Raw genomic sequence first — 48,522 nt, forward strand, 5'->3', positions numbered from 1 at the left:
TCGCCCGCTACTTCACCGTCCCCGAGTAGCGCTCCCGCAAGCCCGCACTCGAGCGCCTTCCGCGGGTTCTCGCCGCGAGGGAGGGCGTCGGCCGCCTCCGGCCGCTCCGGCGGCTTGTGCGCCGGCAGCCCTCCCGCGCGCGGATGCGCGGTCACCGACTCCGGCGTCGGCTCCCCGGGACCGGGCACCGCCCCGCGCGTGCGAACCGGTGGACCGGCGGTGCAACACGCCCGGACCCGTGAACAGTTCGGCCGGCCGGCCGGGACCCACCGGGCGGTGGCCCGCCCGTGCGCCGGAACGCCGGTCCGCGCGGAGACCACCCGCGCCGCCGTCCACGCGGCGTCCGCGACTGCCCCCAGGCGCGCGGAGGTGCGGGCTTCACCGGGGAGGCGGACGCTCCTCCGCACCTCAGAGGCGCCGGGGCGCGGACCCGATGTACCGGATGTGACACGGAGAGTGACGAGCTGTTCACCGTCGAACCGCTCGTCGCAAGCGCCCGATCCGCCCCCGTCTGCGATGTCGCGGATCGCTCCGCGTGAATGTCACGGATCGTGGCATTCAGGCATCACGGAGCGTTGAGACCGGGTTGTGTCCTACGCGTGACTCGTCACGGCCCGGAGTCGGCTGTCCGCTCCGGTACCTTGTGTGGGATGCGAGTGGTTGTGAGCACGCACCGCGCCGGAGTTGCCCCCGAGGCGAGTCCGGAACGGCCGGTGCCTGCCGCCGTTCGCCGCGCCACCAGGCCGACTGTCGCCGTCTGTTCGACTTGCCGGGGCGGGCGTCGCACAGTATGCCGCACGGGTACTCCTTCGCGCTGGAATATGCCCGAAGCGCTTGTTGACGTGACTGTACGTCAACCATGCTGGCCCATAAGGGATTCACGTTCAGTGACCCTTGTCCCGGCCGTTGTCCAGGCCATGCAGAGAATGGCTACGATCGTGGCCCTCGTGAGGCGCGAGTCCAAGTGTCCGCCGGTTCGGATGGTGTGAGCGGTGCAGGTGCTTCAAGTGCAGCTGGAGATCCGGCCCGACCCCGCTGAGGTGGGACGGGCCCGTCGGTGGACCCGCTCGCGTCTGGCCGGAGCGGGAATAGCGGCCGACGAGCCGCTCGCCGAGACGCTGATCCTGCTCGTCTCGGAACTCGTCACCAACGCCGTGGTGCACACCGGCTGTCCGGCCGTACTGAGACTCTCCCTGCCGGGCGCGACGGCGGGGGAGGCCACCGTCCGCCTCGAGGTGGCCGACCGGAGCGACAGGGCGCCGGTGCCGCGCTGCGCGGACGGCGACGCGACCGGCGGGCGCGGCCTCGCCCTCGTCGACGGTCTGGCCGACCGCTGGGGCTGGAGCACCGACGGGGCCGGCAAACGTATCTGGTGCGAACTCGACCGCTGCGCGGCGGCGCGGAAGACCGCCGCCCCGGCCTGGGGCGGCTTCGAGTACGAGGCGGTGTAGGGCCCCGGCACTCCGAGGGCCGGGGCGTCGGCACTCCGAGGTGTCGGGGAGATCCAGGGGGATCCGGGGGATCCGGTGCACGGTTGTGCGTACGTGCAGGTGCACCGATGCATGGCGGCACGGCCGTGCGAGTCGATGTGTGAGCCGGTGCGCCGGGTGTGCTTCCGTGCGCGGCGCCGAATAACCGGGCATATGTCGCGAAGCCATCCACAGTCGCGCGAATCGGCGTTGACGTGCCGTGACCGTGTGATCACTCTGGTCCTCAGCGATTCGCTGCGAGGGGACGGCGAGGACTTCGACGACGGGAGCCCTCGGCGAGTGTGGGTCGTGATTCCGGCGCCGCTTTCCTCATGGCCGAGGGGAGCCGGGCGGGAGCGCCGGAGTCGGAAGGCGGTGCGGTGCCGCCGTGCTCGGGACGGGCGGCACCGCGCCACCACCGCCACCGCCATCGCCGCCCCCGATCACGTCGGCACTGCACCGTGATCGGGGGCGGGTCCATCCACAGGCTGTGGACAACTTTTCCGGATTCCGGCCCAGCCCCTGTCCCTGCCGTAGTTCTCGCCCCGGCGGTCGCCTTCCTGATGGCTGCCTCCGGCCCGGAACGTCCGCCGGTACGCGGACGGTGTCACCCCCAGCGCCGCCTGGAAGTGCTGCCGCAGGGACTGCGCGGTGCCGAACCCGGCGTCGTGTGCCACACGGTCCACGGACAGGTCCGTGCACTCCAGCAGATGCCGGGCCCGTTCCACCCGCTGCCGGGTCAGCCACTGCCCCGGACTGACCCCCGTTTCCTCCCGGAAGCGACGGGTGAAGGTGCGTACCGACATCGACTCCTGGGCGGCCATGTCGCGCAGTTGGACCGGCTCGTGCAGCCGGCCCAGCGCCCAGGCGCGGGCGCCGGTCGTGGACGCCTGCTGCTGATCGGGCACCGGCCGCTCGATGTACTGTGCCTGCCCGCCGTCGCGGTGCGGCGGTACGACCGTACGGCGGGCCACATCGTTGGCCACGGCGGCGCCGTGGTCGCGCCGGACCATGTGCAGGCACAGGTCGATGCCGGCCGCGACCCCGGCCGAGGTCAGGATGTCGCCGTCGTCGATGAACAGCACGTCCGGGTCGACCTCGATGCGCGGGAAGAGCCGCTGGAACCGCGCGGCGTCCGCCCAGTGCGTGGTCGCGGGCCGGCCGTCGAGGTGACCGGCGGCGGCGAGGACGTACACGCCGGTGCAGATGGAGGCGAGCCGGGTGCCGGGACGGACGAGGGCGAGGGCGGCGGCCAGTTCGGGGGTCAGTTCACCCCGGTCGAAGACCGGACCGAGCTCGTAGGAGGCCGGGACGATCACCGTGTCGGCGGTGGCGAGGGCCTCCGGGCCGTGGGCGACGTGGAGGGTGAAGTCGGCGTCGGTCTCGACCGGTCCGGGAGGCCGGACGGAGCAGGTGACGACCTCGTACAGTGGCCGCCCCCCGGCGTCACGGGGGCGGCCGAAGATGCGGTGCGGGATGCCCAGCTCGAAGGGGAGCAGCCCGTCCAGGGCGAGGACGACGACGCGGTGCGGCCCGAAGGCGCCGGCGTCGGGGGTGCTGGGGATGCGGTCGGCCGGTTCCATGGCCCGATCCTAGTGAATGCTGTCCTTCGGGCCACTCGATGCGAGGACCCCGCGTACGGAAGCTCTATGGCGTGACCCAGACGAGCGAGACAGCCGGCACGGCGAAGCAGCCGGACGGCCTGGAACAGCCGGACACCCCGGGACAGCCGGACACCCCGGAACCGTCGGACCGCGTGGAACAGCCGGACGCCGAAGCACGGGCCGGCGGCGAGCGGAACCGCCCCGGCCCGCGCCGCCCCCGCATCCACCGCGCGTGGTTCGTCGCCGCCGTCACCTTCGTGACGATCATCGGCGCCGCCGCCTTCCGCGCGGTGCCGGGGCTGTTCATCGACCCGCTGAACGAGGAGTTCGGCTGGTCGCGCGGGACCATCGGCGCCGCGGTCTCCGTCAACCTCGCCCTGTACGGCCTCACCGCCCCCTTCGCGGCGGCGCTGATGGACCGCTACGGCATCCGGCGGGTCGTCGCGGTGGCCCTGACCGTGATCGCGCTCGGCTCGGGACTGACGGTGTGGATGACGGCGGCCTGGCAACTCATGCTGTGCTGGGGGCTGCTGGTGGGCCTCGGCTCCGGCTCGATGGCGCTGGCGTTCGCCGCGACCGTGACCGACCGCTGGTTCACCGAACGCCGCGGCCTGGTCACCGGCATCCTCACCGCCGCGTCCGCCTCCGGGCAGTTGATCTTCCTGCCCGTGGTCTCCTGGATCGTCGCGACGTACGACTGGCGCCCGGCGGCCGTCACGGTGGCGCTCGCCGCGCTCGCGGTCGTCCCCTTCGTCTGGCTGCTGCTGCGCGACCACCCGGCCGACGTGGGCCAGAAGCCGTACGGGGCAAAGGAGTTCGCCCCCAAGCCCGAGCCCGTCCCCGGCGCCGCCCGCCGCACGCTCAAGGTCCTGTTCTCGGCGGTGCGCACCGGACCGTTCTGGCTGCTCGCCGGCTCCTTCGCGATCTGCGGTGCCTCGACCAACGGTCTGATCCAGACCCACTTCGTGCCCGCGTCCCACGACCACGGCATGCCGATCACCGCCGCCGCGTCCCTGCTGGCCGTCATCGGGGTCTTCGACGTCGTCGGCACGGTGGCCTCCGGCTGGTTCACCGACCGCTTCGAACCGCGCCGCCTGCTCGCCGTCTACTACGCCCTGCGCGGCATCTCCCTGCTCTTCCTGCCGATGCTCCTGGCGCCCAGCGTCCATCCCCCGATGATCTTCTTCATCGTCTTCTACGGCCTCGACTGGGTCGCCACCGTCCCGCCCACCCTCGCCCTGTGCCGCGAGCACTACGGCGACGACAGCGCCATCGTCTTCGGCTGGGTCCTCGCCTCACACCAGATCGGCGCCGCCCTCGTCGCCTTCCTCGGCGGCGTCGCGCGGGACGTCTTCGGCTCCTACGACGTGGTCTGGTACGCCTCCGGCGCCCTGTGCGCGGCGGCGGCACTGATGGCACTGGTGATCCGCAGGCGGCCGCACACGCCGGGACCCGCCGTGGGCTGACGGGCGCCGGGCGGGCTGCTGGAAGGCCTTTCGGTGAACCGTCCCCGGTGGAACAGCGTCGGTTCCGGTTCCGGTTCCGGCGGTCGTCACCCGGGGAGCCGGGAGATCCCCGGCGCCCCGCGGCGGGTCAGCGCCCTGGCGATCTTCTCCGCGTCGAGGGCCAGTTCACGGAGGTTGCCGCTGATGGGGTTGGTGAAGCCGGTGAAGTACAGGCCGGGGGCGTCGGGCGGGGTGCCGGCGCCGCGGGCGACCGGTCTGCCCCGGTGGTCGAGGACGCCGAGGTGGCCGACGAGGCCCTCCAGGGCGCGCACGTACCCGGTGGCCGAGATCACCGCGTCCGGGCCGACGCGGTTGCCGTCGGCGAGGACCACCTTGCCGTCCTCGAACCTCTCGACGGCGGCCACGATCTCCACCGTGCCCTTGCGCACCGCGTCGACCAGGCCGACGTCCTGCACGGGGATGGCGCCTTCCAGCACCCTGCTGTAGAGGCCGCTGTCGGGGCGCGGCAGGCCCTGGGCCGAGAGGTCCGGCATCGCCACCCTGGCCTGTACCCGGGACAGCCGGTCGACGAGCCCCACCGGCAGCCGGCGCACCAGGACGGCCGAGCGCTGGGAGGGCCAGCCCGCGGTCGAGCGGCGTACGAGGTGCGGGACGGTGCGGACCGACAGCCGTACCCGGGAGGCGCCGCCCTCCACCAGGTCGACGGCGATCTCCGCGCCGGTGTTGCCGATCCCCGCGACGAGGACGTCCCGGCCGGCGAAGGGTTGCGCGTTGCGGTACTCGGAGGCGTGCAGGAACGTGCCGGTGTAGGTGTCCCGGCCGGGCCAGTCGGGCAGCCTGGGTGTGTGGTTGAAGCCGGTGGCGATCACGACCGCGGCGCCGGTCAACTCGCGTCCTCCGGTGGCGCGCAGCAGCCAGCCGGTGCCGTCGGCGGTGCGCTCGACGCGGGAGACCTCGACCCCGGTGACGATCTCCAGGCGGTGATGCTCGGCGTACTTCTCCAGGTACCGGACCATGTCGTCGCGGGCGACCCACCGCCCGAACCGCCGCGGTATCGGTAGACCGGGCAGCGCGGACAGGCGCCGGGTGGTGTGCAGTCGCAGCCGGTCGTAGTGGCGCCGCCAGGACGCGCCCACGCCGTCGGACCGTTCCAGGACGACGGCCCGCACCCCCCGGGCGCGCAGCGCGTACGCGACGGCGAGCCCGCCGGGACCACCGCCGATGACATAGACGGGACGGTCCTCCCGGTGCGGTGCCGTGGGGTTCGGGGGCGTGGTGGAGTCGGCCATGTGCGCGAGCGTAATCTCGCCCATGGTTGATGGGTCTCGGTCAAGACCGGAATTGGTTGCGGATTGATCACGTCTGTAGGAGTCGAGGGCGGGATCGGTGGCGTAGTGCGCCCGGATGTGAAGGGCGGCGTCCCGCACGACGCCCCGGCCCGCTGAACTGACGCACCGTCACATCCCTTCGGGGCGAGTTGCGTCACGGGCGGGGCCCTGCCCTGTTCCGCCCCGCCCGTGCCCCGCGCCGCCGCCGGCCTCAGGGCCAGAGCAGTTCCCTGGCCCATCCCTCCCGCGGTGACCGGCGGTAGCGCAGACGGATGTGACGGCGGAGGGTGTCGCCCTGGAAGAACTCCACCTCGTCCGGACGCAGGCGGTACAGGGTCCACGACGGGGCCGGGGTGTCCGGCTCCCGCCGGGCCAGCTCCCAGGCGGCCTCCGAGGCGCGGGTCAGCTCCTCGGGGGAGCCGAGGACCTCGCTCTGGCGGCCGGTGAGCGCGGAGGCCAGCGCCCCGGCCGAACGGGCGCGCAGATCGGCCCGCGCCTCCTCGGCCGGGGCGGTGACGACGGGCCCGCGGACCCGGACCTGGCGGCCCAGCACCGGCCAGTAGAAGGCCAGCGCGGCATACGGGCGGGCGGCGAGGTGCCCGCCCTTGCGGCTGTGGGCGTGGGACGCGAAGGACCAGCCGTCCGCGTCCGCGCCGTGCAGCATCACGATCCGCACGTCGGGCAGCCCCTCCGCGTCCGTCGTGGCCAGGGACATGGTGTGCGGTTCGGGCTGCCCGGCCGCCACCGCCTCGGCGAACCACCGCGTGAACAGCGGCAGCGGTTCGGCGGGGGCGGCGGCCGGGTCGAGCACCGGCAGCTCGGTGAGCTCCGGGTCCCACACCCGCAGCGACGTCAGCAGCTCGTGAAGATCGGTTCCCATACCCCGATTGTTCCTGCCCGCCGTCGCCTCGTCGTGCGGGGCGCCGTACGGACTGCCGTACGGGCCGTCGTACGCGTCGCTCTCACACGGATCCGAGGTCGGAGGACACCCAGCGCTCGGGCCGCATGCGCAGGACGACCTGCTCGCCGTGCTCCTTCCAGGCGAAGGCGACATAGCCCTCGACCTTGTCGGCCGGGAGATAGCGGGAGGCCAGCTCCCGGAGCTGCTCGATGGTCGCCGGGGTGGTCTCGACGACCGGCCCCTCGACCGACACGTAGCGAATGGTGGGGTCGAGGCGGTCGACCATGAGGGAGAACCGGCCCGCCGCGTCGATCAGCCGGTTCTTTCGGGAATCCAGTCCCGTCATGATCCATACGTCTCCCCCGGGCGCGTACTGGTACCAGATCGGCACGGTGAGGGGCGCGCGCCCCTCACCCGCGTCGACGGCGATCGCGGCGACATGGGGCTCGGCCAGGAACTGTTCGCGCTCTTCGGGGGTGAGGGCCATTCCGGGTTCCTCCTGCGACGTCTGCGGCTTGCGGGGGACTGTGGTGCCGGGTGCCACTCGGGCATGCGCTTGCGCGGACCCGTTTTCACGGAGTGCTCAACGCGAGCGCGCGCGGACGTGTTCCCTTTTCACCGATATGGACCCACCGCCTCCGCTCCCGGGCCTCCTCTGTTCACTCCCGCCCCGGGCCCCGGTGGGCTCCCTGGGTGCTGTTGTCATAAATCTGACGGTCAGTCATATATGCACAGACGGCGGGAAACGCGACAGGCGGTGGCTCACCGGAGTGAACCACCGCCTGCCAGACAGGACGCGGAAAAGCTGTGTAAGCGGGGAAAGGATCGTGAGGTGCCTCGCCTTACTTGGTCGGTTTCTTGCCGGTGACACCCAGGTGCACCAACAGGGCCAGATTGGGCTTGAGTTCGGCCTGCTTCACGCCCCAGGAGGTGAAACCCTTCTGGTGCGAGGCGACGGCCGCCAGCATGGTGACCAGGGAACCGGCCACCGCGGCGGGGTTCACGTCCTTGTCGACCCGGCCCTTGGCCTGCAACTCGGCGACGGCGTCCGTCAGGGAGCCGTTCACCGAGTTGAGAATCTTCATGCGGAGCTTGTAGAAGCGCTTGTCGCCCTCGGCGGCACCGAGGTCGACGACGCGCAGGATCGCGTCGTTGCGCTTCCAGAAGTCCAGGAATCCGTCGACGAGTTCCTGCGCCGTCTGCCAGCCGGCCTTGCCGACCCAGGAGCGTCCCTCGAGCAGTTCCGCCAAACCGGCTCCGTCGGCGGCCATTTGCTCGGCGATCTCCAGGACGGCGCCCTCGACGTCCGGGAAGTACTGGTAGAAGGTCGCAGGCGAAGTTCCCGCCTTGCGAGCGACATCGATGACTTTGACATCCCGGTAGGGGGAGGAGCTGAGCATCTCGCTGAGGCAGTCGAGCAGCTTCTGCCGGGTCGCCTGCCCTCGTCGGCCGGCCACGCGGCCGTCGACGGTACGCACTTGTCCTGTCATGACGTCAGCTTACCGAGGGGTGATGGGAGCGCTATTCGGCCGACTGCAAATGGGGTGCGAGGGTCGGCCGTGCCTGGTGTGCCTGGTCTGCGCGGTGCGTGCGACACCGTTACTTTAGCGGCATGGCCGAAAACAGGGCATCGGAGTACACAGAGGGCACCCCGTGCTGGGTGGACGCGCAGCTTCCCGACGTGGAGGCGGGCAAGCGGTTCTACGGCCAACTCTTCGATTGGACGTTCGAAGACCAGCCGGAGCAGCCCGAGTGGCCCGCACCGGCCTCCCGGCCCGCGCGGTCCGTGCGGCCCTCGCCACCCCTGGGGACCGTGCGGGCGCTGCTCGGGGGCGAGCCGGTGGCGTCCCTCGCGCACAAGACGGACGGCCGGCTCCCCACCGTGTGGACGGTGTCCTTCGCGACCCCCGACGCCGAAGCGCTGTGCCGGCGGATCCTCGCCGCGGGCGGACAGCTCGTCTCCGCGCCGCGCGCGGTCGGCGAGCTCGGCGTCACCGCGCTCGTCACGGACCCCGAGGGTGCCGTCTTCTCCCTGTGGCAGCCCGGCGAACGTCCCGGTTTCGGCCGCCGGCACGAGCGGGGAACCTTCGCCTGGGTCGAGCTCTACACCCGCGACACCGAGGCGGCCAACACCTTCTACGGCGCCCTCTTCCACGACGCCCTGTTCGGGAGGGGCACCGAGCCCGACTTCGGCCGCGCCCCGGTCTCCGACGTCTTCCCGGCGGAGATGCCGCCCCACTTCCTCGTCCACTTCGCCGTCGAGGACCTCGAGGCCACCATGGCGGACGTGACCCGGCTCGGCGGCCGCGTCCAGGTGCCGCCCTTCGGGACGTCGTACGGCACGGTGGCCGTGGTCACCGACGACCAGGGCGCGTCCTTCGCCCTGCTGTCCCGCTGAGCGGCCCCGACGCGTTCGTTCCCGTCCCGGGAAATCCCTCGTACCGCCCGCCCCGGGTCCTCCGGATGCCCGTCGGGCCGCCCCGGCACGGCCCTTCGGTCTCCCGGCGGCCGTCCTCCCGGACACTCCTTCGGTCTCGCCGGCCGCCCGCCCTGCCCCCTGTCCACCCCATTGCTTTGTATATAAGACTAGACACCCCCTATGTCGTCGGGTTCGCAACCAGCGCCCCGGACAGGAAGAATCGGGGTGCGTGCCGCCACGGGGCCGCGGTGGTGAGACGCTGCACTTCGGTCGCGCACAGGTGGTGGCGCGATTCGTACGGGGAGGTGGCAGGCAAAGTGGTGGATCAGCTGACGCAGCACGATCCGCGGCGTATTGGGCCGTTCGAGGTGCTGGGACGGCTGGGTGCCGGCGGCATGGGGCTGGTCTATCTCGCGCGCTCGGCGTCCGGCCGGCGCGTGGCGATCAAGACGGTCCGCACCGAGCTGGCCGAGGACCAGTTGTTCCGCGTCCGTTTCACCCGCGAGGTGGAGGCGGCCCGCGCGGTCTCCGGTTTCTACACCGCGGCCGTGGTGGACGCCGATCCGCGCGCCGCCGTGCCGTGGCTGGCGACCGCGTACGTCCCCGCGCCCTCTCTCGAGGAAATAGTGAACGAGTGCGGGCCCCTTCCCGCCCAGGCGGTGCGCTGGCTGGCGGCCGGTGTGGCGGAGGCGCTGCATTCCATCCACGGCGCCGGGCTGGTCCACCGCGACCTCAAGCCGTCGAACGTCCTCGTCGTCGAGGACGGTCCGCGCGTGATCGACTTCGGGATCGCCTCCGGTGTGTCGAACACCCGCCTGACGATGACGAACGTCGCCGTCGGCACCCCCGCCTACATGTCTCCCGAGCAGGCCAAGGACTCCCGCAGCGTCACCGGCGCCAGCGATGTGTTCTCCCTCGGTTCCACCCTGGTCTTCGCGGCCACCGGACACGCCCCGTTCCACGGCGCGAACCCGGTCGAGACGGTCTTCATGCTGCTGCGCGAGGGCCCGGACCTGGACGGTCTCCCGGACGAGCTGCGCCCGCTGATCGAATCCTGCATGCAGATGGAGGCCCCGGCCCGGCCCAGCCCCGCCGACCTCCAGTCCCGGCTCGCCCCGCACCTGTTCGGATCCGGCTCCGACGACAGCGGTACGGCCTCCGCGTGGCTGCCCGAGCAGGCGGTGAGCCTGATCGAGGGCCGCCGCAACGGCCGTCCGCCCGGCCGCCCCGCCCCCGTCGGCGGCGCCCGCCCTCCGGCCCTGCCTCCGGTGCCGCCCCCGCCCCCGCACGACCCCGTCGTCCCGCCGCTTCCGCCGGTGCCGGTCGGCGCCCCCGACCCGGGCCCGGTCCGGCTGGCCGGTGCCGCGGTGCCCATCGGTCCCGGCCCGCGTGTCGCGGACGTGCGCGCCGCCGCCGTCAAGCCGCCCCCGCCGGAGGCCGCCCTCGCCGGTTCCTGGTCCACGACCCGCGTCGGTGTCAACGGCGCCGACCCCGCCCCGGCCGGGGCGCCCGCCGCGGCACCGGAACAGCCGAGCGGCTGGCGGCCGTGGCGCTTCCGGATGTCCAACGACGTCTGGGGCACCCCGTCCGTCGCCGGTGACCTCGTCTACGTCACCTCCTTCGAGGTGCACGCCCTCGACGTGGCCACCGGGCGGCGCCGGTTCAAGACCCGGGACGTCGCCTGGTCGATGGCGGTCGCCGACGGCCGGATCCACGCCTCCGACGGCCCCACCCTGTTCGCCCTGGACGCCCGCGAGGGCGGCGACCTGTGGCGGCTGTCCACGGACGCCTGGGTGTACTCCCTCCGGGCCGACCGCGGCACCGTCGTCACCGGCACCCGCGGCGGCGGCGTGCAGGGATGGGAGGCGTCCACCGGCCAGAAGCTGTGGGAGGTCACCGGCTGCCAGACCGACTTCGAGGCCCCGGAGGCCGGCCCCGCCGTCCACGACGGCACGGTCTACGTCTGGCAGGACGCCCGCCTGCGCGCCCTGGACGCGCGCACGGGCGACGAGCGCTGGTCGTACCCCATCGGCGACGCGGCCTCCTGCGGAGGCGTCCCCATCCGTCTCACCCCCGCGCCCGACGGGTACGTGTACGTCTCCGCCGGCACCCGCGTCCTCGCCCTGGACATCGCCGGCGGGCACGTCCGCTGGCACTTCGAGGCCCCCGCGGTCTTCCTCTCGCCGCCCGTCTTCGTCCCTGGCCCGGCCGTCACCGGCGGCGGCGTGTACCTCGCCGACTACCTCGGTACGGTCTACGCCCTCGACGCCACCGACGGCCGCGACCGCTGGCGCATCGCCACCGAGGCCCGCTCCTCCGTGGAGCCGGTCCTGGTCGCCGCCGGGCACGTCCACGTCGGCAGCGGAAAGGGCCTCTACACCCTGGACGCCGTCACCGGCACGCCCAAGTGGCGCTTCCAGGCCGGCGGCGACATCGTCGGCGCCCCCGCGGTCGCCGAGGGCAGGATCCACTTCGGCTCCACCGACCACCTCCTCTACACCCTGAAGGCCGACGACGGCCGGCTGAGATGGAAGCTCGCGACCGGCGGCGAGATCACCGGCTCCCCGGTCGTCCGGGACGGGGTCGTCTACGCCTGCAGCAAGGACCGCTGCGTCTACGCCCTGGACGCGGAGAAGGGGACGGGGACGGCGCGTACGACGTGACGGGTGCGCGACGGTCGCCCGTCAGTGACGTGCTCGTGACAGACCGTCGGTTGGCTGTGCGTATGCAGTCACGGGGGAACACGCTCAGGCTCACGGCGGTGGCGACGCTGGTCGTCCTCGCCCTCACCGGCTTCTCGACCGGCCGCGGTCACGGCGGCGGCAGCGGTGGTGACGGCGGCGGTTGCAGCAGTTCGTCGCAGAACCAGGGCTCGTCGTCGACGTCCGGAGGCGGAAGCCACCACGACGACGATGACGACGACAGCTACGACTACGACGACGCGGGCGGCGGCGGCACCGGTGGGAGCACCGGCAGCAGCGGGAGCGTCTCCGCGTCCCTCCAGGACGCCACCACGGAACTGCTGAGCTGTGCCTCGGACAAGGCCCGGTACGCGACCGTCCGCGTCACCAACCCCAACACCGTCGACGGCGTCTTCCTCGTGACCGTCGCCTTCGAGGACCCGACCGGGGACACCCTCTCCACCCGGTCGCAGCAGGTCGCCGTCATCGCCGACGGCACGGTGACCACGCGGGTGGAGGTCGGCGGCAGCGGCAAGCGCGCCTCCCGGATCTCCGTCTGCGACCTCGACCGGTACGCACCGGCCGCCCGCTGACCCGGCACCGGACACGGGCCGGCGGCCCGGACCGGCGGCCCGGCCCCACTGTTCTTCCTGGGCATGCGAACGGGCCGCGACGGCTCCCCCTCCGCGCCGTCGCGGCCCCTCCGATTCCTTGTGCGGTGCGGCCCGCCTACCGGGCCGGCTTGAAGGGCTCCGACGTGGCGTGGATGTCCTTGGTCTCCAACGGCTCGCCCGTGGCGTGGATGTCGCCCTGGGTGGTGGCGCCGCCGTTCTCGGTCCCGCCGTCCTCGGCCTTGGTGCCGAGCGGCTCCGACGTGGCGTGGATGTCACCCTGCGGCTTGACGACCTGCTCGTCGCTCATGATTCTTCCTGCTCCCCTGTGTGGTGTTCCTGTCGTCCGGTCCGTCCGGGCACTCCCCCGAGAGTGACCGGACGGACCGTTTCGGCCGCTCGGCCCCCAGGACCTCCCGCTCGGACCATGCCGGGCTCGCATTCCCCCGGATCCGGCCTGATCCAAACGAAAGACCCTGGTGGGCCGGTGTTGCGGCCTCTCCTGACGACCCGCCTGCCCCCCGACGCGACGGATCGACTGGCACTATCCTCGCGCCCGGCGATAAACGAACGATGAACGCCGCGACGACGGGCCTCGGGCCACCCCGTCGAGGAGCCCGTCGAGGACCCTGCCGAGGGCGCCGGGCGGCCCCGCCGCGCCGCCCCTCAGGCGGCCTCCCCGACCGGCGTCAGCAGGGCCCGTACCGTCGCCGCCTCGGGCGACTCCAGCGCCTCGTAGATGCGGACCGCCTCCTCCCAGCAGACGCGGGCGCGCCCCGTGTGGCCGACGCCGGTGAGGGCGTGTCCCAGCACTGTCAGGACGTTGCCGCGCCGCCACTGCCCGCCGATGCCGCGCAGCACCGTCAGCGCCATCTCGGCGTTCGCCGCGGCCTGGGCGTACCGCCGCCCTGCGATGTCGACCTCCGCCAGGCGGAACAGGGTCATGCCCTCCCACAGCCGCTGCCTGCTGTCGCGGAAGACCTCCAGCGCCTCCAGGAGCCGGTCGGCCGCGTCGACGAGCCGGTGGCTCTGGGTGAGCGCCATGCCGAGGGCGTAGCGGCCGTTCGCGCCGCGCAGGGAGTTGCCCATGGCGTCGTAGATCTCCATGCCCTCCTGGGCGAGCGCCACGGCGCTGCCGGTGCTGCCCGCGGCGAGCCGGACCCGCGAGAGGTTGCAGAGCGCGCTCGCCTCACCGGGGCGGTCGCCCAGCGTCCGGAAGTGCGCGATGGCGTGGGTCAGATGCTCCTCGCCGGCCTCGGTGCGGCCCTGGTAGAGGGCGATCACCCCGCGGGCGTTGCGGGCCCAGCACACGGGCAGCAGGTCGTCGGCCCGCCGCGCGAGACGGACGACCTGCTCGGCCTCCTCGTCGGCCAGGTCGAACCGGCCGCCGTCGAGGTGCGCGTGCGCCAGCGTCATCAGCGCCCGCGCCTCGGTCTGCGCGACGCCCGCCTTCCGGGCGGCGTCGTGGAGGGTCCGCGCGGTGGCCTCGTACTCCTTGGAGTTGGCCCCCGACTCCGACAGGTCCACGGCGGTCCACAGCAGGTCGACGCTCCGGCGCAGCGTGTCCGGCAGGTCGGCGCACTGGCGGGCGAAGGACAGCAGGCAGTTCGCCTCGGTGTAGAGCCAGTCCCGCGCCGCCTTGCGGTCGGGGAAGCGCAGTCCGGGATGGTCGGTGGCGGCCAGATGATCGGTCAGCCGGTCGCCCGGCCGCTCGATCGCGTACACGCCGGCGGCCGTCGCCAGGTAGAAGTCGAGCAGGCGGGACAGGGCGGCGGCACGCTCGCCCGGGGGCTGCTCGTCGCGTTCGGCGCAGGCACGGGCGTAGAGGCGGACCAGGTCGTGGAGACGGTAGCGGCCGGGTGCGGCGGACTCCAGCAGGGAGGTGTCCACCAGGGACTCCAGCAGGTCCTCCGTGTCGTCCGCCGGGAGGTCCAGGACGGCCGCGGCCGCCGCCAGGGAGATGTCGGGGCCGTCGGCCAGGCCGAGCAGGCGGAAGGCGCGGGCCTGGGCGGGCTCCAGCTGGCCGTAGCCGAGTTCGAAGGTGGCCTTCACCGCGAGGTCGCCGGCCTGCAGTTCGTCCAGGCGGCGGCGCTCGTCGGCGAGCTTGGCCGCCAGCACGGACACCGTCCAGGTGCGGCGGGCCGCGAGGCGGGAGGCCGCGATACGGATGGCCAGCGGGAGGAAACCGCACGCGGCCACGACGTCCAGCGCCGCCTTGCGCTCCGACGCGACCCGTTCCTCGCCCACGATCCTCGTGAACAGGGACAGCGCCTCGTCCGGGGACATCACGTCCAGGTCGACCAGATGGGCGCCGGCCAGGTCCACCATCCGCACCCGGGACGTCACCAGCGCCGCGCAGCCCTCCGTGCCCGGCAGCAGGGGGCGTACCTGGGCCGCGTCGCGCGCGTTGTCCAGCAGCACCAGCACCCGGCGGCCGTCCAGCACCGAGCGGTACAGCGCCGCCCGCTCCTCCAGCGAGTCCGGCACGGCGGAGTCCGGTGTGCCGAGGGCACGCAGGAAGGAGCCGAGGACCGTCTCCGGTTCGGCCGCCCGGGCGCCCGCGCCCTGGAGGTCGACGTACAGCTGGCCGTCGGGGAACACGGTCCGCGCCTGATGGGCCACGTGCACGGCGAGGGTCGTCTTGCCGACGCCGCCTATCCCGGCCACCGCGGACACCGCCATCACCCGGCCCTCGGCCGAGGCGAGGATCGCGCCGAGTTCACGCACGAGGGACGAACGGCCGGTGAAGTCGGGCACGGTGGCCGGGAGCTGGGCGGGCCGGACCGGGGCGGCCGCCGGCTCGGGCGGAGCGGGGGAGGAGGGCTCCGCCAGCTGGGAGTCCGCCCGCAGGATGCGCTGCTGGAGCTCCTGGAGACCGGGACGCGGGTCCACGCCCAGCTCGTCGGCGAGCAGGCGGCGGGTGTCCGCGTACACCGCCAGCGCCTCCGCCTGGCGTCCGCTGCGGTACAGCGCCAGCATCAGCAGCTCGCGCAGGCGTTCGCGCAGCGGGTGCGCCGCCGTGAGCGCCGTCAGCTCCGAGACGGCCTCCGCGTGGCAGCCCTGCTCCAGGTCCATGTCCAGCCGGGTCTCGGCGAGCTGGAGCCGCCACTCCTCCAGCCGCACCCGCTGCGCCCGGGCGTACGGACCCGGTACGCCCGCCAGCGTCTCGCCGTCCCACAGGGCGAGGGCGCGGTCCAGGAGCGTACGGGACGCGCACAGGTCCCCGCCGTTCTTCGCGCGCTCGGCATCGGCGGCCAGCCCCTGCGCCACCACGACGTCCAGCGCGCCCTCATCCGTCCCGCGCACCGCGTATCCGCCGGACTCGCTGACCAGAACGCCGGGCCCCAGCGCCTTCCGCAGCCGGGACGCGTACGTACGGACCGCCGCCAGCGCCTGCGAGGGAGGCTCCTCGCCCCACAGGGCGTCGATCAGCTCGGCCGCCGTCGCCGTACGCCCCCCGCGGAGCAACAGGGCGGCGAGCAGAGCGCGTTGCTGCGGACTGCCGGTGCCGACGGGCTCACCGTCGCGCCAGGCGCGCACCGGACCGAGCACGCTGAAGCGCAGCACCGACGGCTCCGGTGACTCCCATGTCCCTGGTTCCACCGCTGACTTCGGCGATGTCGACGGCTCCGCCGGCGAACCGGGACGCCGCTGCTCCGGCACTCGCGGTGCACCGTCCATGCAGTCCCCCTATGCATCCTCAACAACCACGCCAGTCTGCCTTGTTCGTGACGGATGCGGCAGCCGTGCGAGACGGCGATCACACGGGCGCGCGCACGGTCCACAAGGCCCTCACACCTTCTGCGCACACGTACGCACGGGCGGTGCGCGGGCGTGGCGGTGGCGTGCGCGCACACGCCACCGCCACGGGCCCGCCCATGGCCCGGTTCTCCATGCTCTTCAGCCTTGTCGACGGGCCATCAAATCGACGCTGCGGTGCCCCGGACCGTCCGCGCCCCGCCGGCTCACCCTGTCGGGCGTGCGCGCGCCTGCGACGGCCGGACGGCCGGAGGCCGAGAAGCCGAATGGCCGGACGGCCGAGAAGCGGTGCGGGTCCGACGCGCACGGCCGGCTATGCGGGGTGGAGACCGTCCCGGTCGTCCAGATCCACCCGTACCGTCAGCAGTTCCGCCCCCATCGCCCGCACCGCGAGGCTGTTCCCGCGGGGCAGCGTGCGCAGGCGGGCGAGGGGGTCGTCGTCGGGCAGCGGGTGGGCGGTGCCGGTGTACCAGCGGCCCCGGACGCGGACCCGCACCCGGGGATCCGCGCGGATGTTGCGGACGTACTGGGACCGCTCGCCGAACTCCGACACCAGCCAGAAGGAGTCGCCGACCCGCCGCCCGCCCACCGGAGTGCGCCGCGGCAGCCCGGAGACACGGCCCGTGGTCTCCAGCAGGGTCTGGAACGGGAGTCGGCGCAGGACGGGATTGCCGATCCTGCGCTGGACGGCGGTGACCGCCCGGTACTTGCGTTCGGCGTGACGGCTCATGGCCCCGGGAGCCTACCGGCGGCCAGGAGGACCGGGTGCGTGAACACGGCCGGAACCTCCGGCGGCGGGCCCGCCGCTCGGCGTCCGTCCTTCCGGCTCTTCCCCTCCACGCCCTCCACGCCCTCCATTCCCTCCACGCCCTCCACGGGGTCTATTCCGACCGGTCGGTATGGACAGATGGGCCGGGCCCGGGTATTGATGACGTCGTCGTCCGCGTACGAAAGGCCGCTCATGCGCATCGCCGTCACGATCTTCCTCACCGACGAGACGATCACCCCCACCCGGCTCGCCCCCGAGCTGGAGCAGCGCGGGTACGCCGGGCTGTATCTGCCCGAGCACACGCACATCCCCGTCGAGCGGACCTCCCCGTACCCGGCGGGCGTCGAGCTGCCCCGGGAGTACACCCGCACCCTGGACCCGTTCGTCGCGCTCGGGCAGGCCGCGGCCGTCACCGAGCGGCTCGGCATAGGCACCGGCATCACGCTCGCCGCGCAGCACGACCCGATCGACCTGGCCAAGCAGATCGCCACCCTCGACCACCTCTCCGGCGGCCGGTTCACCCTCGGGGTCGGCTTCGGCTGGAACGTCGAGGAGGCCGCCGACCACGGGGTGGAATGGCGGACGCGGCGTGAGCTGGTCCGGGACCGGATGGGTCTGATGCAGGCCCTCTGGTCGGAGGAACCGACCGCGTACGAAGGCGAGTTCGGCAGCGTCCGGGCCAGCTTCGCGCACCCCAAGCCGGTGCAGAAGCCGCGCGGCCCGGTCGTCGGACCGCGCACCCTGGTCGGCGGGGCGGCCGGGCCGAAACTGTTCACGCACATCTGCGCGTACGCCGACGGCTGGCTGCCGATCGGCGGACGCGGCCTGTCCGAGTCCCTGCCCGCGCTGCGCACCGCCTGGGCCGACGCCGGCCGTGACCCCGGCGCCCTCCAGGTCGTGCCGTACGCGGTCCGGCCCACCCCGGACAAGCTCGCCCACTACGCCGGGCTGGGGATCGAGGAGGTCGTGGTGCAGCTGCCGCCGGAGGGGGAGGCGGGGGTACTGCGGGCGCTGGACGCGTACCAGCCGTTCGTCGACGCCCGGTGACGACGGCCGATGACGACAGCCGAGGCCGGCGTCCGACGACGCCCGATGCCGGCGTGCGGCGTCGACGTCCGGCGCCGACGTCCGACGAGTACCTTCCGGCCACCCCTCATGGCCCCCCTTTGCCCTGATCACCCCGAACGTATCCTCGAGGAATGACGACATCGGCATCCGCGACCTCCGGAACCGGCCCGACCGGGAACTCCATGCGCCGCGCCCTCAAACGAGCACGGGACGGTGTCTCCCTCGACGTCACCGAGGCGGCCGTCCTGCTCCAGGCGCGCGGTGAGCAGTTGGAGGACCTGTGCGCCTCGGCCGCCCGGGTCCGGGACGCGGGGCTCCTGGCCGCGGGCCGGCCCGGAGTGATCACGTACTCGAAGAGCGTTTTCGTCCCGCTGACCCGGCTGTGCCGGGACAAGTGCCACTACTGCACGTTCGTCACCGTGCCGGGCAAGCTGCGCCGCGCCGGGCACGGGATGTTCATGTCGCCGGACGAGGTGCTCGACGTCGCCCGCAAAGGCGCCGCCCTCGGCTGCAAGGAAGCCCTCATCACCCTCGGCGACAAGCCCGAGGACCGCTGGCCCGAGGCGCGCGAGTGGCTCGACGCGCACGGCTACGACGACACGATCGCGTACGTCCGTGCCATCTCCATCCGCATCCTGGAGGAGACGGGCCTGCTCCCCCACCTGAACCCGGGCGTGATGACCTGGACCGACTTCCAGCGCCTCAAGCCGGTCGCGCCGTCCATGGGCATGATGCTGGAGACCACCGCGACCCGCCTGTGGTCCGAGCCCGGCGGCCCGCACCACGGCTCACCGGACAAGGAACCCGCCGTCCGCCTGCGCGTCCTGGAGGACGCCGGCCGCTCCTCGGTCCCCTTCACCTCGGGCATCCTCATCGGCATCGGGGAGACGTACGAGGAGCGCGCCGAGTCCCTCTTCGCGCTGCGGAAGATCTCCCGGGCCCACCACGGCATCCAGGAACTGATCATCCAGAACTTCCGCGCCAAGCCGGACACCGCGATGCGCGGCATGCCGGACGCGGAACTCGACGCGCTGATCGCCGCGGTCGCCGTCGCCCGGCACGTCCTCGGCCCCACCGCCTGCATCCAGGCCCCGCCCAACCTCGTCGACTCCGAGTACGAGCGGCTGATCGCGGCCGGCATCGACGACTGGGGCGGGGTCTCCCCGCTCACCATCGACCACGTGAACCCCGAACGCCCCTGGCCGCAGATCGACGAACTCGTCGAACGGTCCCGCACGGCCGGCTTCGAACTGAGGGAGCGTCTCTGCGTCTACCCGGAGTTCGTCCGGCGCGGCGAACCCTGGCTGGACCCGCGGCTGCGCCCGCACGTGGCGGCGCTCGCCGACCCGGCCACGGGCCTGGCGCGCGAGGGGGCGGTGGTCGAGGGCCACCCGTGGCAGGAGCCGGACGAGGCGTTCACCGCCACCGGCCGTACCGACCTGCACCGCACCATCGACACCGAGGGCCGCACCACCGACCGCCGCGACGACTTCGACGAGGTGTACGGCGACTGGGGCGCCCTGCGCGAGGCCGCTGCCCCCGGCATGCGGCCCGAGCGCATCGACACCGACGTGCGCCAGGCCCTGGCGACGGCGGCCGACGACCCGACCCGGCTGACCGACGACGAGGCCCTCGCCCTCCTGCACGCCGACGGCCCGGCGCTGGACGCCCTGTGCCGGATCGCGGACGACGTGCGGAAGACGGCGGTCGGCGACGACGTCACCTACATCGTCACCCGCAACATCAACTTCACCAACGTCTGTTACACCGGCTGCCGTTTCTGCGCCTTCGCGCAGCGCCGCACGGACGCCGACGCCTACACGCTCTCCCTGGACCAGGTGGCCGACCGCGCCCAACAGGCGTGGGACGTGGGCGCGGTGGAGGTCTGCATGCAGGGCGGCATCCACCCCGACCTGCCCGGCACGGCGTACTTCGACATCGCGAAGGCGGTGAAGGAACGCGTCCCCGGCATGCACGTACACGCCTTCTCCCCGATGGAGGTGGTCAACGGCGCCACCCGCACCGGCCTGTCGATCCGCGAATGGCTGACCGCCGCCAAGGAGGCCGGCCTGGACACCGTCCCCGGCACGGCGGCGGAGATCCTCGACGACGAGGTCCGCTGGATCCTGACCAAGGGCAAACTGCCGGCGGCCACCTGGATCGAGGTCATCGAGACGGCCCACGGCCTGGGCATCCGCTCCTCCTCGACGATGATGTACGGCCACGTCGACCAGCCCCGCCACTGGCTGGGGCACCTGCGCACCCTGGCCGGCATCCAGCAGCGCACCGGCGGCTTCACGGAGTTCGTCACCCTCCCCTTCATCCACACCAACGCCCCCGTCTACCTGGCCGGCATCGCCCGCCCCGGCCCGACGGTCCGCGACAACCGCGCGGTCACGGCGATGGCCCGTCTCCTGCTCCACCCGCACATCCCCAACATCCAGACCAGCTGGGTGAAACTGGGCGCGGAGGGCGCGGCGGAGATGCTCCGCTCCGGCGCCAACGACCTGGGCGGCACCCTCATGGAGGAGACCATCTCCCGCATGGCGGGCTCCTCCTACGGTTCGTACAAGTCCGTCAAGGACCTGATCGCGGTGGCGGAGGCGGCGGGCCGCCCGGCCAGGCCCCGCACCACCCTGTACGGCGAGGTCCCCGAGGAACGGCAGCAGGCGGCCCGCGCCTCGGACGGCCACCTGCCGGAACTGCTGCCGGTGCTGGACTGAGGGGCGGCGGGGCGGCCCACCCGGCCGCCCCGTCCCCTCAAGCCCTCGCCCCGCCAAATCCCTGCTCACTCACCGCACGCCGTGTTCCCGTCGGACAGGGAAGTCAGGTAACGGTTGCGCTCGGACTCCGTGAGGGTGCGGCCCACGCGGGCGCACAACTGCTTGGTCCATGCGTCGGCGGAGGTGTCCCAGGCCAGCATCTCGCCGCCCTGGGTGACGGACCACAGGGTCCTGCCGTCGGGTGAGAAGGCCAGCGAGGTCTGGGAGCCGCTCTGCCCGAGGCCGACGGCCGTGGGCGCCGTCGGCACCACGAAGCTGCCCAGCCGGTCGCCCGACCGGGCGTTCCACAGCCAGACGGTTCCGTTCCCGGCCAGGGTGGCCACCCAGCGTCCGCCCGGGTCCGCGGTCACGCCGTACGCGCCCGCGCCGTCCGAACGCCAGCGCAGGTCGCCCGTGGCCAGGTCCCAGCTCTGCAGGACCTTGTCGTCGACGACGGCGAACAAGGTGCGGTTCCGCTCCGACATGAACATGTCGCTGACCGTCGAGCCGCCGGTGTCCAGCCGGAACAGACGTTTCCCGGAGGGCAGTTCGTGGACATCGATGAGGCCGTCCGCGGCCACTGCGGCCAGAGAGCCCCCCTCGCCGACCGCACGCGAAAACTGCCGCTGGTCGTACTTTTCCCGCTCCTCGGCCGTCAGGTCCGAGGGGCGGGGTTTCACCGCCGTCGCCCGTTCGCCGGTGGCGGGGTCGACGATCAGCACGGAGCCATTGGGCGGCACCACTGCGACCTTGCCGTCGGGCCGGGCGGCGATGTGGGTCAGTCCGTCGAAGTCGAGGTCTCGCGCCAGTTTGACCGAGCGCTTCCTTGCCAGTGTGTGCGGAGACACGGCCCACATTTCCAGGGTGTCGCCGGTGGTTGTGTAGAGGGTCCGGCCACTCTTGTCATAGGCGAGCGTGTCGTACATACCCTGCTCTCCCTGCCCGGCGACGGTGCTGTCGGCGGGGTCGCCCGGCTTCCAGGCTCGCGGATTTCCCGTGGTCTCGAAACCCTGGGAGTCACTCCAGGCGAGACTCCCGCCCGGCCCCACGGCCAGCGGAGGCTGCCGTGCATGAACAGCGACGCGGGTCAGCGGCAACCCGAAACGGTGCGCCGTCGGCCCCGGCCGCTCCAGGGACCACAGCGCGACGGTGTCGCCGTCGGCCGAGGCGAGCCGGTTGCCCTCGCCGGGGGAGAAAGTGAGGACCGACGGAGCCTCGACACCGGAAAGCGTCTCCAGCGCTGCGTTGCGTTCCGAAGAGGACGAGGTGGTCAGGACGAGGCCGTCACTCATGCCGATCGCGGCCCGGCCGTCGTCGGAGATCGCGAAGCCGTCGGCCTCGGCAGTGAGCTGGCCGGGCAGTGCGCCGCAGCTCTCGCTGATCTCGGCCTCGCGTCCTTCGGCCTCTCCCTGGATCAGTTCCGCGGGCGAGTAGAGAGTCACCCCTTTGTTCTTCACGAATCCGAAGCAGTTGCCGGTCGGCGACGCCGCGGTGAGGTAGTCGTTGAAGGGATAGACCGTCGAGTCCGACGAGGCGACCTTGGTCGTGCGCCCGTCCTTGTCGCCGTACACGTCCCAGCCCACGGCATGGGACAGGAAGAGCACGGTGCCGTAGGTGGAGTCGTCCAGGAAGGTGATGTTCATGACGGAACCGTCGTGCCCCGTCCGGACGCTGTCGACCGGCTTGCCGCCCTTCTCCCCGTACAGCCGGAGCGTCCCTCGGCCGTCGACGGTCGCCAACCGGTGTCCGCGGGGAACGAAGGCCATGGCCTGTGCCGTGCCGTCGCCGCCGGACAGCTTCCGGGGGCTTCCCTCGCTGCGCAGGTCCTGCACCAGCGTCGTCCCCCCGCGGGTGGTGACGGCGAGCATGCGGTCGTCGTCGCTGAACCGCAGTGCGGTGACCGTGCCGGGAACGTCGACGGTCCGCACGTGCCGGCTGCCGTTGGTCGTCCAGATGTCGACCGCGCCGTCCGTCGTGCCGACGGCGACGTACTTCGGCGAGGAGGTGAAGGCCAGCGCCGTCACGGTCGACTCGGCGCGCACGAAGCGGACGAGCCGGGGACTCTCGGTGCTCAGCCGGTAGAGCGCGGACAACGACTCCGGAGTCCTCTGCAACTGGTACGACTGGAGCGCCAGGAGCGAAGCGACCTCGAGGTCGTCACCGCTGAGGCTGAGCGCGGTCGCCGCCAGCTGCCGGGCGGTCGCGAGACGGGCCTGCTCCCGTGCCGCGTCCCGCTGGACGAACGCGAAGACCGCCGCCGAGGTGGCCAGCACGGCCAGTGCCGTCATTCCCGCCAGCATGCCCTGCCGGAAGCGCCGGAACCTGCGGCGCTGGGAGACGTCCTCGCCGATCAGTTCGTCCTTGGGGCGTGCGTGCAGGGGTGCCGCGACATCCGCCACGCACTCCTGGAAACGTTGGTCGCGCAGGTCTCCGGAGTGGTCGGCCTCCATCCAGCGCAGGTCCACCCACCGCGGTTCCTCGGTGAAGTGGCCGCGCAGGGCCTCGTTGAGGCAGCTGGACCGTTCGAAGTCGAAGTCGCCCGCCGCGTGGTCCCAGTGCACCTCCCCTCCCGTGACCACGAGCAGGAGCTTGCCGGGGCGGGGCCCCTGCCGCCACCAGGTGATCTCCTTGCCGACCCATGGCGAGCGGGCGGACTCGGGCGAGGCGAGGAGGACGAGGAACTCGGAGTCGGCGAGTGCCTGCTCCACGGTGCTCCACAGCCCCGGATCGGCCGACAGCGCGGCGTTGTCCAGGAACACCCGTAGCGCCCGCGTCCGGTTCCAGGGTCTGGCGAAACCGTGCAGGGCCTGTCTCAGGTGCCGGGCCCGCTGACCGTCCGCTTGATGGCTGTACGAGATGAACGCGGCGTAACGCATCGAAGGGACTCCCCCCATCCTTTCGTACGGACGAACTCAGGACGGGTCATTCTTGTCGACGCAGCGTCAATAAGCATGTACAAAAGGTGAGTTGAATTCCCTGTGCGGGGAATGGAGGGGGAGGGCGCGTGAGCGGCGCGGTGCCGGGCCTGCGAGAGGACGACCTTCCGGTGGTGTTCCGGTCCTCGGACACCGCCTCACTGACCGGACAGCGGAACTACGTCCGGGGCACGAAGCTCCGGCTGCTCCTGGCCGTCGGCGCGGCCCTGTGCGGCGCCCTCGACCACCGCGCGGCCGCCATCGGTCTGGTCGTCGTCTTCGTCCTGACGATCTGCGTGGAGGTCTGGCTGCTGTCGGAGCGCCCCGAGCAGTCCTGGTACGACGGCCGTGCCCTCGCCGAGTCCACGAAGACCCTGGCCTGGCGGTTCGCGGTGGGGGGCGCCCCGTTCCCCGCGGATCTTTCGGAGGGCGACGCCGATCGCCGGTTCCACGAGCGCCTGCGGGACCTGTTGCGGGAGGCTCCTGTCTCCGGTCTGGCCCCGTTGGGGTCGATCGCCGTCACCGATGCCATGAGATCGCTGAGGTCCCGCTCCTTCGCCGACCGCAGACAGGCGTACCTGCGGTACCGCATCGAGGACCAGCAGCAGTGGTACTCGACCAAGGCGGCGGCGAACGTGACGCATGCCCGACGGTGGCGCCTGGTGCTCATCGGCATCGAAGGGCTGGGACTGACGGCGGCGGTCCTGCGACTCCTCGAACTGTTCGCCTTCGACCTGGCGGGCATCCTCGCCGCCGTACTGGGGGCAGGCTCGGCATGGCTGGCGGTCCGGCAGTACGAGACGCTGGGGCGCGCGTACACCTTCGCGGCCACCGAACTGAGCGTGATCCACGGACGCCTTGCCCGAGCCGACGACGCGGAATGGGCCGAGGAGGTGGCGGACGCCGAGGACGCGATCAGCCGCGAGCACACGATGTGGCGGGCCTCCCGTGGGGTCGCCTGACCGGAAACCGGCCATACGGGCTGCTCTCCGCTCGCAGTACGATGATCGAACCCTTGGTGTTCCTGATGTCAGGGGGTCGGAATTCCGCCCGACCTAGGAGATGCGTACCGGTGCCTGCCCGTCTTCCTTCGTGGGCCTGGGTGACCGGGCTGACCACGGGGGCGATAGCCGTAGTGGCGGTCCTGGGTGTCCAGGCGGACCAGGGGACGAGGCCCACCGCGTCCACGAGCCGCCCGAGCACGCCGGCGACGGCGGACGCGAAACCGTCCGCCGAACCGAAGGAGAAGGAGAAGGAGAAGGGGGCGGACGCGTCGGCGGTCCCGGCCGACTCCGGCACCGGCCGCCGTATCGTCTACTCCCTCGACACCCAGCAGGTGTGGCTGGTCGACGCCAGCGACGCCCCCCGCCGCTCCTTCGAGGTCTGGCCGGGCACGGTCGCCCCCGACCCCGGTACGTACACGATCGGCACCCGCACCGAGGCCACGACCGGCAGCGACGGCGTGGACATCGAGCACATCGTCTACTTCGCCGCGAAGTCCGGCGTCTCCATCGCCTTCTCCAACGCCGTCGACGGCTCCTCGCCCCCGCCCGCCGAAGGCCGCCTGACCGGCGGCATCCGCGTGCCCAAGGCCGACGGCGAGGCCCTGTGGACCTTCGGCACCACGGGCACGACGGTCCGGGTCGTCGAGTAGCGGCACACCCCGGCCGACCCGACGACACCTCGGGTGATCAGTCGGTGTCCTTGGGATGCCGGGTGGACGCGTACACGAGGTGGACCGTCCGGCGCTCTTCGTCGACGAGGTAGCGAACCCGGCCGCCTGCCGTCACTTCGTACTCCCACTGGGCCAAGTCCTGGCCGCGAAGGTTGCCCGTGGCCAGTCGGCCGCGCAGCCGGTGCTGACGATCGAGGTCGGCTCGGGACAGTGGATCAGTGCGCAGGGCCTCGAAACAGCGGCGTGTGTTTCCCGGCGCCTCCGCACCCAGTTCGCCCCACCCCTTCGCTGCCTCGTTCGTCGCGAATCGCAGGTGCCATTCCTCGCCCACAGAGGGTGGAGCGACGTCGTCACCGCGCTTCGGGGTCACGGCGCGGTCACCTCGCCATGGTCCTCGTCCGGCAGTCGGCGGGTGAGCTGTGCGGTGAGTTCGGGGTCGGCGAGGATGCGGGCCGTCGCGCGCCATTCGACGATGACGCGGTGGAGTTCGCCGTGGATGTCCAGCTGGGCGACATCGTGCGTGGCGTCGATGAGATCGGTCACCAGCTGCCGTAGTTCTTCCGTGGACAGGTGACGGACCCAGGGGAAGACCGAGGGGAGCGCGCGCTGTATGGCCCGCTCACCGGTATCGCTGCGCACGAGAGCGGAGAGGAGGCGGGCCGTGACGTCCGCGGTTTCCTCGCGCTGTTGATCATGACGGGCTGTGGTCAGGTAGAGGTCCTCGCCGTCCCGGCGTGTGATGTGCACGCGATGGGCCCGGTCGAGTGTTTCGGCGACACGTCTCGAGTTCTTCGAGAGTTCTGAGAAGGCGACCGTAGGTGTGGGCATGCAGGGAACCATACTTCGGAACATATTCCGAAGTCAATCGATGGCGTCACCTTTCGTCGTGCTCGCGCGCCGTATGGAGCGGCGGTGGACATGATGGGTTTCTCCCCCTGTGACAGCCCGTGGCGCGTGGGTGCTGGGTCAGAATGGGTCCGTCGGTCTCGGGGTGAAGGGGCGTACGGGTGGCGCAGGCGCGACTGTCGATGCAGGAACTGATCCAGCGCCGCCGACGTGCCGGACTGGTGGCCCGTAGTGCCGAACTGGACTTGTTCCGGGCGAACTTCGACACCCCGCCCGAGGACGAACGGCACCGGTTCCTCTTTCACGTACACGGCAACGCGGGCGTCGGAAAGACCTTCCTGGTCCGTGAGTTCGAGCAGATCGCGCGGGAGCGCGGTGCGCTGACGGCGTACGTCGACGAGAGCGTGGGGAGCGTGCCCGAGGCACTGGGATCGATGTGCCGTCAGTTCGCGGCACAGGGGCACCGGTTCAAGGACCTGGAGCGTCTGCTCGTCAGCCACCGGGAGCGGCTCCACGAGGCGGAGGCGGCCGCGCTCGCCGCGATGGCCCCGGAACCGGAGGGGACCCCGTCGGCCGGAAGCATGACCGTCGCGCGGGCCGGACTCGCCGGACTGGGCCTGATCCCCGGCGTCGGCCCCTTCGCCGGTGTCCTCGACCCCGCCCAACTCGCCCAGGGCGCCGACCGGTTACGGGCCGGGCTGAGCGCACGCTTCCGCAGCCACGAGGACGTGCAACTCGTCCTCTCCCCGGAGAGCGCCCTCACCCCGGTCCTGGTGAACGAGCTGTCCGGCGCGGCTTCGGACGTACCGTGGACCGTCCTGTTCCTCGACACCTACGAGCAGACCGGCCGCTTCCTCGACGGCTGGCTGCACGACCTCATGACGACCGACCGCCACGGCCTGCTTCCCGCCACGCTCGTCGTGGTGACCGCCGGCCAGCGTCGCGCCGACCCCGCCCGGTGGAGCGGGTTCGCGGACCACATGGCCGCCCTCCCGCTCGCACCGTTCACGGAGGCGGAGGTGCGCGGACTGCTCGCCGCACGGGGCGTCGTCGCCGATCCCGTCGTCACCGAGGTGCTCCGGCTCACCGGCGGGCTGCCGGTCCTGGTGTCGACCCTCGCCGAGAGCCGGCCCACCGGCCCCGAAGACGTGGAGGACCCCAGCGCCACGGCGGTCGACCGGTTCCTGAAGTGGGAGCAGGACCCCGTGCGCAGGGCCGCCGCCCTGGCGGGCGCACTGCCCCGGTGGCTGGACGCCGACGTGTTCGGGGCCGCCCTGGCGGGGCGCGAGCGCGAGAACGCGCACAGCGGAAACGAATACGACGAAGGCCGACTGGACGAGCTGTACGGGTGGTTGAGAGAGCTCCCCTTCGTCGGCGGGCAGGCGTCGCGGCTCCGGTACCACGATGTCGTCCGCGCGCCCATGCTCCGTCTGCAGCGCGGCTGGTTCCCGCGCGCGTGGGCCGGGCGGCAGCGGCGGCTGGCGGCGGTGTTCGGGCAGTGGCGCGAGGAGGCCGGGGCCGGACGGGACACCGCGGAGCTGTGGGCCGACGAGGAGTGGCGGGAACTGCGGCTCGCGGAGTCGTACCACCTGCTGTGCGCGCGGGAGCGGTCCATGCCGGCGCAGGTCCTGCGGGACCTCGTGGAGGCCTGCGACCAGGACGAGTCCGTAGCGGGACGGTGGATCCGGCTCCTGGAGGACGCCGGGCGGGACGCGGACCTGGAGGCCGTGGCCCGATGGGGCCGGGACCTGTCGGAGGCGCTCGACGAAGGCGGCACGCACGCCGTCATGGTCCGCTTGCTGGACCGGCTCCCGAGCCCGGCCCCGCCCTCGCACACGTCGCGCCGCGACGCGATGGACGCGGGCCGACGTCTCCGCCGGCACCCGACGGCCGACGATGACCGCGACCTGCTGGCAGCCCCGGTGAACCGCGCCGCGCAACCCGCGGCGGTACCGGCGCAAGCCCCGCCGCCCGAGCAGTGGCCGCAGAGTGGGGAGCCGCTCGGCGAAGAGCCGCAGCACACGGGCCGGTACGGCGAAGAGCCGCAGCACACGGGCCCGTACAGCGCTCCGCCGCCCGGGGACGTGCTGTCGCGTGCCCTGCCGTGGGAGACCTCGCCGCCCGAAGCCGCCCCGCCCGGCACAGCGCCGGAGGAGGACACCTGGAGCGACACGACCCGGGACGACACGACCTGGAGCGACACGACCCGGGACGACACGACCTGGGACGAAGCCCCCTGGGGCGACCCCCCGCCGGACAGTACTGTGCCGGACGACGAGGTGTGGACGGACGAGGCCGGCGGGGCGTGGTCGGGCGGGCCCGGCGGGGCGTGGGGCAGCCCCGCACCGGCCGGCGCGCTGCCGGACGGCGCGCTGGACGAGGACGTGCCGCCGGACGGCGCACCGGACGAGGACGTGCTGCCGGACGGCGCACCGGCCGGGGGAGAGCACGAGTCGCCCGACTGGCAGGACGTGGTGCTGCCCCCGCAGACCGCGGTACGCATCCACCGGAGCCAGGCGGTCGCCCTGGCCACCCGGGGCGACTACGCCGCCGCCCTCTTCCACCTGCGGCGGGCCGCCGCCCTCGCCCCGGACGACGCCGGGATCCTCGCGCTGATGGGGGAGTACCACCGGGCCCGCCAGATGTACCCGGCCGCGCTGCGGTATCTGCGCGAGGCGCTGTCCCTGGACCCGGTGCACTCCTACGCCTGGGCCTCCCTCGGCGCCACCCGCCTCGCCCTCGGCAACCCGGCCGCCGCGCTCGCCGACCTCGGCCGTGCCCTGGAACTCAGGCCCGACTACTCCTGGGCCCTCATCCGCCGGGCCCGCGCCTGGCGGGAGGCCGGTGACCCGGTCCGGCAGCTCGCCGACCTGGACCGCGCGGTCCTCCTGCAGCCCGACTCGCCCTGGGCGCACTGCGAACGCGGCGACGCCCTCCACGCCGCCGGCCGCGACGAGGAGGCCCTCGCCCACTACGACCGGGCCCTGGCCCTGGACCCCGGGTACGCGTCGGCCTTCGCGAGCAGGGGAGTGTCCCTGTCCTGCCTCGGCCGGCACGACGAGGCCCTGCGGGACCTGGACCGCGCTCTGGAACTGAGCCCGGCGTACGTGTGGGCGCGGACACGACGCGACGAGGTCCGACGCCGTCGTGACGACGCGAGGCACGACTGACGCCCCCGGTGCCGCGGCCGTTCCTGGGCCGCATGAGGACGGCCGGTGAAGGTCCGGACGCAGGTGACCAGTAGCGGTCAGGTCCGGTCGTTTCGGTCACGGCTCCCATACCACTCCGCGTACTGAACCGGTCACCCTCGTTCGTTACAGTGCTTGGCGTCGCACGTACGCACGGTGTCCGGGAGGTCTGGGTGAATGCGACGACCGGGCCCGTCTGGGGGCGCCGCGAGCAGCAGGACTTCCGCAGCCGAGTGCGCGGGACGCTGCTCGGCGTGGCCCTCGGGGACGCGCTGGGCGCGCCCGTGGACGAGCAGGACATCGACGCGATCCGGCAGGCGCACGGCGCCGCCGGGATCACCGGACCCGCTCCCGCCCACGGCCGGCGCGGCGCCGTCACCCATCTCACCCAGATGACCCTGTTCTCCGTGGACGGACTCATCCGCGCCCAGGTGCGGCGCGACACCGGGGCCTGGCATCCGCCGACCGACCTGCACCGCGCGTACCTGCGCTGGGCCACGACCCAGCGGGACTGGGGGCCCGACGAGCGCCGCAAGGAGGACGGGTGGCTCGCACGCGAGGAGTGGCTCTACGCCCGCCGCGACCCGGCCCGCGCGCTGCTGGCCGGGCTCGGGGACGACACCATGGGTACGCCCGAGGCGCCCAAGAACCCCGGCGAGGCGGGCCCCGAGGCGGCGGCCCGCTCGGCGCCCTTCGGGCTGCTCGTCGGCTGGGAACCGCAGCTCGTCGCCCAGCTCGCCGTGGAGTGCGCGGCACAGACCCACGGCCGTCCGACCGCCTACCTCGCGGCCGGCGGGTACGCGGTGATCGTGCACGGTCTGGCCCGGGGCGAGACCCTCGACACGGCGGTGCAGCGGGCGCTCGTGCTGCTGGCCGCACGGCCGGGGCACCAGCCGGTGTCGGACGCCCTGCAGCAGGCGCTGGGGGCCGTACGCCAGGGGATGCCCACGCCGGAGCGGATCGCGGGGCTCGCCGGGGCGGGGACGGCCGAGGGCCTCGTCGCCGTCGCCGTGTACTGCGCGCTGGTGGCGGAGGACGTACGACACGGGCTGTGCCTCGCCGTCAACATGGACGGGCCCAGCGCGGCGGCCGGTGCGCTGACCGGCGGACTGCTGGGGGCCCTGCACGGCGAAACGGCCCTCCCGCCGGCCTGGCTGGCCGAACTGGAGGGCCGCCCCACGATCCTGGAACTCGCCGACGACTTCGCCATGGAGATGACCCAGGGCCCCGCCCTGCACGGCCCGGCCGGCTCGTCCCCGGCCTGGCTGGCGCGCTACCCGCGTGGGGCGGGAGGCGCCCTGACCGGGTGATGCCCCCTCCTCCCCGGCCGCGCGACCCCCGGGAGGCTCCGAGAGGTCCCCGAGCGGTTCCAAGAGGCCCCAGGAGATCCCCCGGGAGGACCCGGCGCTAGGGGCTGTCCGGCGTCCGGGCGGATGCCACGTCCGGGGCCTTCGCCGGGGCCGGTACCGCCGCCGCGGCGGAGCCGTCGTCGCCGTCGGTGTTGATGCGTTCGATGACCGCCATCCGCTCCGGGGTGTCCTCCGGCTTCGCGTAGCCGATCAGGACGTACAGGACCAGTGAGACGGCGAGCGGGATCGAGACCTGGTACTCCAGGGGCACGCCTCCCTCCACGGCCCAGTTGATCGGGTAGTTCACCAGCCAGAAGGCCAGCAGGCCCATGGACCAGCTGGTGAGCGCCGCGGTCGGACCCGAGCGGCGGAACGGACGCAGCAGACCCAGCATCATCGGGATGGCGATCGGGCCCATCAGCCCGGCCACCCACTTGATGACCACGGTGATGATGTCCTTGAACGTGGGCGAGTTGACCTGTGTCGCCACCGCCATGGACAGGCCGAGGAAGACCACGGTCGTCACCCGGGCCGCGACCAGCCCCGACCGGTCGTTCCACCGCCGCGCCCTCGCGGACAGCACCGGGGCGACGTCCCGGGTGAACACGGCCGCGATGGCGTTGGCGTCCGAGGAGCACATCGCCATCGTGTGGGAGAAGAAACCCACGATGACCAGGCCCAGCAGGCCGTGGGGCAGCAGCTGTTCGGTCATCAGGGCGTACGAGTCGGAACCGTCCGCCTTCTGGGACTCCACGAGCAGCGGCGACATCCACATCGGGAAGAACAGCACCAGCGGCCAGACCAGCCACAGCGCCGCCGAGAGCCGCGCCGAGCGCTCCGCCTCGCGGGGCGTGGCCGTGGCCATGTACCGCTGGGCCTGGTTGAGCATGCCGCCGTTGTACTCGAACAGCTTGATGAAGAGGAACGCCAGCAGGAAGATCGTGCCGTACGGACCGACCAGCGGCTCCGTGTGCCCCTGGAGCTCGGGCTCGTCCCACACACCGAAGAAGCCGCCGTGGTCGCCGAGTTCGGCCACCACCGCGATGAACATGGCGATACCGGCCAGGAGCTGGATGACGAACTGGCCCAACTCCGTCAGCGCGTCCGCCCACAGACCGCCGATGGTGCAGTAGACCGCCGTGACCACACCGGTGATGAGGATGCCCTCGTTGAGCGAGACACCGGTGAACACCGCCAGCAGGGTGGCGATCGCCGCCCATTTCGCGCCCACGTCCACGATCTTCAGCAGCATGCCGGACCAGGCCAGCGCCTGCTGGGTCTTCAGGTCGTAGCGGTTCTTGAGGTACTCCAGCGGTGATGCCACGTGGAGCCGGGAGCGCAGCCGGTTGATCCGCGGGGCGAACAGTTTCGACCCGATGGCGATACCGAGGGCGATGGGGAAGGACCAGGTGACGAAGGACGTCACGCCGTACGTGTACGCGATGCCGGCGTAGCCGGTGAACATCACCGCGCTGTAACCCGACATGTGGTGGGAGATGCCGGAGAGCCACCAGGGCATCTTGCCGCCGGCCGTGAAGAAGTCACTGACGTTGTCCACCCGCTTGTGCGACCAGACACCGATGGCGATCATCACCGCGAAGTAGCCGATGAGCACCGCCCAGTCGAGACTGTTCATGTCCCCCCTTCCGGGGTCCGACTTGTGAACTCCGCTCAGCTGGTTGGCACTTCGCCCGAGCGGGGTAAGTGTGCGGTGGATCCGAGGTGCGTCTGCGGCAGTGCGCGAAGTGCCCGCTTATCGTGAGCGCGCAGGCGTGGGCACGACAAGAAAGTGGAGAGTCAAGAGCGCGCAAAGATGTTCACGTCAATGACCAAGGTTCATGAGATTGAACATTCTGCGGTGGGTCGCGTGGGCTGCGTGGGTCACGAGAGCCGCGTGGGTCGTGAGAGCCGCGATGGTCCGGACAGCAAAGACAGCAAAGACAGCAAAGACAGCGAGGACAGCGAGGACAGCGAGGACAGCGAGGACAGCGAGGACAGCGAGGACAGCGAGGACAGCGAGGACAGCGAGGACAGCGAGGACAGCGAGGGCAGCGAGGACAGCCAAGACGGCCGGGGCACCGCGCCGGCCCGTTCCGCCGGGCGGCCGGTCAGGTCCGTTCGGCGGTCCGCGGTGGACGGCGAGGACCGGCCGCCACGGTCAGTGCAGCTCCTCCGGGCACGGAGTGCCCCGCGGTACGCCGTACGGCGCCGCCAGCCGGTACGTGCCGGGCTCCGGCGCGAGCAGCACCGTCCACTTGTCGCCGTTCTCGTCCTCCTCGGTCTCCATCAGGCAGCCGTTGAGGTTGTCGTACGTCTTCGGCCCGCCGTCCGAGTCCCCGTCCCCGTCGTCGTCGGAACGGTTCCTGGACTCCTCCGTCTCCTGGGGCCCCTCCAGCTTGTTGCCCTCCGCGTCGACGATGCTCAGCCACGGCGAGTACGGGATGCGCACGACGACGCGGCCCGCCTTCTCGACCCGCATCGTCATCTCGCTCTGGCTGGCCCGCTCCACGACCGCGTTCGGCTCGGCCAGCGAGGAGGGGTCGCGCACCGCGAACAGCTGCCAGTTGGCGTCGCCCCAGATCTGCTGGAGATACGGCAGCCCCCGCTGCACCAGTTCCCGCTCCCGCTCACCGCCGTCACCGTCCGGTGTGTCCTTCGGCAGCACCACGAAGTGCACGGCCCAGCGCTTGAGCCACTCGTGATAGTTCGCCGAGTTGAGGGTGTCGTCGTAGAAGAGCGGGTTGCGCTCCATGTCGGCCTGCCGGTTCCAGCCCCGCGCCAGGTTGACGTACGGCGCGAGCGCCGAGGCCTCGCGGTGCGAACGCGCCGGGACGACCTCCACGCGGCCCTTGTCGGCGCCGACCTCCTGGAGTTCGTTCACCAGCGGCGCCAGCTCGCGCGCCCAGGACGCGGCCGGCGTCGTGTTCACGACGTCGTCGACCGACTTGAAGCCGATCCACCCGACGAATCCGACGAACGCCACGACGATCGCGTACCACTTGCGGCTCCGCGGCACCGTGAACGGCAGCGCGGCCACCAGCGCCACCCCGGCGAACAGCATCGACAGCCGCGTCATGTTGGAACCGATCTGCGAACTCACCAGCCAGACCAGCACCACACCCAGCCCGTACACCGCGGCCGTGATCCGGACCGTGATCCACTCCCGCGGCACCAGGACGCACACCAGGACCGAGAACACCAGCGGCAGGACCACCGAACCGAACCCCATCGGCTGCGTGCCCGAGAACGGGAACATCCAGGCCGACACCGCCACCACCGCGGTCGGACCCAGCCCCAGCGCCCACGCCCCCGGCCGGCGCTTCTGCAGGAACAGCGCCACCGCCACCAGCCCCACGAACAGGCCCGCGACCGGCGAGGACATCGTGGCCAGCGCCGCCAGCGGTGCCGCGCACAGGGCCTTCGCCCAGCGCTTGTAGCGCCAGCGGTACGGCCAGCAGAACACGACGGCGACCGCGGCCAGCCCGAACATCATGCCCAGCCCGAACGTCACCCGTCCCGAAGCCGCGTTGCCCAGCAGCCCGAACACCCCCGCGAGCGCGGCCCACAGCGGATTGCGCACGATGGGGGTCCCCCCGCTCGAGCGAAGTCGAGAGGGCGGGAGGCTGCGGATGAGGAGCATCGTCAGCAGCGCGGCCGACACCGTCCCCGCGAGCATCATCGTCGTCCGTACACCGAGCACCGCCATCAGGTACGGCGACACCATGCTGTACGACACCGCGTGCATACCGCCGTACCAGGCCATGTTGTACGCGGAGTCGGGGTGCCGGCCGACGAACTCGGCCCAGGCGTCCTGCGCCGCGAGATCGCCGCCACTGTTCGCGAACGTGAAGAACCAGACGATGTGCAGTGCGCCGGCGAGCGCGGTGACGGACAGCACCGGATGCCGCAGCATCCGGGCGCGCACCGCGAGAACGACGGCCTTGGGACGGGAGACGCGGGCCGGGGCGTCCAGGGCCGCGGAGGAGGAGGTGGGGCCGGTGGCCGGAGTGGTGGAGGCGGGAGCGGGGGACGGCGCTTCCGGCGTGCCCGCGCCCGGTCGTCGGCCGTCCGTTTCCGGCAGGCGTATTCGCGGGCCGGACTCCGGGCCCGGCTCGGCGTCGTCGGCGCGTGTCGGCTCCGCTGTGGCCACCTGAAGGCACTCCCCGTATGGCGTCTTCGTATCGCGTCTTCGTGTGCGCGTCGTCGTAGCGCGTCTTCTGCTCACGGTAACGGCGCGGTCACCGGCGACCTGCCCGTTTCGTGACGCTAGCACGCGCCCCGCCGACCGTCGCCCGCGGTGGGCGCCGGTCGGCGGGGCGCGTGCCCACCGTGCTCCGACGGTCAGGTCAGACGCGTCAGCTTGTCCGGGAAGCCCGGCTCCACGAGGTCCTCCTGGAGGGCGACCGGGACCTTGACGGCGCCACTGTTCGTGCCGTCGCCCACGGTGAGCGAGCCCACCTCCGTACCGGCCTTCGCCTGGTGCGGCAGCTCCCCGCTGGTGAACGTCAGCTTCACTTTCAGTCCCGGCCAGCCGGCCGCCCTGACGTCCTCGGTGAGGGCGACGGGCGTACGGCCGCCCAGCCCGTCGTCCACGTACCCGACGACGCTGCCCTCCTTCAGTACCGTCGCCGACTCCAGCGCGCCCTGCGCCGCCCGGATCAGCTGGTCGCCCGCGGAGAGCGCGCCGGCCAGGATCGTGTTGTCGGCACCGCCCGCGGGCTGGCGCACCACGGCACCGACGATGGTCCGGGTCTCGCCGTCGACGTCCTTCTTCGCGGCGAAGACGAGGTTGCCGAGCGCCGAGGTGGTGGTGCCGGTCTTGATACCGACGACGCCGTTGCTCCCCACCAGCTGGTTCCAGTTGGGGTGGTTGACGCCCTTGTAGTCGTCGTACGACATCATCGCGGCGATCTCGCGGAAGGCGGGCTGCTCCATCGCGGCCCGGGCCAGCTTCACCTGGTCCACGGCCGTACTCACCGTGGTGTTGTTCAGACCCGAGGGGTCCGTGTACGTCGTGTTCGTCATACCGAGGTCCTCCGCGGCCTTGTTCATCTTCTCGACGAACGCCTCCTCGGACCCCGCGTCCCAGCGGGCGACCAGTCGCGCCACGTTGTTCGCGGACGCGATCAGCACGGCCTCCAGGGCCTCCCGCTGCGAGATCTTGTCACCGGCGGTCACATCGACGGTCGACTCCTGCCCGGCGTCGGACTGCTCCTCCGCGGGACCGTCGATCTCGATCATCGGACCCTTGGCGCCGCTCTTGAGCGGGTGCTCACGCAGGATCAGATACGTGGTCATGACCTTGGCGACACTGGCGATCGGCACGGGCTTCTGCTCACCGGAGGAGCCGAAGGTGCCGATGCCCTGCACGTCCAGGGCGGCCTGCCCGTCGGCCGGCCACGGGATGTCGACCTTGCCGCCGGCGAAGGTGAAAGTGTCCTCGGCGGTCAGTTCGAGCGTGGGTGTGGGGAGCGCACGCATGTTCTGCACGACGGCGAAGACGATCACCAGAAGAGCGACCAGCGGCGTCCAGATCTTGACCCGCCGCAGGGTCGTGCGCAGCGGGGTGTCCGGCGGTGGCGGAGTGTTGGTCAGCTCGGCCAGCAGGTCCAGCGGCGGCTTGGGCGGCAGCGGCTGCTGCCGCGTCAGCTCCGGCCCGACCTGCGGGACGGAACGGGTGCCCTCGGCCGGGGGCGCGGCAGGCCGTGCCTGAGCCGAAGGCGGCAGCCGCAGCGAAGTGGTGGCGGAGTCCCCACGCTTCGAGGGCTTACGGGTCTCGGGGTCGTCCAGGTCCTTGAGCGGCACGAACGTGCCGGCGCGCCCGGGAGCGGACTCGGAGGCGGACTCGGGATCCGAGTCGGGTGCGGACTCGGGGGCGTCCTCACCCTTGGCCTTGGAATCGGGCCTGTCGACGCTCCCGGCCTTGTCGGCCGCCTTGTCGACCGCCTTGTCGGTCCTGTCGGCCTTTTCTACGTCCTTGGCCGCGTCGCCCAGCTTGAGCATGGTGGTGGGCTGGTCGACGGCGGGCGCGGAGGGCCGCGGAGCCTTGAAGACGGCGGTGGGCTGATCGGTGGGGGGCTCGGCGTCGCCGGTGCCCTCGCCGTCGTCGCTGCCGGTGTCGTCGGCCTTGTCCGCGCTGGGCCCGGGGGCGGCCTTCGCGCCCTCGGCCTCGGGGCCCGCGCCCGTGTCGTCGCCGGCGCTGTCGTCGGCGCTCTCGGAGCTGCTGGCGCTGTCGTCCTCGGCCGCGGGGGCGGCTTCGTCCTCGGGGGCTGAGTCGGCGTCAGCCTCCGGCCCGACCTCGACCTCGGCTTTGACCTCGGCGTCCGAGTCGGCGTCGGTGTCGTGCGCGCTCCCGGGCTCGTCCCCCGCGTCGGCTTCGTCGGGCTCTTCGGACCCCCCGGACCCCCCGGACCCCCCGGGCTCCCCGGACTCCCCGGCCGCAACGGCATCGTCGGCCGCCCCGCCCTCGGAAGCCCCGCCGGAGCCCTCGTCCCGGCCCGCGCTGCCGTCCTTGCCGTCCTCCGGGCCGCTCTCGGTGCCCGTGTCGCCGTCGGCGGCCTCCTCGGCCTCCTGGGCGCCCTGGGCGCCCTGGGCGCCCTCGCCGCCCTCGTCCTGATCCACCTCCTCGGCGGACCGTACCCACGCCGCGACGACGGCGTGCAGTTGTCCGTTACCGTCCGTAGCGGAATCGTCACGCCCGTCAGGTGTTCCGTCCGCGGACTCGGAGTCGGAGTCCGCGGCCTCGACGGAGTCCTCGGCCTCCCCGCCCTCGGACTGCGCGTCGCGCTCCGAAAGCACCCGAGTGGCCGTGTCCACGCCTCCGCGATCGCTCGCGGAGGCCGCGGCCTTCGACGACGTGGACGCATCCGAAGTCGAAGCCGAAGCCGTTGACGACGACGGTGACGAAGTGTCCCGGGTCACCGCCAGCCGGGGGTCCCGCTTGCCGGCGGCGTCCCCCTCGCTCCTGGCTTCGGGAACCGGACCCGCGCTCCCCGGCGTCGGTTCTGCCGACGACTCGCGCTGCTTCGACTTGTCGGGGGACTCGCCCGCCACCGATGCCTCCTCCATGCGCCGCGCGTCGCGCGTGCGCCAACCGAACCGTGAAACCGTTCCGCCACCCACAACAACGCTCCGCAGCGCTGTCCGAACCATCTACCAGTGTCCTGTGTGTGGACTTCCCCCCCGTGGTAGACGAGAACGACATACCTATCGGTTCCCTTACAAACCAGTCACGTGCTCTCGACAGACCAATGTGAGAGGGGTCACCCTGTCATTCATCCACGCGGGGAGGCATGGATGGGCAGGAGCCGCAGAACACTTCCGGAAGAGCTTCTGCTGCTGGCGTTGGACCCGACCACGGGTACCACTGCACAGCCGCAGTCGCTCGACCTCGGTCTGGCCGGAGCGCAGCTAGTGGAGCTGGCGCTGGCCGGACGGATAGCCCCAGACGGGGATCGTATCGCCGTGGTGGTACCACGGCCGACTGGAGATCCGACATTGGACTGCGCGTTGGAGTTGCTGCGAAGGCGCGGCGCTCCGGTCCGGGCGGTCAACTGGATTGGCGGGCCGCGTCTAGGGCTCCGCCAGACCTACCTCTCGCATCTGGAGCGGTGCGGCATGGTGCATGCCGTGGCCGGTCAGATGTGCGGGGTGTTGCCGACGACTCGCTACCAGGCGACGGACACCGAGATCAGCCGGGAGATCAAGGCCCGGCTGGACTCCGCGATCCGTACCGGCGTGCCACCGGACCCACGGACCGCGGCGCTCGCCGCACTGGCGCACGCCGTGGGCCTCGGCAAGCACCTGTACCCGGGGAACGAGGGTCGCTCCTCACGTTCCCGGTTGCGGGACCTGATCCGGCACGACCCGATGGGCGGCCTGGTGGCGCACGCCGTGATGGACGTGCAGAACGGTGTGGCGGCCCAGCCACGCCGCAACCCGGCCCCGGCGGGAGGCCGTCAGGCCGCCGCCCCCGGCGGCAGGGGAGGACCGGAACCCGCCCGTGGTGTTCCGGCCCAACCGCGCCACGGATCCATGGCGCGCGCCGTGGCCCATTAGGGCCGCTGACCGGCCACGGCACCGCAGACCCGGTCACGGGAGCCGCTGTCCGAGCGGGGCGGAGAGAGTGTGCGTACTCTCTCCGCCCCGCTCGGCGTGCCGAAAAGCCGTGACCGCGCCGCCCCGTGACGCTCCGTTCCGCTTCGCGCTGTTCCGCACCGCTCCGCTCCGTGCCGCCATCATCCTGCGGACCGGGATGTACCCGCTGGATATCCGCTGTTCTCCAGCGGCAGGAAGCGCCTTGGTGGCAGTCTGCTCAACACCAGATACGCAAAGTGGCAAGTACGAGTAAGTACGAGGCATACAGCCGGAGGTGCACGTCCCGTGGCGTCCAATGTCAATCCCACCGTCAGGCGACGCCGGCTGGGCCAGGAGCTGCGCAGGCTCCGTGAGCTCAAGGGCATGACGGCGGAGGAAGTGGCGGAGCGACTGCTGGTGTCGCAGTCGAAGATCAGCCGGCTGGAGAACGGCCGGCGCAGTATCAGCCAACGCGACGTCCGCGACCTCTGCGGCGTCTACGAGGTCGAGGACCAGCGGATCGTCGACTCGCTGATGCAGATGGCCAAGGACTCGCGCCAGCAGGGCTGGTGGCACGCCTTCGGCGACATCCCGTACAGCGTCTACATCGGCCTGGAGACGGACGCGGAGTCGCTCAGGGTCTACGAACCCCAGATCATCACCGGTCTGTTGCAGACCGGGGCGTACGCCGAAGCCATCATCCGGGGCGGTTCGCCGGAGGCGTCGGAGCAGGAGAACGACAAGCGCGTCGAGGTGCGTCTGCGCCGCCAGAGCCGCATCACGGCCGAGACGGACCCGCTGCGCCTGTGGGTGGTCCTGGACGAGGCGTCGTTGCGCAGGGTCGTCGGGAGCCGGCAGGTCATGCGTGAACAGCTGGAGCACGTGATGGAGCTGTCGCAGCAGCCGCACATCACCGTGCAGGTGCTGCCCTTCGAGGTCGGCGCGCACTCGGGCATCAACGGCCAGTACTCCATCCTGGAGTTCGCGGACGCGGCCGATTCGAGCGTCGTGTACATCGAGGGCGTGACCAGCGACCTGTACCTGGAGAAGCCGCACGACGTGCAGAAGTACACCGTGATGTACGAGCACCTGCGGGCCCAGTCCCTGAACGTGGAGCAGTCCCGCCAGTTGGTCGAGCGGGTCGCGAAGGAGTACGCGCGCTGACGTCCCGGCAGGACGGTTACGGCTCCCCGGCAGGCAAAGGAGCGGCACTGTACACCGCTGACATGCCTCGCTGGAAGTCTCACTTGGAATATGCCACCCGGTCGAGTGAATGGCTGCTCCTATAAAGGATGTTGGCGAGTAGCGTCGATCACGCCAGCCGTCAGTGAAGGTTGGCGCAATCCGTTCTGCGGGTCCCTGCTGGAATGCGCAGCCCGGTGACAGCAACTCAGCAACTGGCTACGGAGCGAACATGGCAATTCGTCTGGGCGCCACGGAAACGTGGACGACGTCCTCCTACACCAACAACAACGGCGCGTGCGTGATGGTCAGGTCGACCACCGAGGAAGCACTGGAACTCGGGGACACCAAGATCCCCGAGGGCCCGAAGCTGGCCTTCCCCACGGACGCGTGGAGCGCTTTCGTGGCCTCGGTGAAGGCCTGAGAAGGCCACCACCATACGGGGACGGGCCAGCCCCGGGGACAGCCGACAGAGGCAGTCGGAGGGTTGCCGGCAGCCCCGCCACGACGGACCACCTGCCGGCGGCACCCACCACGGGCCCGGCCCCGCCTCCCCCCAGCACGACCGAAGAGCCCTCTCGACGAGATCGCCGTCCTTGCCGAGAGGGCTCGGCTCGCGCCCACGTACCCCGGCTGCGGCAGCTTCGCTACCGTGCCGCTCTCATCGCACAGTTCTCACCGCGCCACCCCCCGCCGTACCGTCCTCACCGCACCGGGAACGCCACGTCGCACACCGGATCCTCGGCTCCCGCGGCGTCCCAGTCCGCGAAGTACACCTCCCGGCAGGGTCCCGCGGCCGTCAGCCCCTCGGCCGCCATCCACTGCTCCACCGCCTCGAACGCGGCCAGGATCTGCGGATGAGCCACCTGCGCCTTGGCGATCCGGGTGCGGGCCAGCCGCTGGGCCGGCTCCACCCGCACCGCCGTCTGCCGGGCCCGCCCCCGCGCCTCGGCCCAGGCCCGAGCCGCCGCCTCGTCGGCGACGGGCACGCACGCCTCGGCCGGGCCGTCGCTCTCCATCGACACCTCGGAGTGATAGGCGACGAACGGCACCCCGGCCACGCCCCCGCACGCGGCCGCGGCCTCCTCCAGCCGCTCCAGCGCCGACCCGATCCACGCCGGCAACTCGTCCGCCAGCGTGTGCCGCGTCTCGGTGATCAGCACCTGCCGCGGCACGTCCACCGTCTCGACCACGAACTTCCCGTACATCTCGGAACTCCTCCCGGAGAGTCGTCCACGGAGGTACTCGGCGAGTGTCCGCTGACCGGCGATCCGCGCCTCGACGTCCGCCCAGTAGGCGGCGAGCCGGTCGGCCGCCACGGCACTGTCGTCCGCGTCGACGACCTCGGCGATCCGGGCGAGCGGCATGTCCAGCTGCCGCAGCAGCGCCACCGTCCGGGCCCGCTCGACCTGGCTCGGCCGGTAGAACCGGTACCCGGTGACCTCGTCGACCCGTGCCGGAGCCAGCAGCCCCAGCCGGTCGTACAACCGCAACGCCTTGGCCGACAACCGCGCCCGCGCCGCGAACGCGCCGATCCCGAGCAGTTCCTCGTCCACCGCGTCATCCTCCGCCGCCGGGCGGCCCTTCCGCCCGACGACCCGAACGCTCACCCCTGCCCCAGGGACAAGGTCAACGCCCTCGACGGACCCGAGGCCGCTCTGCGCGAGGAAGCTCCTTCCGGCTAGCCGAGCGCGTCCTCGACCGCCGCCACGAGCTCCGCCGCCTCCGGCTCGACCTGCGGCGAGAAACGGGCGACGACCCGGCCGTCCCGCCCGATCAGGAACTTCTCGAAGTTCCAGCGGACGTCCCCGCTGTGCCCCTCGGCATCGGCGAAGCCGACCAGCCGCTCGTACAGTGCGTGCCGGCCCTCCCCGTTGACCTCGACCTTCTCGGTCATCGGGAAGGTCACGCCGTACGTCGCGGAGCAGAACTCGGCGATCTCCTCCGAGGTGCCCGGCTCCTGCCCCATGAACTGGTTGCAGGGCACGCCGAGCAGCGTGAAGCCCTTCGCCGCGTACTGCTCGTGCAGGCGCTCCAGCCCGGCGTACTGCGGGGTCAGCCCACACTTGGAGGCCACGTTCACGACGAGCACGACCTGGCCCGCATACTGCGCGAGCCCGGCGGAACCGCCGCTCAGAGCACCGATCTCGACATCGAGGGGGGAAGAACCGCTGGTCTCTTTGGTCTCTTGAGTCGTCATGACCAGATGCTAGCCCCGGGGCGCGACCCGACCTGACAAGGAGTGGCGCACGCAACGTGACGCTCCCGTGCGACACGGTCACCCCCGCGTCGCGGCCCCGCCCCCTCACCTGTGGGTCCGCCGACACGCCGACACGCCGACACGCCGCGCACCGCGCACTGTCGGCCCGTTCGTCACCCCGAGGGGATGACGAACGGGCGGGGAGCCGAACCGTACCGGCTTCCCGCCCGCTCACCCGCTCACCCGACCGTCTACGCCTTGCGCGCCACTCCGCAGTAGGCGTCCACGGCCTTCTCGTCGTCCTCGCCCGGTGCCCCGGCCTCGGGCCGCCACTCCGGGACCCGTACGACTCCGGGCTCCACCAGCTCCAGGCCCTCGAAGAACCCGGCGATCTCCTCGACCTCGCGTACGTAGTACGGCACGGCGCCGCTCGAGTTGTACGCGTTCGACGCCGCGATCATGCCCTCGCTCGTCGCCGTACTGTCGCTGATCACGAGGTGGCTGCCCGAGGGAAGCCCGGCCATGAGGCGGTTCACCAGGTCGCGTGCCTGCTCGTAGTCGGCGACATGGCCGAGCGTGTTGAGGATCATCAGGGCGACCGGCTGGGACAGGTCCAGCGTCCCGGCGGCGGCCCGCAGGACGGACTCGGGGTCGTAGAGGTCGGCGTCCAGGTAGTCGGTCCGGCCCTCGGGAGTGCTGGTCAACAGCGCGTTGGCGTGGGTCAGCACGATCGGGTCGTTGTCGACGTACACGATCCGCGCGTCCGGAGCGACGCGCTGCGCCACCTGATGCGTGTTGTCGGCGGTCGGCAGCCCCGTACCGACGTCCAGGAACTGCCGTATCCCCTGCTTCCCGGCCAGGTGCGTGACAGCCCGCCCCAGGAACTGCCGGCTGGTGTGCGCCACGTCGACCAGTCCGGGGAAGATGTCCTTGATCTGCTCCCCGACCTCCCGGTCGACCTTGTAGTTGTCCTTGCCACCGACGAAGTAGTTCCAGAACCGCGCCGAGTGCGGCTTCGTCGTATCGATGCGGGCACGTGTCCTGAAACCGGCGCTGTCCTGAGTAGTGTCCTCCGACACGGCTGAGCCTCCTGTGATGAGCGTGACCAGTGGAGCCAACCTAGGCGAACTCGCTTCGGAATCCGCTTGGTTGCCACCGAAAGGGGCGCCCGACGCGCCTTCTTCCGGCCGCCCCGCAGAACTCCCCGCCCCGCAGAACACCCCACTCCGCCCGCCGCCGCCGGGCACAGCTCGCTCGCACGCCTTCCCCTCCCGAGGCCTCATGGGCGGCGCTCGAGGGCTGCCGTAAGGAAGTCATCAAGGTCGTTCGGGCTGCCGTAAGGGAGTCATCAAAGGTGCTCGGGTCACCGTAAGAAAGCCATCAACGGCAGTCGAATTCGGTCACGGCGGAGTTTTCCTCGTACCTGTCAGATTCTTCTCCGCACCTCATAGGAGCTTGCGATGGCCGACGTGGCCTTCGTCGTCACCACGATCGCGGTGTTCGCGCTCGTGGCCCTCATCGCCAAGGGGGTGACGAAGCTGTGACCGCCGAGAACGTCGTCGGCCTGGTCGTGGCCGTCGCCCTGGTGGGTTACCTCGTCCTCGCCCTGATCCACCCGGAGAGGTTCTGAGCCGTCCATGAGCCCCGTCCTCGCCGGCCTGCTCCAGCTGCTCGCGCTCATCGCCGCGCTGGCGCTCGCCCACATCCCCCTCGGCAACCACCTGGCCAGGGTCTACTCCTCCGGCACGCACTGGCGCGTGGAACGGTGGATCTACCAGGGCATCGGTGCCGATCCGGACACCACGATGCGCTGGCCCGCGTACCTGCGCGGCGTGTTGGCCTTCTCGGCGGCCGGCGTCCTCTTCCTCTACCTGCTCCAGCGGCTCCAGGGCGTGCTGCCGGGCTCGCTGGGCTTCGCGTCCATCGACCCGGACCAGGCGTTCAACACCGCCGTGTCCTTCGTGACCAACACCAACTGGCAGTCGTACTACGGCGAGCAGGCCATGGGCCACGTCGTGCAGACCGCCGGGCTGACGGTGCAGAACTTCGTGTCGGCGGCGGTCGGCATGGCGGTCGCCGCGGCGCTGGTGCGCGGCTTCGCCACGTCACGCACTGGTGAACTGGGCAACTTCTGGGCCGACCTGGTCCGCGGTGTCGTCCGCGTCCTGGTGCCGCTCGCCGCGGTCGCCGCGGTCGTCCTCGTGGCCGGCGGAGTGATCCAGAACTTCTCCGGCATCCATTCGGTCGGCCAGTTCATGGGCGGCTCGCAGCAGTGGAACGGCGGCGCGGTCGCCTCGCAGGAGGCCATCAAGCAACTGGGCACCAACGGGGGCGGCTACTTCAACGCCAACTCGGCCCACCCCTTCGAGAACCCGACCCCGTTCACCAACCTGTTCGAGATCTTCCTGATCCTGCTGATCCCGTTCTCGCTCCCGCGCGCCTTCGGCCTCATGGCCGGCTCGGTCCGGCAGGGCTACGCGATCCTCGGGACCATGGCCACGATCTGGGTCGGTTTCATCGCCCTGATGATGTGGACGGAGTTCACCCACCGGGGCCCGGCCCTCGAGATCGCGGGCGGGGCGATGGAGGGCAAGGAGCTCCGCTTCGGGATCGGCGGCTCGTCGATCTTCGCGGTGTCCACCACCCTGACCTCCACGGGCGCGGTGGACTCGTTCCACTCCTCGTTCACCGGTCTCGGCGGCGGCATCACGATGCTCGGCATGATGCTGGGCGAGATCGCGCCCGGCGGTGTGGGGTCCGGCCTGTACGGCATGCTGATCATGGCGGTCATCGCGGTGTTCATCGCCGGCCTGATGGTCGGCCGGACTCCCGAGTACCTCGGCAGGAAGATCGGCGGCCGCGAGATCAAGTTCGCCGCCTGCTACATCCTGATCACCCCGGCACTGGTGCTGGTCCTCACGGCCGCGGCGATGGCCCTGCCCACGCCGGGCGACTCGATGACGAACAGCGGCGCGCACGGCTTCTCCGAGATCCTGTACGCCTACACCTCCGCCGCGAACAACAACGGCTCGGCCTTCGCCGGTCTCAACGCCGACACCCAGTGGTTCAACACCACCCTGGGCCTGGCGATGCTGCTCGGCCGTTTCCTGCCGATGGTGTTCGTCCTGGCGCTCGCGGGCTCGCTGGCGCGGCAGGCGCCCGTCCCGGTCACCGCGGGCACCCTGCGCACCGAGAAGCCGCTGTTCGCCGGCTTGCTGGTGGGCGTCGTCCTGATCGTCGCCGGCCTCACCTACTTCCCGGCGCTCGCGCTGGGCCCGCTCGCCGAAGGGCTGGCGTCATGACCACCGACACACAGAACCACGAGGACCCGATGTCCACAGCCGCTCCTGGCCGGGCGCCGCACAGCGACATGTCCACCGGGGCCGCGCCCACCGCGTCCGCGGCGGGTGGCCGGGTCGGCGCGGGCCTGTTCGATCCGGGGCAACTGGTCAGGTCGCTGCCCGACGCCTTCCGCAAGCTCGATCCACGCGTGATGGTGAAGTCGCCCGTCATGTTCGTGGTCCTGATCGGATCCGTCCTGACGACGGTGTTCTCCTTCCTGGACCCGGGCGACTGGTTCGGCTGGACCATCAGCGCCTGGCTCTGGCTGACCGTGCTCTTCGCCAACCTGGCCGAGGCGGTCGCCGAGGGCCGCGGCAAGGCGCAGGCCGACACGCTGCGCAGGGCCAGGACCGACACCGTCGCCCGCCGCCGGGTCGGTGAGCGCGAGGAGTCGGTGCCCGGTACCGCGCTGCGGATCGGTGACCTGGTGGTCTGCGAGGCGGGCGACGTCGTCCCCGGCGACGGTGACGTCGTCGAGGGCGTCGCGTCCGTCGACGAGTCGGCGATCACCGGCGAGTCGGCGCCCGTCATCCGGGAGTCCGGCGGCGACCGCAGCGCGGTCACCGGCGGAACGACGGTCCTCTCCGACCGTATCGTCGTCAGGATCACGACGAAGCCGGGTGAGACCTTCATCGACCGGATGATCGGTCTGGTCGAGGGCGCGGCACGGCAGAAGACGCCCAACGAGATCGCGCTGAACATCCTGCTGGCCTCGCTGACCCTCGTCTTCCTGCTCGCCTGCGCCACCCTCCCGCCGCTCGCGGACTACGCGGGCGCCCACCTCACGATGGTGGTGCTGGTGGCGCTGCTGGTCTGCCTGATCCCGACCACGATCGGCGCCCTGCTGTCCGCGATCGGCATCGCGGGCATGGACCGTCTGGTGCAGCGCAACGTACTGGCCCTGTCGGGCCGTGCGGTCGAGGCCGCCGGCGACGTCTCCACGCTGCTGCTGGACAAGACCGGCACCATCACGTTCGGCAACCGGCAGGCGGCCGAGTTCGTGCCGGTGGGCGGGGCGACCGAGGCCGAGGTCGCCGACGCCGCCCAGCTCTCCTCGCTGGCCGACGAGACACCCGAGGGCCGCTCCGTCGTCGTCCTGGCCAAGGAGAAGTACGGGCTGCGCGAGCGCCGGCAGGGCGAACTCGTCGGCGCCGCATGGGTGCCGTTCACCGCGCAGACCCGGATGTCGGGCGTCGACGTCGAGGACCGCAAGGTCCGCAAGGGCGCGGCCGGTTCGGTCGTCGCCTGGGTCGGGGCGCGGGGCGGCACGGTGGCCGGGGACGCGGAAGCGACCGCCGACCGCATCGCCGAGGCGGGCGGCACACCGCTGCTGGTGGCGGTCGAGGACGACCGGGGCGCCCGGATCCTGGGCGTCGTCCACCTCAAGGACGTCGTCAAGGAGGGCATGCGGGAGCGGTTCGAGGCGCTGCGCCGGATGGGCATCAGGACCGTCATGATCACGGGCGACAACCCGCTGACCGCCAGGGCGATCGCCGAGGAGGCCGGCGTCGACGACTTCCTCGCGGAGGCCACCCCCGAGGACAAGATGACGCTGATCAAACGGGAACAGGACGGCGGCAAGCTGGTCGCGATGACCGGCGACGGCACGAACGACGCGCCCGCCCTGGCCCAGGCGGACGTCGGCGTGGCGATGAACACCGGTACGTCGGCCGCCAAGGAGGCCGGCAACATGGTCGACCTCGACTCCGACCCGACCAAGCTCATCGAGATCGTGGAGATCGGCAAGCAGTTGCTGATCACGCGCGGTGCGCTGACGACGTTCTCCATCGCCAACGACGTCGCGAAGTACTTCGCGATCATTCCGGCGCTGTTCGCGGCGGTCCACCCGGGCCTGGACAGGCTCAACATCATGGGCCTGTCCTCACCGGACTCCGCGATCCTGTCCGCGGTGATCTTCAACGCGCTGATCATCCTCGTGCTGGTCCCGCTCGCACTGAGGGGCGTGCGCTACCGGCCGGTGAGCGCCGACCGGCTGCTCCGCCGCAACCTCGCCGTCTACGGCCTGGGCGGGCTGATCGCCCCGTTCATCGGCATCAAGATCATCGACCTGATCGTCTCGCTCATCCCAGGGATCGGCTGAAGGACATGAACACCTCCGTGACCCACACCGCCCGGCTGCTCGGGGCGGGGCTGCGCGCCCTTCTCGTCCTGACCCTGGTCACCGGCGTCCTCTACCCGCTGCTGATCACCGGCATTGCCCAAGGGCTGTTCCCCGGCAGGGCGAACGGCTCGGAGACCGAGGCGAACGGCCGGGTCGTCGGCTCGGCTCTCATCGGCCAGTCGTACAACCTGCCGCTGAAGGAGGGGCAGCAGACTCCTGAGCCGGATCTGAAGTGGTTCCAGGGCCGCCCGCAGAACGGCCTCGGCACCAACAGCGTCAACACCCAGTACGACCTCATCCTCTCCGGAGCCACCAACCGCTCCGCGGACAGCGCGGAGCTCGTCCAGTGGGTGAGGGACGCGAAGGCCGCCGTCATCAGGGACAACTCCGTCGGCGGACACACCGTCAAGCCCTCCGACGTACCCGCCGACGCGGTCACCTCCTCCGGCTCCGGCCTGGACCCGGACATCTCCCCGGCGTACGCGGACCTCCAGGTCCACCGGATCGCCGAGAGGAACGGCCTGCCGGTCGAGCACGTCCAAAACCTCGTCGACGAGCACACCGAGAGCCGCACACTCGGCTTCCTCGGCGAACCCCGGGTCAACGTGCTGGAACTGAACACCGCCCTCGAACGGCTCGTGACCGAACGCTGAGGACGGGCACGGGCACGGGCACGGGCACGGGTCCAGGGACACAGGTCCAGGGACACGGCGCGGGAGCCGATGCCATGTGTACTGAACGCGTTCCGGCCGGGCGTGCCCGCACAAGACCGCCGGCCTTGTGCGGGCAC

General features: G+C 71.8%; 37 protein-coding genes (1 of these 37 running past the window's edge). 20 read left to right on the top strand and 17 right to left on the bottom strand.

The genetic code is table 11. The features are described 5' to 3' along the window. The 3 genes from ACIF80_RS10270 to ACIF80_RS10280 form a co-directional block, all read left to right on the top strand. Positions 1 to 29, top strand: the 3' end of a protein-coding gene (locus ACIF80_RS10270; protein WP_399801905.1) for an EF-hand domain-containing protein. It extends 484 nt beyond the left edge of the window; 29 of the gene's 513 nt are visible here — the last part of the coding sequence; the start codon falls outside the window, past its left edge; the stop codon is at positions 27 to 29. A gap of 190 nt (positions 30 to 219) precedes the next feature. Further along, a complete protein-coding gene (locus tag ACIF80_RS10275) occupies positions 220 to 579 on the top strand; it encodes an acyl-CoA dehydrogenase family protein (protein ID WP_399801907.1) in 360 nt (119 codons plus the stop codon). A gap of 428 nt (positions 580 to 1,007) precedes the next feature. Further along, on the top strand, positions 1,008 to 1,451 hold the full coding sequence (locus ACIF80_RS10280; protein ID WP_399802617.1) for an ATP-binding protein: 444 nt from the start codon (positions 1,008 to 1,010) through the stop codon (positions 1,449 to 1,451). A 461-nt stretch (positions 1,452 to 1,912) separates the two neighbouring features. On the opposite strand, the gene ACIF80_RS10285 is transcribed toward ACIF80_RS10280, so the two are convergent. After that, positions 1,913 to 3,052: a GlxA family transcriptional regulator gene (locus ACIF80_RS10285; RefSeq protein WP_399801909.1), complete on the bottom strand. Its 1,140-nt coding sequence runs from the start codon at positions 3,050 to 3,052 to the stop codon at positions 1,913 to 1,915. A 71-nt stretch (positions 3,053 to 3,123) separates the two neighbouring features. Here ACIF80_RS10285 and ACIF80_RS10290 point away from each other — a divergent pair, with 71 nt between their 5' ends. Then, the gene (locus tag ACIF80_RS10290) at positions 3,124 to 4,539 is read left to right on the top strand and encodes an MFS transporter (RefSeq protein WP_399801912.1); all 1,416 of its coding nucleotides are present in this window, start codon (positions 3,124 to 3,126) and stop codon (positions 4,537 to 4,539) included. An 86-nt stretch (positions 4,540 to 4,625) separates the two neighbouring features. Here the strand turns inward: ACIF80_RS10290 and ACIF80_RS10295 are convergent, their stop codons facing one another. From ACIF80_RS10295 to ACIF80_RS10310, 4 genes are all read right to left on the bottom strand, one after another. After that, positions 4,626 to 5,828, bottom strand: a complete 1,203-nt coding sequence (locus tag ACIF80_RS10295) for a flavin-containing monooxygenase (RefSeq protein WP_399802620.1) — start codon at positions 5,826 to 5,828, stop codon at positions 4,626 to 4,628. A gap of 250 nt (positions 5,829 to 6,078) precedes the next feature. Beyond that, positions 6,079 to 6,747 (bottom strand): pyridoxal 5'-phosphate synthase, encoded by a 669-nt coding sequence (locus ACIF80_RS10300; RefSeq protein ID WP_399801915.1) that lies wholly within the window; start codon positions 6,745 to 6,747, stop codon positions 6,079 to 6,081. An 82-nt stretch (positions 6,748 to 6,829) separates the two neighbouring features. Continuing rightward, positions 6,830 to 7,255: a pyridoxamine 5'-phosphate oxidase family protein gene (locus ACIF80_RS10305; RefSeq protein ID WP_399801918.1), complete on the bottom strand. Its 426-nt coding sequence runs from the start codon at positions 7,253 to 7,255 to the stop codon at positions 6,830 to 6,832. 355 nt (positions 7,256 to 7,610) lie between these two features. After that, positions 7,611 to 8,246, bottom strand: coding sequence for a TetR family transcriptional regulator (locus ACIF80_RS10310; protein ID WP_399802623.1), 636 nt, complete (start codon positions 8,244 to 8,246; stop codon positions 7,611 to 7,613). 134 nt (positions 8,247 to 8,380) lie between these two features. On the opposite strand from ACIF80_RS10310, the gene ACIF80_RS10315 reads away from it, so the two are divergent. From ACIF80_RS10315 to ACIF80_RS10325, 3 genes are all read left to right on the top strand, one after another. Next, on the top strand, positions 8,381 to 9,166 hold the full coding sequence (locus ACIF80_RS10315; protein WP_399801921.1) for a VOC family protein: 786 nt from the start codon (positions 8,381 to 8,383) through the stop codon (positions 9,164 to 9,166). Positions 9,167 to 9,504: 338 nt separating this feature from the next. After that, a complete protein-coding gene (locus ACIF80_RS10320) occupies positions 9,505 to 11,850 on the top strand; it encodes a PQQ-binding-like beta-propeller repeat protein (protein ID WP_399801924.1) in 2,346 nt (781 codons plus the stop codon). 62 nt (positions 11,851 to 11,912) lie between these two features. Further along, positions 11,913 to 12,461: a hypothetical protein gene (locus ACIF80_RS10325; protein ID WP_399801927.1), complete on the top strand. Its 549-nt coding sequence runs from the start codon at positions 11,913 to 11,915 to the stop codon at positions 12,459 to 12,461. Between the two features lie 136 nt (positions 12,462 to 12,597). Here ACIF80_RS10325 and ACIF80_RS10330 read toward each other — a convergent pair whose 3' ends face one another. The 3 genes from ACIF80_RS10330 to ACIF80_RS10340 all read right to left on the bottom strand — a co-directional run bounded on the left by ACIF80_RS10330 (position 12,598) and on the right by ACIF80_RS10340 (position 16,968). Further along, entirely contained in the window at positions 12,598 to 12,789 is a 192-nt protein-coding gene (locus tag ACIF80_RS10330) for a hypothetical protein (protein WP_399801929.1), read from the bottom strand. 356 nt (positions 12,790 to 13,145) lie between these two features. Continuing rightward, on the bottom strand, positions 13,146 to 16,160 hold the full coding sequence (locus ACIF80_RS10335) for a BTAD domain-containing putative transcriptional regulator (protein WP_399801930.1): 3,015 nt from the start codon (positions 16,158 to 16,160) through the stop codon (positions 13,146 to 13,148). A gap of 391 nt (positions 16,161 to 16,551) precedes the next feature. After that, complete coding sequence (locus ACIF80_RS10340; RefSeq protein WP_399801932.1) at positions 16,552 to 16,968, bottom strand: nitroreductase/quinone reductase family protein; 417 nt, start codon at positions 16,966 to 16,968, stop codon at positions 16,552 to 16,554. Between the two features lie 231 nt (positions 16,969 to 17,199). Here ACIF80_RS10340 and ACIF80_RS10345 point away from each other — a divergent pair, with 231 nt between their 5' ends. Next, positions 17,200 to 18,054 carry an LLM class F420-dependent oxidoreductase gene (locus tag ACIF80_RS10345; protein ID WP_399801935.1) on the top strand — a complete coding sequence of 285 codons (855 nt, stop codon included), beginning with the start codon at positions 17,200 to 17,202 and terminating at the stop codon, positions 18,052 to 18,054. Between the two features lie 152 nt (positions 18,055 to 18,206). Continuing rightward, a complete protein-coding gene (locus tag ACIF80_RS10350) occupies positions 18,207 to 20,798 on the top strand; it encodes a bifunctional FO biosynthesis protein CofGH (protein WP_399801938.1) in 2,592 nt (863 codons plus the stop codon). Positions 20,799 to 20,863: 65 nt separating this feature from the next. Here the strand turns inward: ACIF80_RS10350 and ACIF80_RS10355 are convergent, their stop codons facing one another. Further along, the gene (locus tag ACIF80_RS10355) at positions 20,864 to 23,713 is read right to left on the bottom strand and encodes a toll/interleukin-1 receptor domain-containing protein (RefSeq protein WP_399801941.1); all 2,850 of its coding nucleotides are present in this window, start codon (positions 23,711 to 23,713) and stop codon (positions 20,864 to 20,866) included. 128 nt (positions 23,714 to 23,841) lie between these two features. Here ACIF80_RS10355 and ACIF80_RS10360 point away from each other — a divergent pair, with 128 nt between their 5' ends. Both ACIF80_RS10360 and ACIF80_RS10365 read left to right on the top strand, forming a co-directional pair. Continuing rightward, on the top strand, positions 23,842 to 24,714 hold the full coding sequence (locus ACIF80_RS10360; protein ID WP_399801944.1) for a DUF4231 domain-containing protein: 873 nt from the start codon (positions 23,842 to 23,844) through the stop codon (positions 24,712 to 24,714). A 110-nt stretch (positions 24,715 to 24,824) separates the two neighbouring features. Next, on the top strand, positions 24,825 to 25,406 hold the full coding sequence (locus ACIF80_RS10365; RefSeq protein ID WP_399801946.1) for a hypothetical protein: 582 nt from the start codon (positions 24,825 to 24,827) through the stop codon (positions 25,404 to 25,406). A 37-nt stretch (positions 25,407 to 25,443) separates the two neighbouring features. Here the strand turns inward: ACIF80_RS10365 and ACIF80_RS10370 are convergent, their stop codons facing one another. After that, a complete protein-coding gene (locus ACIF80_RS10370) occupies positions 25,444 to 25,797 on the bottom strand; it encodes a hypothetical protein (RefSeq protein WP_399801948.1) in 354 nt (117 codons plus the stop codon). Further along, the gene (locus tag ACIF80_RS10375; protein WP_399801949.1) at positions 25,794 to 26,255 is read right to left on the bottom strand and encodes a prevent-host-death family protein; all 462 of its coding nucleotides are present in this window, start codon (positions 26,253 to 26,255) and stop codon (positions 25,794 to 25,796) included. The genes ACIF80_RS10370 and ACIF80_RS10375 overlap by 4 nt, the downstream gene beginning before the upstream one ends. 200 nt (positions 26,256 to 26,455) lie before the next feature. Here ACIF80_RS10375 and ACIF80_RS10380 point away from each other — a divergent pair, with 200 nt between their 5' ends. Both ACIF80_RS10380 and ACIF80_RS10385 read left to right on the top strand, forming a co-directional pair. After that, entirely contained in the window at positions 26,456 to 29,443 is a 2,988-nt protein-coding gene (locus ACIF80_RS10380) for a tetratricopeptide repeat protein (RefSeq protein WP_399802626.1), read from the top strand. 191 nt (positions 29,444 to 29,634) lie between these two features. Continuing rightward, positions 29,635 to 30,771, top strand: coding sequence for an ADP-ribosylglycohydrolase family protein (locus ACIF80_RS10385; RefSeq protein ID WP_399801951.1), 1,137 nt, complete (start codon positions 29,635 to 29,637; stop codon positions 30,769 to 30,771). A 97-nt stretch (positions 30,772 to 30,868) separates the two neighbouring features. Here the strand turns inward: ACIF80_RS10385 and ACIF80_RS10390 are convergent, their stop codons facing one another. The 3 genes from ACIF80_RS10390 to ACIF80_RS10400 all read right to left on the bottom strand — a co-directional run bounded on the left by ACIF80_RS10390 (position 30,869) and on the right by ACIF80_RS10400 (position 37,878). Continuing rightward, positions 30,869 to 32,446, bottom strand: coding sequence for a sodium:solute symporter family protein (locus tag ACIF80_RS10390; protein WP_399801954.1), 1,578 nt, complete (start codon positions 32,444 to 32,446; stop codon positions 30,869 to 30,871). Between the two features lie 522 nt (positions 32,447 to 32,968). After that, on the bottom strand, positions 32,969 to 34,960 hold the full coding sequence (locus ACIF80_RS10395) for an MFS transporter (protein WP_399801957.1): 1,992 nt from the start codon (positions 34,958 to 34,960) through the stop codon (positions 32,969 to 32,971). A gap of 191 nt (positions 34,961 to 35,151) precedes the next feature. Beyond that, the gene (locus ACIF80_RS10400; RefSeq protein ID WP_399801960.1) at positions 35,152 to 37,878 is read right to left on the bottom strand and encodes a D-alanyl-D-alanine carboxypeptidase; all 2,727 of its coding nucleotides are present in this window, start codon (positions 37,876 to 37,878) and stop codon (positions 35,152 to 35,154) included. Between the two features lie 228 nt (positions 37,879 to 38,106). Here ACIF80_RS10400 and ACIF80_RS10405 point away from each other — a divergent pair, with 228 nt between their 5' ends. The 3 genes from ACIF80_RS10405 (at position 38,107) to ACIF80_RS10415 (ending at position 40,492) form a co-directional block, all read left to right on the top strand. After that, entirely contained in the window at positions 38,107 to 38,868 is a 762-nt protein-coding gene (locus tag ACIF80_RS10405; RefSeq protein ID WP_055607084.1) for a GPP34 family phosphoprotein, read from the top strand. Positions 38,869 to 39,192: 324 nt separating this feature from the next. Next, positions 39,193 to 40,050: a helix-turn-helix domain-containing protein gene (locus ACIF80_RS10410; protein ID WP_399801963.1), complete on the top strand. Its 858-nt coding sequence runs from the start codon at positions 39,193 to 39,195 to the stop codon at positions 40,048 to 40,050. Positions 40,051 to 40,300: 250 nt separating this feature from the next. Next, positions 40,301 to 40,492, top strand: a complete 192-nt coding sequence (locus ACIF80_RS10415; protein ID WP_055594023.1) for a DUF397 domain-containing protein — start codon at positions 40,301 to 40,303, stop codon at positions 40,490 to 40,492. Between the two features lie 280 nt (positions 40,493 to 40,772). Here the strand turns inward: ACIF80_RS10415 and ACIF80_RS10420 are convergent, their stop codons facing one another. The 3 genes from ACIF80_RS10420 to ACIF80_RS10430 all read right to left on the bottom strand — a co-directional run bounded on the left by ACIF80_RS10420 (position 40,773) and on the right by ACIF80_RS10430 (position 43,347). Then, positions 40,773 to 41,624, bottom strand: coding sequence for a MerR family transcriptional regulator (locus ACIF80_RS10420; RefSeq protein ID WP_399801966.1), 852 nt, complete (start codon positions 41,622 to 41,624; stop codon positions 40,773 to 40,775). Between the two features lie 125 nt (positions 41,625 to 41,749). Then, positions 41,750 to 42,268, bottom strand: a complete 519-nt coding sequence (locus tag ACIF80_RS10425; protein ID WP_399801968.1) for a glutathione peroxidase — start codon at positions 42,266 to 42,268, stop codon at positions 41,750 to 41,752. A 251-nt stretch (positions 42,269 to 42,519) separates the two neighbouring features. Next, the gene (locus tag ACIF80_RS10430; protein WP_399801970.1) at positions 42,520 to 43,347 is read right to left on the bottom strand and encodes an SAM-dependent methyltransferase; all 828 of its coding nucleotides are present in this window, start codon (positions 43,345 to 43,347) and stop codon (positions 42,520 to 42,522) included. Between the two features lie 461 nt (positions 43,348 to 43,808). Here ACIF80_RS10430 and kdpF point away from each other — a divergent pair, with 461 nt between their 5' ends. From kdpF to ACIF80_RS10450, 4 genes are read left to right on the top strand one after another with little or no spacing between them, the layout of a single operon-like run. Further along, a complete protein-coding gene (gene kdpF, locus ACIF80_RS10435; protein ID WP_399801972.1) occupies positions 43,809 to 43,898 on the top strand; it encodes a K(+)-transporting ATPase subunit F in 90 nt (29 codons plus the stop codon). Positions 43,899 to 43,905: 7 nt separating this feature from the next. Further along, positions 43,906 to 45,570 (top strand): potassium-transporting ATPase subunit KdpA, encoded by a 1,665-nt coding sequence (gene kdpA, locus ACIF80_RS10440; protein ID WP_399801975.1) that lies wholly within the window; start codon positions 43,906 to 43,908, stop codon positions 45,568 to 45,570. Further along, positions 45,567 to 47,711, top strand: coding sequence for a potassium-transporting ATPase subunit KdpB (gene kdpB, locus ACIF80_RS10445; RefSeq protein ID WP_399801977.1), 2,145 nt, complete (start codon positions 45,567 to 45,569; stop codon positions 47,709 to 47,711). Before kdpA ends, kdpB begins: the two co-directional genes overlap by 4 nt. 5 nt (positions 47,712 to 47,716) lie before the next feature. Beyond that, on the top strand, positions 47,717 to 48,385 hold the full coding sequence (locus ACIF80_RS10450) for a potassium-transporting ATPase subunit C (RefSeq protein ID WP_399801980.1): 669 nt from the start codon (positions 47,717 to 47,719) through the stop codon (positions 48,383 to 48,385). The last annotated feature ends 137 nt before the right edge of the window (positions 48,386 to 48,522 follow it).

Source organism: Streptomyces sp. NPDC085927 (genome assembly GCF_044540975.1).
Classification (GTDB): Bacteria; Actinomycetota; Actinomycetes; order Streptomycetales; family Streptomycetaceae; genus Streptomyces; species Streptomyces hirsutus.

Bases quoted from the DNA above. Each gene is read 5' to 3' on its own strand.
- ACIF80_RS10355 (WP_399801941.1), bottom strand. From the start codon at position 23,713: ATGCGTTACGCCGCGTTCATCTCGTACAGCCATCAAGCGGACGGTCAG.
- kdpA (WP_399801975.1), top strand. From the start codon at position 43,906: ATGAGCCCCGTCCTCGCCGGCCTGCTCCAGCTGCTCGCGCTCATCGCC.
- kdpB (WP_399801977.1), top strand. From the start codon at position 45,567: ATGACCACCGACACACAGAACCACGAGGACCCGATGTCCACAGCCGCT.
- ACIF80_RS10405 (WP_055607084.1), top strand. From the start codon at position 38,107: ATGGGCAGGAGCCGCAGAACACTTCCGGAAGAGCTTCTGCTGCTGGCG.
- ACIF80_RS10380 (WP_399802626.1), top strand. From the start codon at position 26,456: ATGCAGGAACTGATCCAGCGCCGCCGACGTGCCGGACTGGTGGCCCGT.
- ACIF80_RS10325 (WP_399801927.1), top strand. From the start codon at position 11,913: ATGCAGTCACGGGGGAACACGCTCAGGCTCACGGCGGTGGCGACGCTG.
- ACIF80_RS10400 (WP_399801960.1), bottom strand. From the start codon at position 37,878: ATGGAGGAGGCATCGGTGGCGGGCGAGTCCCCCGACAAGTCGAAGCAG.
- ACIF80_RS10340 (WP_399801932.1), bottom strand. From the start codon at position 16,968: ATGAGCCGTCACGCCGAACGCAAGTACCGGGCGGTCACCGCCGTCCAG.
- ACIF80_RS10315 (WP_399801921.1), top strand. From the start codon at position 8,381: ATGGCCGAAAACAGGGCATCGGAGTACACAGAGGGCACCCCGTGCTGG.
- ACIF80_RS10335 (WP_399801930.1), bottom strand. From the start codon at position 16,160: ATGGACGGTGCACCGCGAGTGCCGGAGCAGCGGCGTCCCGGTTCGCCG.
- ACIF80_RS10415 (WP_055594023.1), top strand. From the start codon at position 40,301: ATGGCAATTCGTCTGGGCGCCACGGAAACGTGGACGACGTCCTCCTAC.
- ACIF80_RS10305 (WP_399801918.1), bottom strand. From the start codon at position 7,255: ATGGCCCTCACCCCCGAAGAGCGCGAACAGTTCCTGGCCGAGCCCCAT.
- ACIF80_RS10300 (WP_399801915.1), bottom strand. From the start codon at position 6,747: ATGGGAACCGATCTTCACGAGCTGCTGACGTCGCTGCGGGTGTGGGAC.
- ACIF80_RS10425 (WP_399801968.1), bottom strand. From the start codon at position 42,268: ATGACGACTCAAGAGACCAAAGAGACCAGCGGTTCTTCCCCCCTCGAT.
- ACIF80_RS10295 (WP_399802620.1), bottom strand. From the start codon at position 5,828: ATGGCCGACTCCACCACGCCCCCGAACCCCACGGCACCGCACCGGGAG.
- ACIF80_RS10330 (WP_399801929.1), bottom strand. From the start codon at position 12,789: ATGAGCGACGAGCAGGTCGTCAAGCCGCAGGGTGACATCCACGCCACG.
- ACIF80_RS10350 (WP_399801938.1), top strand. From the start codon at position 18,207: ATGACGACATCGGCATCCGCGACCTCCGGAACCGGCCCGACCGGGAAC.
- ACIF80_RS10450 (WP_399801980.1), top strand. From the start codon at position 47,717: ATGAACACCTCCGTGACCCACACCGCCCGGCTGCTCGGGGCGGGGCTG.
- ACIF80_RS10390 (WP_399801954.1), bottom strand. From the start codon at position 32,446: ATGAACAGTCTCGACTGGGCGGTGCTCATCGGCTACTTCGCGGTGATG.
- ACIF80_RS10285 (WP_399801909.1), bottom strand. From the start codon at position 3,052: ATGGAACCGGCCGACCGCATCCCCAGCACCCCCGACGCCGGCGCCTTC.
- ACIF80_RS10345 (WP_399801935.1), top strand. From the start codon at position 17,200: ATGCGCATCGCCGTCACGATCTTCCTCACCGACGAGACGATCACCCCC.
- ACIF80_RS10375 (WP_399801949.1), bottom strand. From the start codon at position 26,255: ATGCCCACACCTACGGTCGCCTTCTCAGAACTCTCGAAGAACTCGAGA.